The organism is Desulfobotulus sapovorans DSM 2055 (assembly GCF_059569355.1).
Window position 1 is genome coordinate 1 of sequence record NZ_JCANVJ010000012.1, and the last position, 57,671, is coordinate 57,671.

The 57,671-nt window shown below is 53.6% G+C and carries 47 protein-coding genes (1 of these 47 running past the window's edge); 11 read left to right on the top strand and 36 right to left on the bottom strand.

Annotated features, from left to right (window positions below; translation table 11 throughout):
* Positions 1-206: 206 nt before the first annotated feature.
* The 6 genes from wecB to BR04_RS09795 form a co-directional block, all read right to left on the bottom strand.
* A complete protein-coding gene (gene wecB, locus BR04_RS09770) occupies positions 207-1,292 on the bottom strand; it encodes a non-hydrolyzing UDP-N-acetylglucosamine 2-epimerase (RefSeq protein WP_496355818.1) in 1,086 nt (361 codons plus the stop codon).
* Between the two features lie 124 nt (positions 1,293-1,416).
* Positions 1,417-2,841 (bottom strand): MBL fold metallo-hydrolase RNA specificity domain-containing protein, encoded by a 1,425-nt coding sequence (locus BR04_RS09775; protein WP_496355819.1) that lies wholly within the window; start codon positions 2,839-2,841, stop codon positions 1,417-1,419.
* 136 nt (positions 2,842-2,977) lie between these two features.
* Entirely contained in the window at positions 2,978-4,057 is a 1,080-nt protein-coding gene (gene rfbB, locus BR04_RS09780; protein ID WP_496355820.1) for a dTDP-glucose 4,6-dehydratase, read from the bottom strand.
* The gene (locus BR04_RS09785) at positions 4,054-5,109 is read right to left on the bottom strand and encodes a Wzz/FepE/Etk N-terminal domain-containing protein (RefSeq protein WP_496355821.1); all 1,056 of its coding nucleotides are present in this window, start codon (positions 5,107-5,109) and stop codon (positions 4,054-4,056) included. The genes rfbB and BR04_RS09785 overlap by 4 nt, the downstream gene beginning before the upstream one ends.
* Before the next feature lie 56 nt (positions 5,110-5,165).
* Positions 5,166-8,909, bottom strand: a complete 3,744-nt coding sequence (locus tag BR04_RS09790) for an SLBB domain-containing protein (RefSeq protein ID WP_496355822.1) — start codon at positions 8,907-8,909, stop codon at positions 5,166-5,168.
* A gap of 240 nt (positions 8,910-9,149) precedes the next feature.
* A complete protein-coding gene (locus tag BR04_RS09795; protein WP_496355823.1) occupies positions 9,150-11,771 on the bottom strand; it encodes an SLBB domain-containing protein in 2,622 nt (873 codons plus the stop codon).
* Between the two features lie 670 nt (positions 11,772-12,441).
* On the opposite strand from BR04_RS09795, the gene fliD reads away from it, so the two are divergent.
* The 4 genes from fliD to BR04_RS09815 are packed head-to-tail and all read left to right on the top strand — an operon-like array spanning position 12,442 to position 15,615.
* The gene (fliD, locus tag BR04_RS09800) at positions 12,442-14,121 is read left to right on the top strand and encodes a flagellar filament capping protein FliD (protein WP_496355824.1); all 1,680 of its coding nucleotides are present in this window, start codon (positions 12,442-12,444) and stop codon (positions 14,119-14,121) included.
* A gap of 59 nt (positions 14,122-14,180) precedes the next feature.
* Positions 14,181-14,753: a flagellar export chaperone FliS gene (gene fliS, locus BR04_RS09805; protein ID WP_496355825.1), complete on the top strand. Its 573-nt coding sequence runs from the start codon at positions 14,181-14,183 to the stop codon at positions 14,751-14,753.
* A gap of 14 nt (positions 14,754-14,767) precedes the next feature.
* Positions 14,768-15,166, top strand: coding sequence for a hypothetical protein (locus BR04_RS09810; RefSeq protein ID WP_496355826.1), 399 nt, complete (start codon positions 14,768-14,770; stop codon positions 15,164-15,166).
* Positions 15,167-15,186: 20 nt separating this feature from the next.
* Positions 15,187-15,615, top strand: a complete 429-nt coding sequence (locus tag BR04_RS09815; protein ID WP_496355827.1) for a flagellar protein FlaG — start codon at positions 15,187-15,189, stop codon at positions 15,613-15,615.
* A 71-nt stretch (positions 15,616-15,686) separates the two neighbouring features.
* Here the strand turns inward: BR04_RS09815 and fliW are convergent, their stop codons facing one another.
* From fliW to BR04_RS09895, 16 genes are all read right to left on the bottom strand, one after another.
* Complete coding sequence (fliW, locus tag BR04_RS09820) at positions 15,687-16,139, bottom strand: flagellar assembly protein FliW (protein WP_496355828.1); 453 nt, start codon at positions 16,137-16,139, stop codon at positions 15,687-15,689.
* 32 nt (positions 16,140-16,171) lie between these two features.
* The gene (gene csrA, locus BR04_RS09825; protein WP_496355829.1) at positions 16,172-16,417 is read right to left on the bottom strand and encodes a carbon storage regulator CsrA; all 246 of its coding nucleotides are present in this window, start codon (positions 16,415-16,417) and stop codon (positions 16,172-16,174) included.
* 14 nt (positions 16,418-16,431) lie between these two features.
* A complete protein-coding gene (gene flgL, locus BR04_RS09830; protein ID WP_496355830.1) occupies positions 16,432-19,494 on the bottom strand; it encodes a flagellar hook-associated protein FlgL in 3,063 nt (1,020 codons plus the stop codon).
* A 3-nt stretch (positions 19,495-19,497) separates the two neighbouring features.
* Entirely contained in the window at positions 19,498-23,610 is a 4,113-nt protein-coding gene (gene flgK / locus BR04_RS09835) for a flagellar hook-associated protein FlgK (RefSeq protein ID WP_496355831.1), read from the bottom strand.
* Between the two features lie 2 nt (positions 23,611-23,612).
* Positions 23,613-24,101: a flagellar export chaperone FlgN gene (gene flgN, locus BR04_RS09840; RefSeq protein ID WP_496355832.1), complete on the bottom strand. Its 489-nt coding sequence runs from the start codon at positions 24,099-24,101 to the stop codon at positions 23,613-23,615.
* 200 nt (positions 24,102-24,301) lie between these two features.
* Positions 24,302-24,622 carry a rod-binding protein gene (locus tag BR04_RS09845; RefSeq protein WP_496355833.1) on the bottom strand — a complete coding sequence of 107 codons (321 nt, stop codon included), beginning with the start codon at positions 24,620-24,622 and terminating at the stop codon, positions 24,302-24,304.
* A gap of 42 nt (positions 24,623-24,664) precedes the next feature.
* Positions 24,665-25,765, bottom strand: coding sequence for a flagellar basal body P-ring protein FlgI (locus tag BR04_RS09850; RefSeq protein ID WP_496355834.1), 1,101 nt, complete (start codon positions 25,763-25,765; stop codon positions 24,665-24,667).
* Between the two features lie 32 nt (positions 25,766-25,797).
* Positions 25,798-26,502 carry a flagellar basal body L-ring protein FlgH gene (locus BR04_RS09855; protein WP_496355835.1) on the bottom strand — a complete coding sequence of 235 codons (705 nt, stop codon included), beginning with the start codon at positions 26,500-26,502 and terminating at the stop codon, positions 25,798-25,800.
* A 16-nt stretch (positions 26,503-26,518) separates the two neighbouring features.
* Positions 26,519-27,454: a flagellar basal body P-ring formation chaperone FlgA gene (flgA, locus tag BR04_RS09860; protein ID WP_496355836.1), complete on the bottom strand. Its 936-nt coding sequence runs from the start codon at positions 27,452-27,454 to the stop codon at positions 26,519-26,521.
* An 8-nt stretch (positions 27,455-27,462) separates the two neighbouring features.
* Positions 27,463-28,245 carry a flagellar basal-body rod protein FlgG gene (flgG, locus tag BR04_RS09865; protein WP_496355837.1) on the bottom strand — a complete coding sequence of 261 codons (783 nt, stop codon included), beginning with the start codon at positions 28,243-28,245 and terminating at the stop codon, positions 27,463-27,465.
* 46 nt (positions 28,246-28,291) lie between these two features.
* On the bottom strand, positions 28,292-28,975 hold the full coding sequence (locus tag BR04_RS09870) for a flagellar hook-basal body protein (protein WP_496355838.1): 684 nt from the start codon (positions 28,973-28,975) through the stop codon (positions 28,292-28,294).
* A gap of 252 nt (positions 28,976-29,227) precedes the next feature.
* On the bottom strand, positions 29,228-30,412 hold the full coding sequence (locus BR04_RS09875; RefSeq protein ID WP_496355839.1) for a thiolase family protein: 1,185 nt from the start codon (positions 30,410-30,412) through the stop codon (positions 29,228-29,230).
* Positions 30,413-30,534: 122 nt separating this feature from the next.
* The gene (locus BR04_RS09880) at positions 30,535-32,946 is read right to left on the bottom strand and encodes a 3-hydroxyacyl-CoA dehydrogenase/enoyl-CoA hydratase family protein (RefSeq protein WP_496355840.1); all 2,412 of its coding nucleotides are present in this window, start codon (positions 32,944-32,946) and stop codon (positions 30,535-30,537) included.
* A gap of 294 nt (positions 32,947-33,240) precedes the next feature.
* Positions 33,241-33,633, bottom strand: a complete 393-nt coding sequence (locus BR04_RS09885; RefSeq protein ID WP_496355841.1) for a hypothetical protein — start codon at positions 33,631-33,633, stop codon at positions 33,241-33,243.
* A 243-nt stretch (positions 33,634-33,876) separates the two neighbouring features.
* Positions 33,877-34,422 carry a single-stranded DNA-binding protein gene (locus tag BR04_RS09890; protein WP_496355842.1) on the bottom strand — a complete coding sequence of 182 codons (546 nt, stop codon included), beginning with the start codon at positions 34,420-34,422 and terminating at the stop codon, positions 33,877-33,879.
* Positions 34,423-34,570: 148 nt separating this feature from the next.
* Positions 34,571-36,223: a Na/Pi cotransporter family protein gene (locus BR04_RS09895; protein ID WP_496355843.1), complete on the bottom strand. Its 1,653-nt coding sequence runs from the start codon at positions 36,221-36,223 to the stop codon at positions 34,571-34,573.
* Between the two features lie 410 nt (positions 36,224-36,633).
* Here BR04_RS09895 and BR04_RS09900 point away from each other — a divergent pair, with 410 nt between their 5' ends.
* Positions 36,634-37,557, top strand: a complete 924-nt coding sequence (locus BR04_RS09900) for an EamA family transporter (RefSeq protein WP_496355844.1) — start codon at positions 36,634-36,636, stop codon at positions 37,555-37,557.
* Positions 37,554-38,714 (top strand): THUMP domain-containing class I SAM-dependent RNA methyltransferase, encoded by a 1,161-nt coding sequence (locus tag BR04_RS09905; RefSeq protein WP_496355845.1) that lies wholly within the window; start codon positions 37,554-37,556, stop codon positions 38,712-38,714. The genes BR04_RS09900 and BR04_RS09905 overlap by 4 nt, the downstream gene beginning before the upstream one ends.
* Before the next feature lie 42 nt (positions 38,715-38,756).
* Here the strand turns inward: BR04_RS09905 and BR04_RS09910 are convergent, their stop codons facing one another.
* Together BR04_RS09910 and BR04_RS09915 are read right to left on the bottom strand one after the other, a co-directional pair.
* On the bottom strand, positions 38,757-39,131 hold the full coding sequence (locus BR04_RS09910; protein ID WP_496355846.1) for a hypothetical protein: 375 nt from the start codon (positions 39,129-39,131) through the stop codon (positions 38,757-38,759).
* 167 nt (positions 39,132-39,298) lie between these two features.
* Positions 39,299-40,543 (bottom strand): hemolysin family protein, encoded by a 1,245-nt coding sequence (locus tag BR04_RS09915; RefSeq protein ID WP_496355847.1) that lies wholly within the window; start codon positions 40,541-40,543, stop codon positions 39,299-39,301.
* A gap of 210 nt (positions 40,544-40,753) precedes the next feature.
* Here BR04_RS09915 and BR04_RS09920 point away from each other — a divergent pair, with 210 nt between their 5' ends.
* Entirely contained in the window at positions 40,754-41,794 is a 1,041-nt protein-coding gene (locus BR04_RS09920) for a lipid A deacylase LpxR family protein (RefSeq protein ID WP_496355848.1), read from the top strand.
* 15 nt (positions 41,795-41,809) lie between these two features.
* Here the strand turns inward: BR04_RS09920 and BR04_RS09925 are convergent, their stop codons facing one another.
* The 6 genes from BR04_RS09925 to BR04_RS09950 form a co-directional block, all read right to left on the bottom strand.
* Positions 41,810-42,829: an ABC transporter ATP-binding protein gene (locus tag BR04_RS09925; protein ID WP_496355849.1), complete on the bottom strand. Its 1,020-nt coding sequence runs from the start codon at positions 42,827-42,829 to the stop codon at positions 41,810-41,812.
* Positions 42,826-43,854 (bottom strand): ABC transporter ATP-binding protein, encoded by a 1,029-nt coding sequence (locus tag BR04_RS09930; RefSeq protein ID WP_496355850.1) that lies wholly within the window; start codon positions 43,852-43,854, stop codon positions 42,826-42,828. The genes BR04_RS09925 and BR04_RS09930 overlap by 4 nt, the downstream gene beginning before the upstream one ends.
* A 6-nt stretch (positions 43,855-43,860) precedes the next feature.
* A complete protein-coding gene (locus BR04_RS09935) occupies positions 43,861-44,778 on the bottom strand; it encodes an ABC transporter permease (RefSeq protein WP_496355851.1) in 918 nt (305 codons plus the stop codon).
* Positions 44,778-45,752, bottom strand: coding sequence for an ABC transporter permease (locus BR04_RS09940; RefSeq protein WP_496355852.1), 975 nt, complete (start codon positions 45,750-45,752; stop codon positions 44,778-44,780). Before BR04_RS09940 ends, BR04_RS09935 begins: the two co-directional genes overlap by 1 nt.
* Positions 45,753-45,872: 120 nt before the next feature.
* On the bottom strand, positions 45,873-47,426 hold the full coding sequence (locus BR04_RS09945; RefSeq protein ID WP_496355853.1) for an ABC transporter substrate-binding protein: 1,554 nt from the start codon (positions 47,424-47,426) through the stop codon (positions 45,873-45,875).
* Positions 47,427-47,519: 93 nt separating this feature from the next.
* Entirely contained in the window at positions 47,520-47,873 is a 354-nt protein-coding gene (locus BR04_RS09950) for a hypothetical protein (protein WP_496355854.1), read from the bottom strand.
* An 83-nt stretch (positions 47,874-47,956) separates the two neighbouring features.
* Here BR04_RS09950 and BR04_RS09955 point away from each other — a divergent pair, with 83 nt between their 5' ends.
* On the top strand, positions 47,957-49,408 hold the full coding sequence (locus BR04_RS09955; protein ID WP_496355855.1) for a sodium:proton antiporter: 1,452 nt from the start codon (positions 47,957-47,959) through the stop codon (positions 49,406-49,408).
* A gap of 75 nt (positions 49,409-49,483) precedes the next feature.
* Here BR04_RS09955 and BR04_RS09960 read toward each other — a convergent pair whose 3' ends face one another.
* From BR04_RS09960 to BR04_RS09970, 3 genes are read right to left on the bottom strand one after another with little or no spacing between them, the layout of a single operon-like run.
* Positions 49,484-49,954: a methylated-DNA--[protein]-cysteine S-methyltransferase gene (locus BR04_RS09960; protein ID WP_496355856.1), complete on the bottom strand. Its 471-nt coding sequence runs from the start codon at positions 49,952-49,954 to the stop codon at positions 49,484-49,486.
* Positions 49,955-49,956: 2 nt separating this feature from the next.
* The gene (gene gltA / locus BR04_RS09965; protein ID WP_496355857.1) at positions 49,957-51,360 is read right to left on the bottom strand and encodes an NADPH-dependent glutamate synthase; all 1,404 of its coding nucleotides are present in this window, start codon (positions 51,358-51,360) and stop codon (positions 49,957-49,959) included.
* An 18-nt stretch (positions 51,361-51,378) separates the two neighbouring features.
* A complete protein-coding gene (locus tag BR04_RS09970) occupies positions 51,379-52,236 on the bottom strand; it encodes a sulfide/dihydroorotate dehydrogenase-like FAD/NAD-binding protein (protein ID WP_496355858.1) in 858 nt (285 codons plus the stop codon).
* Between the two features lie 654 nt (positions 52,237-52,890).
* Here BR04_RS09970 and BR04_RS09975 point away from each other — a divergent pair.
* Positions 52,891-53,709, top strand: coding sequence for a TatD family hydrolase (locus BR04_RS09975; RefSeq protein WP_496355859.1), 819 nt, complete (start codon positions 52,891-52,893; stop codon positions 53,707-53,709).
* Here the strand turns inward: BR04_RS09975 and BR04_RS09980 are convergent.
* Positions 53,684-54,877: a vWA domain-containing protein gene (locus BR04_RS09980; protein ID WP_496355860.1), complete on the bottom strand. Its 1,194-nt coding sequence runs from the start codon at positions 54,875-54,877 to the stop codon at positions 53,684-53,686. The two genes, BR04_RS09975 and BR04_RS09980, sit on opposite strands and share 26 nt — an antisense overlap.
* Before the next feature lie 123 nt (positions 54,878-55,000).
* Positions 55,001-55,852 (bottom strand): AAA family ATPase, encoded by an 852-nt coding sequence (locus tag BR04_RS09985; protein ID WP_496355861.1) that lies wholly within the window; start codon positions 55,850-55,852, stop codon positions 55,001-55,003.
* A gap of 293 nt (positions 55,853-56,145) precedes the next feature.
* Between BR04_RS09985 and tatA the strand changes: the two genes are divergently transcribed.
* Entirely contained in the window at positions 56,146-56,337 is a 192-nt protein-coding gene (gene tatA, locus BR04_RS09990; protein ID WP_496355862.1) for a twin-arginine translocase TatA/TatE family subunit, read from the top strand.
* 253 nt (positions 56,338-56,590) lie between these two features.
* Here the strand turns inward: tatA and BR04_RS09995 are convergent, their stop codons facing one another.
* Complete coding sequence (locus BR04_RS09995; protein WP_496355863.1) at positions 56,591-56,764, bottom strand: hypothetical protein; 174 nt, start codon at positions 56,762-56,764, stop codon at positions 56,591-56,593.
* 27 nt (positions 56,765-56,791) lie between these two features.
* Between BR04_RS09995 and BR04_RS10000 the strand changes: the two genes are divergently transcribed.
* Positions 56,792-57,671, top strand: partial view of an acyl-CoA dehydrogenase gene (locus BR04_RS10000; protein ID WP_496355864.1) — the 5' end (the start) only. It continues 941 nt past the right edge of the window; only the first 880 of its 1,821 coding nucleotides appear in the window; the start codon lies at positions 56,792-56,794; the stop codon falls past the right edge of the window.

The window sequence follows — 57,671 nt, forward strand, 5'->3', positions numbered from 1 at the left end:
CTTAAAGTTGAAAGGTCAAACACGGCACTATCATATCATTTTCAGCCTGGCACTGCCATGACGTTGTAACAACAATGACAGTTTGGAGTATAAACAATCCACATCACCATATACGGTGTCTTTCTACGCATTTAATATCTATATAACGGCATACTATTGATTACTAAAATAATTTTCAGACAAGCTCTTTAAGAAAAGATTAGATTTTATACCACTAATTTTTTTACAATTTTTTCTGCACTATCCCCTTCGCCATACAAACCTTTCTTATCAATCTTTCGGTTTTTCATGGTCTGGACAGCTTCAAGAATCCGTTTTGTTCCAGCTCCACCAAGCACATTGGCCCCTGCCTGCAAAAGCTCCACCCACTCCGTTTCATCCCGCAGGGTGATACAGGGTTTCTGAAAAAAATACGCCTCCTTCTGCAGACCACCGCTGTCTGTCATGACAAAACGACAGTGTTCCAGCATCCAGATCATCTCAAGATAGGATGCTGGTTCAGTGACAATAATCCTGGGGTTACGGAAACTGTGGCCCTGGGCCATGAGGGTTTTACGGGTTCTGGGGTGCATGGGTAAAAGTATGGTATGCTGATCTGCGGCTTCTTCCAGTGCGGCAAGAATGGCCTGCATACGTTCCCTGTCATCGGTATTTTCTGCCCGGTGAAGGGTACAGAGAATAAAGTCATCATTCAAAAGCCCCTGAATTTCCGGCTTCACGGCGAAGCTTCTATAAAAAAGGGCCGCATCCAGCATGACATCTCCGGTCTGAACCACCCGGCAGTTAAAATTCTGAAACCCCTCTTTTTCAAGGTTCTGAACCGCAGTTTCCGTGGGGCAACAAAGCAGGCTGCTGATACGATCTGTGAGGATGCGGTTCTGCTCTTCCGGCATTCGCATATTGAAACTTCTCAGGCCCGCTTCCACATGGGCTACTTTTATGTGGAGCTTGCTGGCGGCAAGGGCTCCGGCCAGGGTAGAATTGGTATCTCCATAGACCAGAACCCAGTCCGGCTTTTCCTGTAAAAGCACCTCTTCGATTTTTTCCAGCATCCGGCCTGTCATGGCGCCGTGGCTGCCGCCTCCAATACCGAGGTGATAGACAGGCTTGGGAATCTGCATTTCATCAAAAAAAACCTCGCTCATATTGGCATCATAGTGCTGGCCCGTATGAACGATCTTTTCTTCCACAACTTCTGAAGGATTTTTGGCGTTGTGTGCAGCAATGGCCCTGCTGACCGTTGCCGCCTTGATGAACTGGGGTCTGGCACCGACAATGGTGATGATCTTCAAAAGAGCTCCTTTAAAAAAAATGAATCAGGTAGTCTCATAACTGCCTACTTATACCTGAAGCTCACATGCCTATGTTTTCAACCACAGATTCAGACACGGTTTTCATTTTCCAGAAATAAAAATGTCAGGAATGCACTGCAAAAGGAAATTTATTCGTAGCACCATACTCCTTTTCAAGGGCTTTCTGCAAGCCTTCCCTTGCCTTTTTTTCCCCATGAACCAGATGAATATCCTTTGGCCAATGCCGCATACGGGTTACAAAACGAACGAGATCTTTCTGATCCGCATGGGCAGAATACCCGCTGATGGTTTCGATACGGCTGCGGATAGTGATTTTCTCACCCTCAAGGAAAACATAGCCGCCCTTTGGGCCATAATGCTGGATATCCCTTCCAGGGGTTCCTTCCGCCTGATATCCCACAAAAAGAACGGTGTGGTGGGAATCCTTCAACATGGCTTTCAGGTAGTTGATGATGCGGCCTCCCGTACACATGCCACTGCCCGCAATGACAATGGCGGGTTTTGCAAATTGGGCAAGCTCCCTGACATTGACAAGGTGAGCTGTGTGAGAATCCAGGGTTACAAGCTGCTCAAAGGCAAGGGGTTTTCTGCCCTTTGCAAGTTTCTGGTGGGCTTCTTTGTCCCAGAAGGGTTTAAGGCTGCGGTAAATTTCTGTGATGCGGCCCGCAAGGGGAGAATCCAGATACACGGGAAGATCTTTCCAGGCAAGACCAGTTTTAAGGCTTTCCGAGGCTTTTCTGTGCAGGGTTTCTTCGATTTCGTAAAGAATTTCCTGGGTGCGACCCAGGCTGAAAGCAGGTATCAGGATAGTGCCACCGTTTTGAAGGGATTTTTGGATAAGGGCTTCAAGGCTTTGCCTTCGGGATCTGCGGTTTTCGTGGGTCCGGTCGCCATAGGTGCTTTCAAGGACAAGGGTATCGGCCCGATACGGAGGCTTGGGCGCTGGCAGAAGAGGTGCCCAGGGTGCGCCAAGATCTCCGGAGAAGACAACGCGGTGATCCTTGCCATTTTTTTTATCCAGAATGGTGCATTCGATGTAACAGGAACCCAGAATATGACCTGCCCTGTGCAGCCTGATGCTCACCCTGGACAAAGGGGTATCGAGAAGGGTACGCCAGGTTTTATAGGCCAGAGACTGGATGCGGGCCTGAATCAGCCTTGCGTAACGATCCAGCATGTCGGGCCTGGAGCTTACGGAAAATTTAAAGGCATCTTCCAGCATAAGGGGAAGCAGGGCTGCGGAAGGCTCTGAGCAGATCATAGGGCCTTCATAGCCTGCGGCAAGAAGCCAGGGAATGCGGCCCGCATGGTCAATGTGGCTGTGGGTGATAATGAGGGCCAAAATGTCTTTTGTGGGAAACAAAATGGCGTTGGGATCTTTACCCTGGATCATTTCCTGAGCGGATGAGGTTTCTGCTCCCTGAAAGAGCCCGCAATCCACAAGCAGACTTTTCCCGCCTTCCAGCATAAGCTGGTGGCAGGATCCGGTAACGCCTTCTTTGCCACCGTGGTGAACGAGGTTTATCAAGGCAGATCCATTATCCTGTTATGATCAAAAACATAAACGGATTACCATCCTGCTTCAGCTAGCGTTACCAGGCTCCACGATGGGAACGATAGCTGAAGAAAGCAATCCCTCTTTGATGACGATACCCCAAAAAAAATCAAATCGCTGTCTGCCCCAAACGCTCAAGGGTGTAGGCACCGCTTAAAACCCGGCTCCACCAGGTCTCATTTTCAAGATACCAGGCTACGGTTTTACGCAGACCACTCTCAAAATTTTCTTCAGGCTTCCAGTCCAACTCTCTTTCAATCTTGCCGGCGTCAATGGCATAACGCAGGTCATGGCCCGGCCTGTCTGCCACAAAGGTAATGAGAGATCTGAACCCGCCAGCCCTGTGCAGGCAACTGTTTAAATTTTCAGGGGCCAGTTCTTCCAGAAGATCACAGAGGGTTTCCACAACCTCAAGGTTACGCTTTTCGTTGTGTCCGCCAATATTGTACGTTTCTCCAACCTGCCCACGGGTCACAACCTGATATAAGGCCCGGGCATGATCTTCCACATACAGCCAGTCCCGCACCTGCTGACCATTCCCGTAAACGGGCAGGGCTTTTCCCTTGAGTGCATTGAGAATCATATGGGGAATCAGTTTTTCCGGAAAATGATAGGGCCCGTAATTGTTAGAACAGTTGCTTACCAGAACAGGCAGACCATAGGTTCTGTACCAGGCCCGTACCAGATGATCGGAGCTTGCCTTGCTGGCCGAATAGGGAGAGCTGGGAGCATAGGGGGTTTCTTCCGTAAAAAGGGCCTTGGGGTCTTCAAGATCGCCATAAACCTCATCCGTTGAGATATGGTGAAACCTGAAAAGCCCTTTACGCTCTGCATCCAGACCCTGCCAGTAGGATCGGGCCTCCTGCAGCAGAATGTAAGTTCCCACGATATTGGTCTCTATAAAGGCCGCAGGACCGTCAATGGATCGATCCACATGGCTTTCTGCGGCAAGGTGCATGACAGCATCGGGCTGATGGGCATCGAAAACCCGCTTGATCGCTGCACCATCACAGATATCCACCTGCTCAAAAGTATAGCGGGAGCTTAATGATGCATCCGCCAGGGACTCAAGATTCCCGGCATAGGTCAGTTTGTCCACATTCACCACAGAAGCATTTGTATGGGCAATGATATAACGAATGAGGGCAGAACCGATAAAGCCTGCCCCACCGGTAATCAGTATTTTCATGATTCATCTCCCAAAGGGGTCTTCCCCCTTTTTTCTCCCGTTTCTTCCCAGCGGGATCGCATTCCCCTGAAAGCATGTCTGGCAAAAACAAAGAAAATCCCCATCATACCACCGACCATACCTCCGACAATCAGAATCAGAAGGCGCTTGGGCTTAATCTTTTCCTCGGGAATCACAGCAGGATCAATGGTTTTAAACACATACTCCTCACGCACCCGGGCCAGCATCTTGGTCTGGGTCTGCTCTTCGATCAGCTTATAAAAAACCTGCTGCATCTGGGCCACACTGGTATTCTGCAATTCTTTTTCAAGGTAAACAATACTGCGCTCCGCTTCTTCTATATCCCGCTGACGCATCACCAGATTCAGTTCTTTCACCAACGTCTCGGCCCAGATTTTGGCATACAGGGGGGAGAGACTGGTCACACCAATACGTACAATGCCGGAGTCCTTCGACTGATCCACAGAAAGCATTGCCAAAAAAACCTTATACGCATCCCAGTCCGAAGGTTCTGGGGTTTTGGGGGGATCCACCTCCCGCAACCAGACCTTCTTTTCCGCGTCATAGACGTCTTCATCCAGAATCCAGCCATTCTTCTCCCTGTCCCATTTTTTGGCAGCAAAAAGGGGAACAAGAAGCTCATGCTTGCGGATAAAGGAGGTAATAAAATCCCGCGACTTGGCCACTTCCAGGGCAATGGTTGTTTTATCCACCCCGGCACTGCCCATATCAATGCCTGCCATGGCGGCAAGCCCGCCAAATCGGGAAGAAAGCCCTCCCTTCTGTTCAGCCATTGCCGGTGCCAGTACCACCTCTGCCTGATATTGATTTGGCATCTTCAGTGCATACACCAGGGCCATGAAAGAAAACAGAAAACCAATGAGAACAATCCACCATTTGCCATCCCAAAGTACACGGATCAGCTCCAGAAGATCAATTTCATCCTCCTGGGGAGCACCCTGCCAGGGAAGACTGGGAGCATACCCCCATGGAGGGGGGACTGCCTGTCCCTGTTTCTCAAAACCCGCATCTTTATTGGAAAATTCCTGCATAGGTTCTCTATCTTTCCACGGTATTGTCAAACTGTCCGAATCAAAATCCCTAAAAATCAGAAGATACCGATCACTTTCAGGGCTGCAATGGACGTACTCATATGGTAAAGAATCTTGCTGATATCTCCCCAGAAAACCAGAGGCGCAACGGCCTCCACATCAAAGGGCACAATGATGGTATCTCCAGGTGCAATCTCCGTATTCCTGAACCCAAAACGGTTGGGGCGGTAGGGAATGACACTGCCATCCGCCTTGACCACATACATGTATCTTTCCGCTGCTTTGGGCGTAAGCCCGCCGGATTTTCCGATATAATCAAAGATGCTGTCTTTATCCATATACAGATGGGAGGTGGGATACTGTACCTCTCCCATCACCGTAACCTCCTGGACGATGCTGGGGACAATCAGCTGATCTCCCCCCTTCAGGACAATATCCCGACTCTTTTCATTCACCAGCAAGTCCACAAAATCAATCACGAGCCGTCCTACGGGCTGGGTATTTTCAAGCTGCTGGATCAGCCCCAGCACCATGGCATTTTTTGCAGGCTCCTCCTCCCGATTTTCCATGGACTGGGCCGCAACCTGGCTCCTGAGCTGGGCGACATAACTGGCATACCGCTCCTTTTCCAGACGTTTCAGGTCTTCCCGAAGAAAGACGGTTCCTTCAATGAAAGCAAAGTCCGTCACCCCCCCCGCACGTTCCAGCACCTGACGCATTGTTTCTCCCTTGAAAATGGGATACACACCGGGATAAAGTACTTCCCCTTTCAGGGTAACGGTTTCCACATCATTCCAGTTGGGAATCTGCTTGATCATCAGATGATCTTCCGCCAGAAGAAGAAAATCATCCAGGGCCCCCTGGGGAACATCAAGGAGTTGATGCCGTGTCTCCGCGCCCCTTGCCGTCACCTCCCTGCGGGAAACCTCCATGCTGTGTGAAAGGGCGGAATCCAGCAGACCTCCGGCAATACGGATAAGATCCGCAGGGCTGAGGTTTTCATGATAGGGATACACGCCAGGAAAACGGACACGCCCCCCAATGGAAATCACCTGTGCCCCCTTTTCCTTGGAGGCCTGTGCCCGGAGACGCTGTACCATGGGCTGTACCAGCTCTGCCCTGTCCTTGCTGTGATCAAAGACCACAACAGAATCTCCAGGAGCCAGAGACAGATCTTCCTCTGCCTCAAGATCCACAGCTGCCACTTCGATGGTTCCGGGCTTTTCTCCCCGACGCTGCACCAGCACATAGGAAAGATCCGCATCCAGATCCAGAAGAACGCCTTCCCTCAGAAAACGGCTCAGGGTCAGTCCCGGAAACAGCGGATAACTGCCCGGAAAACGTACCTGACCGGCAACGGAAATCACCTCAGGTGGTGCATCCAAAGCTGTCTGTTGACGCAAACGCTCCACAACGGAAGACACCAGTTCCGACCGGTTGCCCGTTCGATCAAAAACAAAGGTCTGATCTCCTGGACGCAGCTCAAGATCTTCACCTGAGTCCAGATTTACGCCCACAACGTCGATGGTTCCGGGCTTTTCTCCCAGACGCCGGATCTGCACATAACTCAAATCTGCATCCAGACCCAGAAGAACGCCTTCCCTCAAAAAACGGCTCAGGGTCAGTCCCGGAAACAGCGGATAGCTGCCCGGAAAACGTACCTGACCTGCAGCGGAAATCACCTCAGGCGGTGCATCCAGGGCCGCCTGCTGACGCAAACGTTCCACAACGGAAGAAACAAGCTCTGCACGGTTCGACATCTGATCAAAAACAAAGACCTGATCCCCTGCACGCAGGACAATATCTTCCTCTGCACTCAGGTTGACTCCCACCACTTCAATGGTTCCGGGCTTCTTCCCCAGACGGCGTACCTGCACATAATTGAGATCCGCGTCCTGATCCAAAAGAGCGCAGTCCTTGATAAACCGACTCAAACGAAGTCCCTTGAACAGGGGATAACTACCCGGAAAACGTACCTGACCCGCAATGGAAATCACCTCAGGCGGTGCATCCAGAGCCGCCTGCTGACGCAAACGCTCCACCACGGAAGCAACAAGGGATGAACGGCTTGCCACCTGATCAAAAACAAAGGCTTCATCCCCTGCCCGAAGCTGGAGATCCTGACCGGATTTCAAGTCAACACCAACAACCTCAATGGTGCCGGGCTTTTCTCCTAAACGATGCACCAGAACATAGCCAAGTTCCGCTTCCGACCGTACCATGGCAACATTTTCAACAAAGCGGCGCAGGCTTACCCCCGAAAACAAGGGGTAGTTTCCAGAAAAACGCACCGCCCCACTGACGGCAACCACTTCCGGAAAAGCAGGAAAACGGGCCTGGGTTCTCAGGATACTCACCAGGGTGGCCAACTGGCTGCTTCGGTTTTTACGGGTATCAAAAAGGGTGATTTCATCCCCGGGTGCCAGCACCAGATTGTGCATGGCATCTCTTTTAAGCGCACTGTCCGGGTTGAAAACATGCATACGACTTTCCCGGAAAAGACCGGCGTTGGTTCTTAAAACCGCAAAATAGGGATCCATGTTCCGGGGCAGACGGGAAGGATCTGGCAGGATATCGGCAACTTGCATCCCCTTCCGCCAGGCCACCACCACGTCCTGGAAAACATGGCCTGTAATGACAACAGAGTCCATTACCTGGGACGGCAGAGACAGAATCTGCACCATATCGCCATTGCGCAGCAGGGTCTGGAGATCCTTCGCCTCTTTCAGGTTCAGGCGAAAAAAGCGATGTTCTTCCTCTACCCGCAAAAGACGCGCATCTTCCCTCTGTGCGGAAGGCAAAAGCCCTCCCGCCAGAACGAGAAGATCTTCAACGTTTTTTTCTGTCCGGAGCTCATAGACCGCAGGCCGGAGCACGGCTCCCGCCAGAGCAACACTATCCCCCCTGGGAGGAATAAAAAGGGTATCCCCGGACTGAAGACGCAGATCCGATGTGGTATCGCCCCGGAGCAGAAGATCATAAAGATCCAGCTCACCCACCAGCTGACCCGCTCTGCGCAGCTGAATCTTGCGCAAAGACCCTGTCTCCCGCACACCACCAGAAACATACAGGGCGTGGGTCATGGTCGCCAGACCACTCACGGCATAGCTCCCCGGCTTGTACGCTTCCCCCAGAACAAACACCTGAAAGGAGCGCAGTTTACCCAGGGTGATGCTGGTCTGGGCACCGATAAAGTGCCTGCGTATGGTTTCTTCCAGATCCTGACGCATGTCCGAAAAGGTCAGCCCTGCTACGGGCTTAGGCCCCACATCGGGAATCTGAATGGAACCATCACGACTCACCTCAAGGCTGAGAATCCGGTTCTGCGCCCCATAAATCTGGATACGAATATTGTCTCCAGGGCCAATGGTATAGCCATCCGGAACCGGTACGTCCGATACAGGGGCAAAGGTGGTGGGCGCTCCGGCAAACAGACTGTAGCCGAAACGGGGCAGCTCATCCCGGGACTGATGCATGCGATCCAGCAATTCTCTGGATGGCAGAACCTTTTCCTGGGGTTCATCTTCCACCAGCTCCCGTTGCTCCTGTTTTTTCTGCAGAACTTCAGGTTCCGGTTCCGGAGCAATTCTGGGGGTCACCACAGGAATGGGCACCACCGACTCCGTAGCCGGTGCAACCGCTGGCGCAGAAGCTCCTGCCTGTTGCAAGACCTGCTGCTGCTCTGCTGGTGAGAGTTGTTTAAAGGCTTCCTTTTCCGCTTCGGTAATCTGGAGGGCAAAGGCTGGAAAAGACACAAGAAGGAGGAGGGAGACAAAGACAATACTGCGAAAAGATGGCATGGAATCACATATCCTGAGGGAGGCCCGTAGCCGTTTGAGATCTTGAAAATCGAGAAAGACATTTACCAGAAAAGAAACAGCCCTTCAAGGTATAAAAGCACCCGGCCTGTTCAGGTATCCCTGCCCGTACACAGACTGGTGGCTACAGAATTTAAGCTATTGTTCCCTCGCTGGAAGACAAGAATGATACATATATGAAATACTGAAATAAATTTAAATATTTCTGTTTAGATAAATCCTCTAAAACACGCCTATAACCTTAAGGGCTGCAATGGAAGTACTGAGCTGATACAAAACCCGGGTCACATCTCCCCAGAAAACAAGGGGCGCAACTGCTTCCACATCAAAGGGCACCACAATGGTATCCCCTGGAGCAATGTGGTCGTTTCTGGAACCAAACCGTGAACTTCGGTAAGGAATCACCCTGCCGTCAGCCTTCACCACATAGATGAAACGCTCGGCAGCCTTGACCGTAAAGCCACCGGATCTGCCAATATAATCAAAGAGATCATCCTTTTCGGCATAAAGATGGGAAGTGGGATACTGTACCTCTCCCATCACCGTCACCTCCTGCACCATGGAAGGCACAATGAGCTGATCTCCGTTTTTTAAAAGAATATCCGGACTTTTTCTATTCATCAGCAGTTCCGGAAAATCAATCACCAGACGGCCTACGGGTTCGGTGTTCTGCAACTGATCAATCAAACCCAGCACCAGAGCATTTTTTTCCGGATCGGCCTCACGGCTTTCCATGGACTGGGCCGCCACCTGACTTTTCAATTGAGAGACATAGCTGTTATAGCGATCCTTTTCCAGGCGTTTCAGATCTTCCCGAATAAAAACAGCCCCATCAATAAAGGCGAACTCCGTTATGCCGCCCGCTCTTTCCAGCACATGGCGCAGAGTTTCACCCTTGAAAATGGGATAAACACCAGGATAAAGGACTTCCCCCCTGATCGCAACGGTTTCCACCTCATTCCAGTTGGGAATCTTCTTGACCATCAAATGATCTTCGGCCAGAAGCGGAAACTGGTTCAGTGCTTCCTCAGGTACGGCAACCTCCACATGGCGCACCTCAGCCCCCCTGTCCGTAACCTCTCTGCGGGAAACCTCCATGCTGTGGGGCAAAGCCGAATCGAGAAACCCTCCTGCGATATGTACCAGACCTTCAGGCGTCATCCCCTCATGCCAGGGATAAACGCCGGGAAACCGGACATGCCCGCCGATGCGGATAATCCGGGCCCCCTGCTCCCGGGATGCCTGCTCCCGCAGACGCTGCACCACAGGCTGCACAAGCTCTGCCCTGTTCTGCCTGTAATCAAACACCCAAACCCTGTCTTCGGGAAACAAGGGAAAATCCCCGTCCCTTTCCAAAAGATTGACGTTGATCGCCTCTATGGTTCCGGGTTTTTCTCCCATACGGCGCAGCAATACATAACCGGGATCTGCACCCGGCTGTAGTAAAGCCACATCCTGAAGAAAACCACGAAGTGTCAACCCTTCAAAAAGAGGATACGTTCCCTCAAAGCGCACAGCCCCCTCTACACTCACAATCTTCGGAAAAGCAGGGAAACGCGCCTGATTCTTCATCATGGAGACAAGGTGGGTAAGCTGGGCACTCCGATTTTTATGCGTATCAAAAAGAAAAATTTCATCCCCGGAATGTAGCAGCATATTGTGCTGCTCATCCCCTCCCATCGCCTTCAAAGGGTGAAAAACATGGATACAGCTTTCACGAAAAGGCCCGACACGGGTTCTCAAAACGGCAAAAGCCCCCTCCATCCCCTGGGGGAGATGGGCGGGATCCGGCAGAATATCCCCGATACGCAAGCCTTCACGCCATTCCAGAACAAGATCCTGAAAAACATGGCCCGTAACCACTACCGATCCCTTTACCTGTGGCGGCAAAGAGAGGATCTGCACCATATCACCGTCATAAATGAGAGTTCCCAGATCGTCTCTCTGATTCAGATTTAAACGAAAAAAACGATGCTCCTTATCGTGTACACGTAAAAGACGGGCTTCCCTTGTCTGGGCCGTAGCCAGCAGGCCTCCTGCCAACGCAATGAGATCGGAGAGCCTGCTTTCCGTGCGCAACTCATAGACTGCGGGTCGGAGAACCTCACCCGTCACGGCCACAGCATTGTCTCTCGGAGGAACAAAAACCGTATCGCCGGACTGCAGGCGTAAATCCGAAGAGGTATCTCCCCGGAGAAGCAGATCATAAAGATCCAGCTCACCAATCAGCACACCAGCTCTTCTCAGTTGAATTTTCCGTAAAGATCCTGTTTTTCGGACACCTCCAGAAACATAAAGCGCATGGGTCATGGTCGCCAGACCACTCACCGCATAACTGCCGGGCTTATAGGCTTCGCCGAGTACAAAAACCTGAAAAGAACGCAGCCTGCCCAGAGTGATGCTGGTCTGGGCACCGATAAAGTGCCTGCGTATGGTTTCTTCCAGATCCTGGCGCATATCCGAAAAAGTCAGTCCAGCGACGGGCTTAGGTCCCACATCTGGAATCTGGATAAAACCGTCACGGCTCACTTCAAGGTTGAGAATCCGGTTCTGATTGCCATATATCTGGATACGGATATTATCACCAGGCCCGAGGGTGTAGCCTTCCGGAACCGGTGCATCCGATACAGGGGCAAAGGTGGTGGGTGCACCCGCAAAAAGACTGTAGCCAAAGTGGGGAAGCTCCCTCCTGGATTGATCCATTCTTTCAAGAAGTTCGCGGGAGGGTAAGCCCCTTTCCTGCTGCCCGTCCTCCAGGAGTTCACGCTTCTCCTGCTTTCTCTGCAGGATTTCAGGGGCAGGCTCCGCCGCAGGCCTGGGTTTTATGAGCGGGACAGACACCACCGTCTGTGTTTCCGGTAAGGAAACAGATGCAGCAGATCCCACCTGCTGCAATATCTGCTGTTGCTCTGAAGGAGAAAGCTGTTGAAACGCCTGCTTCTCTACCTCGGTGACCTGAATGGCAAAGGCAGGAAGTGAAATCAGTAAAGAAATCCATAGACTTCGAAAAAACGGCATAATGATCAAGTGCCTCCCAAAAAAAACTGCAACAAATTCTAAATATTGGAAAAGAAAAAAATAAGTACCAGAAAAAAAACAGCCCTTCAAGCGGTAAAGCCCCCCCAACCAGGGTGAACGCATGTAGATTTGGCGGAACGCAATTTCAATAGGTTACAGCATTAACAATCAAAGAGGTTCAGCCTTTGAAATTTGTAATACTCTGATTTTACACAACCTCAATTTTGAAGTGAGACTTACATGTGTTCACCCTGCCCCCCCCCAACAGCACCCCCTGTACCCAAAAGCGGCTTCAGCCCTTCAGAATTTTCTGGCCGCAGGAAACCTTGCGCATTGACATCCGCTGCGGATTTGAGAGCATACGAACGCTGTGGAAAAAATTTAAGAAATATCTTAAGGTTTCATGGAAGAAAGACCGATATTGAAAGCATGACAACGGGGAAAATCCAACTCCGGATTTCCGGTAAATCTGAAATTTTCCCCGAAGGAGGACGCCATGGCACTGGGAACCATCAGCAGCATCGGGCTTGGATCCAGCCTTGAGCTGCAAAAAATGCTGGATGATCTGCGGGGCATAGACGAGTCCCCCATCAAAAAAAATGAAGAGAACCGAAGCCTGATACGCACCCAGGCCAATACCCTGGACAGTCTCAACGCCAAACTCATGGGGGTTCGGTCTTCGGCCCGTCCCCTTTCTTTGGCGTCCAGCTTCCTTGGCCGTACGGTTTCCTCGGGCAAGGAAGATGTGGTCACTGCCACAGCGGCATCGGGTATTGCTGCGGGTAACCATACCCTGGACGTGCAGGCTCTGGCCCGGAAAAGTGCCTGGCAGAGTACGGGATTCGACAGCCCCTCTTCCATGGTCTACGGTCATCCGGATACGGGGCTGCTTTCCGGAGAAAGCAGGGCCGTGGATACCGCCACAAGCTTCCGCTTTACCTTTGGTCCCAGCGAAACAGCCATTGAGGTCAGCATTGAGGCCGGAGCCAGCCTGGACGAAGTGGCCGAAGCCATCAATACCACCTCAGGAAATAAAGATGACGCCGGTGAACCGCTGGTAAAGGCCTCTGTGGTTAAGGGGCCCAGTGGGGCCTATATCCGCATGGCCGCAGCCGATCCCGATGACAAGACCAACCAGCAGATTTTATTTGAAGGGGAGGGGCCGGACTTCATCAAACCCGACCTGTCCTTTTCCTACCAGCTGGGCATAGAAAACGACCCTGTCTATGTATCCGTTGCCGCAGGCAGCAGCTACGAAGATCTGACTGGCGTGATCAACGAAAAGGGGGAAGCCTACGGTATACAGGCCGCCATCATCAATGATGGCAGCACCGAAAAAAGCTATCGTTTCACCCTCACCTCCCGGGATACGGGGGAGGCCAACCGTATCTTTCTTGATGGTCTGGCCATGGAAGAGGTTCAGGGAAAGGACAGCGACTCCCTGAACGCCCGGTTCACGGTGAACGGTATCAGCTATCAGCGGAACAGCGACAAGGAAATCAGTGATGTTATTCCAGGGCTCACTCTGAACCTGCAAAGTGAGGGGAAAAGTACCCTCACCGTTAAATCCGATCATGAGGATGTGAAAACAGCCATTCTGGGAATGATGGAAAGCCTGAGTGAATTTTCTTCCGAAGTGGCAAAGCACCGGATTCGGGAACCGGAAAACGAGGAGGAGGGGCTTTTGAACAATGTGGCATCCCTCCGCAATGTACAGAGTGAGCTGAACAACCTCCTGACACGGCCTGTGGGCAGCAGCCGGGACGGCATCAGCTCCCTCATGGATCTGGGTCTTTCCATTGACAGCGAGGGCGTGATTTCCTTTGATGAAAAAAAACTGGACGAAGCGCTGGAGAACGATGCCGATTCCGTCCGAAAGTTTTTCATCGGAGATGCCGATATGGGAATCAAAGGCTTTGGGGATCTCTTCAACGATACCCTTACGGAAATGACCTCTGATACCGGTGCCCTTTCCCTGGAAAAAAATACCATGGAAGACAGAGCCAAACGCCTGGACAGCACCATTGAAAACGCCAAGGTCAGGCTGGATCGCAAATACGAGATCATGACCCTGCAATTCATCCGCCTGGACAAGTCCATCAGTTCCCTTAACAGTCAGGCGGATTTTATGAAAAGCATGTTTGATTCCTTTAACAGCGCCTCAAAAAGCGAGTAACGTTACTCCATGATGTACACCATGGCCCCAAACCCCAGCATTTTCAGGAGGGATTTCATATGAGCGCAGCCACCGCATACAAAACCTATCAGAGCAACCACTTTGACGGCATGGATCCAAGACGGCTTATCCTGATGCTTTATGATGGTGCCCTGCGCTTTCTGAAAGAAGCCCGGCAAGGGGCTCTGGAAAAAAATCCCCAGAAACGCGGAGAAAATCTGGGCCGGGCCATTGCCATCATTGCAGAACTTCAGGCCTCCCTGAACCCCAACATGAACGATGATGCCACGGAATTTCTCAGAGGTCTGTACAGCAGTATCCTGATGGAGCTGCCCAAGGCCTCCCTGAACAACAATGTCAAACCCATTGAACAGACGGAACGTTACATTGCCCAGCTGAGAAAAATCTGGGCCGAACAGGTTATGGCTCTGCCTGCAGCGGAAACCAATGCCGCCCGAACCTCCCTGAACCAGCCATCGGCGGCCCATCCCGAACCCCCTGCTGCAACAGGGACGCCCAAACCCATATCCCCCCCCGCTCCCCAGGCGGCGGCTCCTGCCCCCCCCGCCAATCCAGGTTACGGCGGCAAGGGTCAGGCCATACGGAACTATGGCCGCAGCTTCACCGTATAAAAAAAAGGCGGTTTATGATGGATTTTTTACCCGAAGATCTGCTAAACAGTTTTGATACCTATACGGAGATGCAGGGAAAGCATCTTGAGGCGCTGCAAGCTTTGGAACCGGATATCGAGACCATGAACTTTGAACGCTCCCGGAACTTTGCGGAGCTGGAACACAGGCTCCGTCATCTGCTGAGACAGATGCGTACCCCGGCCTTTTCCGATGAAGTTCGCTCCGACATGGCCCAGGCCTGCAACCGAAGAATCAAGGCCCTTCTGGACAGAGATGCAAAAATTACCGAAGGCATCTGCCGCCATAAGGACATGCTTTCCAGACGCATGCAGGAACTCAAAAAAGGTAAAACCGCCATTAACGGCTATGGTGCTGGGCTAAAAAGTAAAACACTGGTTCGTCTTTCAGGATAGAAGAAGAGGGAGGAGAGACCATGGACATATCCGCCACACAGGGAAGCAAACAGGCGAGCGACCTGAATAAAATCCGTAATGTTTCTGAGACCGTACCTGTCCAGGAAAACAGGGGTCGCAATACAGCCCAGGACACGTCCCAGTCCGGCATCCCGGTCACCACACAAAATAAAACCCAGACCAGCACAGAGGCCCGGGAAGACAAAAAACAGGAAAAGCCCCCCCTCAAAGACGAGGTGGAAAAAACCACCCGTGAACTGAACAGCTACATGGATGAACTGAAGACCAGCCTGGGCTTTTCCATCAATGAAAAAACCAAGGAACTGATGGTCAACATCATCAACCGGGATACCAAGGAAATCATCAAGCAGATCCCCCCCAAAGAACTGATGACCATACGGGAAAAAATGGCCGAACTGGCGGGTATCCTCCTGAACGAAAGGGTCTGATCCCTCTCAGGAACCAGACCCTTGTCAGGCCACTGGTATTCAGGCCATCTTTACTCAGCCTTGACACCCCTTCAGACCACAGGATGTTCAAAGGAATAGTGGGTATCGTACATCACAACCTGAACGGCCTGTTTTTTCTTTGCATTGACGAGAAGCGGACTCACAAGATTGGCCACCAGACGCAGGGCGGCTTCCTTCTCAGGATGTTCCGCCTCTTCCGTATACATGCGTACCACCACATATAAAAGCAGCTCTTCCCGCCCTTCCGCCTCCCAGCCCATTTCTTCCTGTACAGGTAAAAGATCTACCGTGTAGTCCGGCTTGAAAAGGCAGGGATCCATCAGCATCAGAGCGATCTCCGGCTGATCCACACACTGAAGCCAGCAGAAGGGTCTCGTGTCCTCCTTGTCCAGAATAACAAAACGATCTTCCCCGGGAAACCCCGCCAGACCATAGGGCATATGGAGGATCTTTTCTTCTTCCACTGTGACCGTACCAAATTTTGCTGTCTCAATCTGCATCATGCTGTCTCCCGTTTAAAAGAGGATTTCTTCATTCACGCCTTTTCCATGCGTTCCTTCCAGAGCCGCAGCACTGCATCCATGGGTCTTGAACGTGCATCTTCCATGGCCTCAAGGTTGGTCTGCTTCACCCTCTCAAAAACCTCCTCCCTGTGTATGGCAATGCTTTTTGGGGCCTTGATACCCAGCTTCACCCCGCCCTTGCCCAGCTCCAGTATCTGAATCACAATATCCTCACCGATACGGATCTGTTCCCCGGCTTTACGCGTCAGAATCAGCATAGCCTGCTCCTGTTTTACAGGTAATCCATAATACTCATCTTCATGATCTTGGCCGTGGAACTCATGGCAGCCTGATAGGCCAGTTCCCTGGATTGCAGGTTCATGATGGCCTCGATCATATCCGCATCCTCAATCTCGGATTTGCGTTCCGTAAGGCTGAGCTTCATCTCCACCTGAATTTTCTCCTGAATTTCAAGCCGATTGTAGCGTATACCCGTATCCGCATGCAAGGAGTTTAAATGCTTGAAGGAGGTTTCCAGCCGTTGCAGACCCTGCTCCAGACCGCTCACATCATTGTCCGCAAGATCTGCCATCAGATCGTTCAGGGTTCTGAACAGACTCCATTCCACCTCCCGGTTACTCTCCATGGGACGCATGGATCGATCCTGCGCATCAAAGCCCAGAAGCCCTGCCGCACTCTGCCCCGTCCCCCCCTTTTCCAGGGAGCGGTTTGCTCCGCTTTCAAAAAGAAGATCCAGACTATGAAGACGATCCGCTTCTTCACGAATGGAAAACTTACCTGTCTCTGCATCATGGCTCACCGTATACGCCACACCAAAGCCCTTATTGCGGGACTCGCTCTCCATGGCTCTTTCCACGGCACGGGCCAGATCCGCCATATCCGTATACACCCCTTCAGGGATGCGGGCTGTCAGCTCACAGAAGTCCTCATGATCTCCGTTTTGCATCACTTCCCGAAAATCAAGCTTGTTGTTCCCTCCATCCACGGTCACGCGAACCACAGTGCGGTCACTGGCGGGAAAGGTCGTAATGGCATCCCTCTGAGGGTCAAACCCCAGGGTTTCCGCCAGACTGCGATCCGCATTCGGCCCGGATTTCCATAAAAGCCGGGTTTCACTCACCCCTTCCCCGCCGCCCCGGATGGAAAAACGGTTGTTCACCGCATCATAGCCCACCACATAGGCGATACCCGAGGGAGAGGCCTCCCGCATGCGGGTCTGGATATCTGCGGCAAGTTCCAGGGGATCCGCATATTCCTTTTCTGGCAGTACAATGGAAACCGGATCCCCCGCCTCCCCCTGCTCATCCACTTCCTGAAAATCAAGGCGCCCGTTGCTGCTGTCCACCGTAAACAGAACGGCATCCGCATCGGCCTGATAGGGGAAAGAACCTGCCGCAATGGTCACGTCCGATCCACCTTCATAGCCTAAAACCGAAGCAATACTCCTGCCGCTGTCCGCTCCCGATCCCCACAGAAAGGTGACACTGTCCGTACCGCCGTCATCCGTGATGGAAAATCTGCGGGTTCCGGGGTCATAGCTGGCCGTATAGGTGATACCGTTGGCGGAAGCCAGGTTCAGGGCATCGGAAAGGGCTGTCTCAAAATCCGCCATACTTCGATAGGATCCCGCAGGAAGCACGGCTGTCAGGGCACCAGAGTCCACAGCCCCCACGGTTTCCTCAAAATTCAGACGGTTGTTTTCGGATGTGATTTTAAACAGAACCGGAGAAACACTGCTCTGGGGATAGGTCAGCACATCGTTTTGAACATCAAAGCCAAAGGATTCTCCGCTGCTGCTAAGCCCCGCACTGGGGCCCGTACGCCAGAGAAGCTCCAACGAAGTGAGACTTCCCCCATCTTCGCGGATGAAAAACCGGCTTTTTTCCGCATCATAGCTCACCGCATAGGAGGTACCATTGGGCGATACCGCTTCCATGGCAGTCTTGATCTCCGCCGTCAGAGCCGCCATGTCATCATAAACACCGGGGGTCAGAGCCGCCGTAACCTGGACGCGGTTCCCCAAGGCATCGGTTTCCGCAAAGTCAATGTTGAGATTGCTGGCGTCAATTTCCATTTCCGTAATATAGGCAGGCTTCACAGATCCCGTGGGTGGATTGAGGGAGGTATTCACCTCATAAAAACCCATCTCCCGGCCAATGGAGGTGTTTCCTTTGAAGGGCACCAGGGAAAAAAAGATACTGTCTCCGGATTGGATTGTTTCCATATCCAGAGTGATCTCCACATCCGCCACACCACTGTCCGTCAGATCCAGTGCAATTCTGCCATCCACCGGCGTCAGCTTAGAAGGCAGCACATAGCCGGGATTGTCCTTGACAATAAAACTGTCCTTGCCATCCCAGACCAGCCGCATGGGGGTGTCCGCCTCCGTTGCCCGGGTCAGGGCATCGGGATTTTTCAGGGTAATCTGAAGGCTTTCCGCAGGAATCTCTCCCGTAACACCGGCATTTTCGATACGCGGCTCCCCCCCTGTTTTCCACAGGATCTCCGTGCGTACAAACTCCCCCTGGGCACCGCTGGTCTCCCTGATGGAAAAGGACTGGTTCTCCGCATCATAGGTCACGGCATAATCCAGCCCATACCCCTCTTCTGAGGAAAGGGCGTTCATGCGTTTTTCCACCTCCAGAGCCAGAGATTTTCCCGAATAGTCTCCCGTGGGCAGTTCCACGGTCATGGTTTTACGAAAGGCCGAACCCAGTCCCCTGTCTTCCTGAAAAACCAGGGTATTGTTGGTGCTGTTCACCGCCACATGATCCGTATAAAAAACCGTAGACCCATCCCGGCCCACTTCCACGGCCTTGTTTTCTCCTGTCCGAATCCGGAAAGCCTCATGATCCCCCTCATAGCTCACGGAAGGCGGAACGGCACTGTCATTGTAAATGAAAGGCGGCGTTTCCGTACGGGAACCGCCGAAAATATACCTGCCGTTCACCCGGGTATTCCCGATATCCACCACCTGACGCAGCAGACTGTCCACTCTGGCCACGGCATCACTGCGCTGCTGGGGGCCGGAAGAGGCGCTGATGAGCTGACTGACTTCCTGATTCACCTGAGTGATAAGATCCTTCAGGCTTTCCAGCCCTGCATCCGTGGAATTGAGCCAGGTTTTTCCCACCCCGATATTCTTATCCAGCTGCGCCATGCTGCTCACCGAAGATTTCAGGTTCATCACCTGACTCAGCCCCACGGGATCATCCCCAATGCCCTGTATTCTTTTTCCCGTTGTCACCGTCTCGTTGGCCTTGTACATCTCCGAGCTGAGGTTGCCCAGGCGATAACGGGAGGTATCAAAAAGTATTTTATTGGGTACGCGCATGGATCACCTCATATTGACCAGAGTGGTGAGCATTTCATCGGAAACGGTGATGAGCTTGGCCGCAGCCGTGAAGGCCTGCTGATATTTGATGAGATTGACCATCTCCTCGTCCAGGGATACGGCAGAAATGCTGTCCCGCTGCTGTCCCAGATTGGAAAGCATCACACCGTAAAAACTTAAAGATCTTTGCTCAGCCTGATACCGGACACCCACAGAACCTGTCATCATCTGGTAATACCCTTCCAGCGTTGCATCGGCCTGGGCGGATACCGCCTTTCCGTTGCGGGAAAACTGCCATTCCTCAAAGCGGATGGTACTGTCCTGCAAGTCTGCCAGAGCCCGGGCCATACTGTTGTCACCCTTGCGGATTTCCCCGGTAAGACCATCAAGGGTTCCGGCATTGAGGTTGTTCAGCTCCGCAAGACGTCCGTTGACACCCATGGTTCTGGCATCCGTTCCGTTAAAAAAGGTGTTCATTCCCAGAGCTGCGGCAAGGCCGCTGTTATGGGCCGCATCTCCGGAAAAGGCGAAGGCATAGTTCTCCTGATTCCTTGCCGTGATGTCAAACTCCACAAAACCCGATCCCGTGACAGGCTGATCAAAGTGCAGGGCAATATCCGCAAGACCGTTTCCCGTAAGATCAATGCCAAAGCCCGAATCATCCCCTCCTGGGGGAACCAGCTGGGCCAGACCATGGGTGTAATCATTCTGGATGGCCCAGTTTCCCCCCGCATCCCGTGCCAGCCGGAAATCCAGGGCCTCCATGTTGAGAGAGGTCGCATCCAGCACAGAAACACGGGTATTGACATCACAAAACCCATTAACTCCGGAACAGCCCAGATCCGAAACTTCATAGGTCTGGGGGGTATTCGTAAAAGCAAGACGGCCATCCTGAAGTACCCTGGCCGAGACCCCTTCCCCCTGCCGGTTGAACTGGGCGGCAAAACTGTCCGTTGTCCAGTGCCAGTCTGAGGCCCGGGTCATGCAGCCATTGCCGGCAGCGTCCGTTTCAATGATAAACAGATCGTCCTTGAACAGGGTTCCGGATTCAAAGCCCAGACGCATGCCATCCACTTCCACATAAACGGGGGGACGGGTACGGCTGTCCACGGCTACCGTCACTTCCCCAGAGCCATAACGGCTCTCCCACATCAGGGTGACGCTTTCTTCTCCAACAGCCCCTCCGGGAGGCTTTACCGTAAAAAGATAGCTGTCATTCACACTGCCCGCCCTGCCCTTCACCGTCATTTCCAGAGGAGCGGGTCTACCCGTGGCATTGGTGTTCATGGAAAAGGTATTGCCCGCCACCAGAGTTCCGGGCGAAAGCTGGAAGGCCAGATCGCCTTCAACCCCGTAAGGCCCGGAATCCTGCACATCAATGCGGCCTGAAACGCCGGTATCATTGCCATCTACATCATATTTACGCCATTCAATGGCAGCCCCCGTACCAAACACGGCGGACTCGGCCACCTCCCCGGCCCCGCTTTGCAGCAGCAGGGTGGCAGGCCCTTCCAGGCCAAAACCACTGCCCGTCACCACACGCAGGGAGGCGTCCCCTGTACCCGTATCTTGAAAATCCGAAAGCCGGAGGGCTTCTCCGTCCGTCCGCACAATGGAAACGGAAGCACCGGTCTGCGCAATGCGGTAACGGGAAGGATCCAGCCCCGCCGCCCCCAGCGCCTGACTAAGACCCGCAGCAAAATCCCGATCCGTGCTATCTCCCGGAGCCACCGTATACGCCACGGGCTGACCATCCAGGGTAAAGGAAAGAACATCCCCCGTATCAAAGGCGGAAAAACCACCATCTCCCCCCAGGGTCAGAACGGCATTTCCCGCAGGCAGATCTGTATGGGCCGCCACATTGAAAAGACTGCCCAGCCCCGGCTGGGCATCACTCTGTATGCGCATCCCCGGAGCGGCAAAAATCGTCAGTGTGGATACCTTGACGGCGGAGTCATTTCCGCCCGTCACCAGTGCGGTACCCTCAGCCCCCAGAGTTCCTGTAGCCAGAGAATCCGGGGCCACGGCCACAGCCCGGACACCATTTTCCGCCAGAACCTGTACCCCGGCATCCACTCCTCCCACCAGAGTTCCGGAAGCACCGCTCAGGGTAAACCCTCCATCATCATTGCCTCCATGGCTGTCCAGACCGGCAATGTCCAGCGCCTTGCCACCCGCCCCCCAGATCTCCACTCCCGTACCGGCTGCGTTCCGTTCCCAGGAGATACCCTGGGCCTTCAGGGCCGTACTTTCCCGGTTCAGAGCCGCAAAAAGATTATCGGCTGCCCCGGTCTGTCCGCCCGAAAGATCCAGGCTGAAGGTAATGTCCACACCGGCAAGGCTGAAGGATGCCGCTCCCGGCCCCCCCGTATCCTCCACAAAATTGTCCAGGGTTATCCGGGCGTTGTCCATAACCCGGAAATCCGAAATTCCCAGATTCTCCCCCCTGCTGCTTTCAAGCACGGCCTCATCCCCATTGTAGCTCACGGAAAGATCCGCCACCTGATCCACCACCGCATCAAGGGCTGCGGCAAAATTCCCCCGGGTTTCCACATCATCCGCTCCCACCCGAAAAATCAGCTCCTCCCGAACCGTACCGGAAACAAAGGTGAAGCCCACCTCATCTCCCTGCTGCATCCCCCCCACACCGGGAAGCAGGGTGCTGATATCCAGGGTCATCCGGTTGGGCAGACTGTAAGCCTGCAAGCCATCCACGGCATTGAGGGCGTCACTGATGGCGGCTGCGGAAGGCGGAATCTTCCCGCTGGCCTGACCGATCTCCAGGGTCTGCACAGCACCACTGGCATCGGTGAGGGTCAGGGTCTGACTTCGCAAAGCCTGGGTGAGAGCCGCTTCCAGACTCTCTGCGGCCTGCACGGATGCGAGGTTCTGGCCATCGGCCAGCCAGAGGGACTCCCCTGTGGTACCGCTGCGCACCACGGTGAAGTCATACCGCACATTTCCGAGTTCCGGAGCACTCCCTGTCCATGCGGTGGGCTGGGCCGTGGAAATCCCCATGTCCACCACGGTCTCGCCATAGCCGGGGGGGAGGGTCGCCCTGTTTTCCATCCAGAGACCAAAATCCTTTGTATAGTCGATCCGATCCCCATAGGGCAGGCTTGCCAGCCAGTTGCTCTGGCGGGGGGCATAGGTACCGGAAAGAACGCCTGTATCATATTCCGTACCCGCCCCCTGACTGTGCAGCCGGTTCACATGCCAGATGGTCTCCCTGGCCAGGGCATCCATTTCCTGACGGTAACGGGGCAGTTCCACATCCCGCATTTCCAGCCATCCGCCCAGAGCCCCCCCCTGAATCCGATCCGTGATGTCCACGTAGCTGCCGGAGGATGACTGCCATGTCACCTGGCTGGATTCAAAACTCAGTCCGTAGGAGGCGGCACCGGAGACCAGGGAAAATCCGCCTGCCACCGTTACCGTGAGAGCTCCGTTGCTGTCCTCAAAACTTTTGATATCCGTCCACTGGGCCAGCTCCTTGACCAGCTGGTTCCGCAGATCCCGGTTGTCATTGGAGGTACGGCTGGTCTCCTGCCCCATGATGGCCTGGTTCAAACGGGCAATTTCCGTTCCCAGGCGGTTGATCTCCGCCACACCGCCCTGGAGATCCTGGTTCAGATCCTGCTCAATTTTTGAAAAATTCCTGTCCATCAGGTTAAAATTTTCCGAAAGCTTCAGCCCATTTTCATAGACATTCATCCGTTCCGAAGCTCCGTCCGGATTGTTGGCAAGGGTATTCCAGGCATCGGAAAACTGCGGCAGCAGGCTGCTGATACTGCTGTCTGAACTTTCATTGAACATATTTCCCAGAGCCTTCATGTAGGTCATGAACGCCTCGGAAGCGGAAAAAGCCGATTTCTGCTCTGTGATGCGGTCTTCCAGCAACTGATCCGCCGTCTGCCGGATCTGCTGACTTGCCACACCCGTGCCAATGAGAAACCCCGATTGCAGGATGGGCGTACTGGCCGCCTGGGGAACGGACTGCCGGGAAAAATCCGGGTTGTTCACATTGGAGATATTGTGACCCGTAACATTCAGCCCCAGCTGCTGGGCACTGAGCCCCTGCCTTGCCGTATTCAGGGTATGAAGGATTCCAGCCATGGCTATACCCTCCGGCTCACATAGGTATTCCCCGCTCCGGCCATACGGCGGCTGCGGTCATAGCCCCCTGCCTGGGCAGGACGCATAAAGGCGGACATCATCTCCCCCACCACATCCAGACAGAGACGCAGATACCTGAGGTTGGCATCTCCTGCGGCCTTCACCTGCTGCTTCAGCACCTCGATACGCAGAAGAGAAGCTTCCAGCGCAGCCCGCTCCCCCTGGGAAAGACGGGAAGTCAGCATCTCCGGATAAAAGGAACGGCCATCCCCTCCAAGAGAACGGCCTGACCGCTCCATGCACGCCACAATACGGGTACGGATTTCCATAATAGCGGCCGCAGCCTTCTGTTTTTCTTCGGCAAGGGGCCAGAGGGGGGCCACGTCCCCTGTTTGCAGTACCTCTCCCTCCCTCTCCAGAATGGCAAGAAGACCTTCAAAGCGGGCAATTTTTTCGCCATAAAGCGCCATGAGTTCCGTGACCAGTGCCATATCCGTATCTCCTTGAGGGCTTTTACCTGTTTTTCTTCCAAAAAAAATCATGCAGGAACCGGTATCTCCGATGCCTCTGCATGATTTTTTGCACATTATGTGCCATGGAAAATAAGAACTTCCGGACGGTACAGAACAGTCGATACTTCAAAAACACACTTCCGGCCCCGGCAGACCGGAAAAATCCCCGTCCCTTCTTTTCAGGTCTGATCCGGCCTTGACAGCTGACGGTAAAGAAAATCACGCAAACCGGGACTGGACGGTCCCTTGGCAATACGTTCCGTTACTTCCTGATCCATCCGGGACTGCCAGATATCCTCGGATTGGCTGCGGTCAAAAATGCCGCCCTCCGGCAAAGTTTGCCGCATGGTTTTCAGCATGGTATGCAGCATCACAGCCTCAAAACCCGCACAGGCTTCCTTGAGACGGGCCGCTTCCTTTTCCCTGGCCGCCGCTTTCACATCCTCGGCTACCCGGGAACCTGTTCCCAAAGCCATCTGCACCCCAGGATCCAAACGCATGGGCCTTCCTCCTTCAAAAAATAGGGATGATGCCACCCCAGGTCAGATGATTTCCAGCTCCGCCTGCAAAGCCCCCGCAGCCTTGATGGTCTGAAAAATACTGATCATATCCCTGGGGCTTACCCCAATGGCATTCAAAGCCCGTACCAGCTCACCAATGGTCGCCCCTCCTTCAAGAAGCATTACCTTGGCCCTTTCCTCATCCGCATTGATTTCCGTTTCCGGCGTCACCACCGTCTCCCCTCCGGAGAGCGGCTCCGGCTGGCTGATCCGGGCCATCTCCTTCACGGAAATACTGAGATTGCCATGGGCGACAGCCACCGTTGAAATTCTGACATTCTCCCCGATCACCACCGTACCGGTCTTTTCATTCACCACAATACGGGCCGGTATATCCGGCATCACCTCCAGTGCCTCAATCCCCGCAATAAACATGGGAATGGTTTCCCGAAGCGACTCGGGAACATCGATGCGAACGGAACCGGAATCCACAGCCCTGGCCAGGGGCTGTCCCAAGGCCCGGTTAATGGCCTCCGTAACCCGGATGGCGGTGGTAAAATCCGGATGGTAAAGGGAAAGAAAGAGCTTCTCCCTGCCATCCAGGGTGATGGGCACCTCCCTTTCCACGGTGGCACCTCCGGCAATACGGGCCACCTGCAAATGGTTTTTCGTCTGGCCCCCGCCATCCCCTTCAGCCCCATACCCCCCCAGGGCCAGTGCCCCCTGAGCCAGGGCATAGACGTTGCCATCCACCCCCTTGAGGGGCGTGAGCAAAAGGGTTCCCCCTCCCAGGCTCTTGGCATCGCCCATGGAGGAAATGGTTACATCCAGACGGCTTCCCAGACGGGAAAAAGGTGGCAGGCTGGCCGTCACCATCACGGCGGCCACGTTTTTCACATTGATCTGGTTACGGTCTATACTCACCCCCATACGATCCATCATGCTGGCCAGAGCCTGGGTAATCATGGGGCTGGTCTTGTCCCCGGTACCACTCAGACCCACCACAATACCGTATCCCACCAGCTGGTTGGAACGTATTCCCTGAAAGGCCGCCATGTCCTTCAGCCGTGTGGCATGGGCAACCCCGCCCCATAAACTACAAAGAACCAATACCCAGCATAGCGTGTTCAGGGAGTCTTTCATGGCTTCCTCCGGAATCTCTTTCCTGCGCAACATTAAAAAGGCCATATTCTGTCAATCACCCGGGCCATCCATCCGGGTCTCTGCTTTTCATCAATCACCCCACGGCCCGAATATTCGATGCGCGCATCGGCCAGTACCGTAGACTGCACCCGGTTGTCCGAACCAATATCCTTTGGCCGGATAACCCCGGAAACGGTGATATACTGGGTTTCATGGTTTACCCGCAACTCCCGGCTTCCATGGATCATGACATTGCCATTGGGCATCACCTGCACCACACGGGCACCAATGGAGGCCGTAATCCGACCCGACCGATCCGTCTTTCCGGCTCCGTCAAACTCTGTTTTCGTATTGGCCTGAAAGAGACTGGAAGGATCAATGGCGGCTCCAAGGTTACCGGTCAGCCCCAAAGCACCGGGAATCCCCGCCTTGGTGCTGCTGTCCCGCGTCAGACTGGTATTGGCCGCAACCTGGGAAGTGGCATTTTCGACAATATCCACAATCACGGTATCCCCCACACGCCGGGCTCGCTGATCCGTAAACAGCATTTCTCCGGAATCACTCCACAGGGAACCTTCCGCCGGAGGAATGGCACCAAAAAAAGCTGCGGGTGCCTCCATTCCCACCGAAGGGGGAGGCATCTGATGCACAGGTGCATGTACGCTACAGCCCAACATCAGCAGCAACCCGAACATCCCGTATACCCTGCCCGCACTTCCCCAGAAAATTCTGTCCATAGTCACCTCCCGGATCTCAGAATCCAAGCCTTACCACACCCGGGCCACGAACCTCCGCCTGCACGACCTTCCCCGTACGCAGATTTTCAACAGGAATGCTTTCACCCTCAGCACCATCCCGCCGGGCTTCTCCCAGGGTATGAATTGTAAGTGTCTCACTTTCCACCAATATGCGTACCTTATCCCCGCGCCGTACCAGAGGGGAAGGAATCAGATGATCCGCACGCACCACCTCTCCTGCGGCAAGGCGGCTGCGGGTCTCCATGCCCTCAAGCTCTGAAAAATCCCTTAAGGCATCTCCCCGGATTTCCGACAGCACCCGTTCTTCCACACGCACATCCTGTCCACGGATCCCCACCCCGCGTTCCAGATGTCGCGACACGACCAGTACGGGAATCCTTCTTTCCACATCTGCCACAAAACGCAGCATACCGGCATCCCGGTCATCCACAAACACCGCAACCTGCCCCCGGATGCGTCGGCCTTTTTCAGAAACATCAAACGGCCCGAATGTCAGCCTGCCCGTATCAAAGGTATCCCGACCGATCAGGCGCACACTTTCCACATGAAGGGAACCTTCCGTCATCTCTTCTTTCAGAGCAGTGCCCAGCTGGAATTTCAAGCTCTCTTCGGAGATCCGCTGACCAGCCCTTTCCACCCGCAGTATGCCGGGAATTTCACACTCCGCCTCTGGGATCTCCTTCAGAATACGCACACGGATACGGCTGCCTGGCAGGGAAAGGCCTGCGCCAGGCCGGGGACTTTTACCGATCACAAGATCCTGAAGCGCCTGCGTTCCTTCAATCCGGGCGACTTCTCCCAGTACAATGTCCTCCCCCGTAACGGTCACGGACTCAGGCAAAACCACGCGCACCCCTGCATCCGCCTGGATTTCCAGGATTCCCAGCAAAAAAAGAATCCAGAGACTGCTGCGTTGCCGAACCGCCCTCATCCTACCCCCTAGCGTTTCAGACCATTGGCGAGACCCAGCATGGTATCGGCTGTCTGCACACTCTTGGAATTGGCTTCATAGGCACGCTGCCCCACAATCAGGGCCACCATTTCCTCCACCACACTCACGTTGGACATTTCCAGATAATGGTTGGAGACCGTACCCAGCCCGTCTTCTCCCGGTATACCCTCAATGGGCTCTCCCGAGCCCTCCGTCGGACGGAACAGGTTCTGCCCCATGGCAAAAAGCCCCGAAGGATTCACAAAATTGTGCAGGGTAATCTGCTCTGTCAGCAGAATTTCCTCGTTCTGGCCATGAGCCGTGAGCAGACCGTTGGACTGCAGGGTCACAAGAATGGTTTCAGCCGGCAAAGCAATCTCCGGCTGGAGACGGTCACCCGCAGTCGTTGTGATAAATCCCTCAGAATCTTTGGTAAAATTTCCGGCCCGTGTGTAAAGGATTTCCCCGCCATGGTTGACTTGAAAAAAACCCCGGCCTTCTATGGCAAAATCAAGGTCATTTCCCGTCTGTACATAATCTCCTTCCGTAAACACCTTCTGCACACTGGCAGGCCGAACCCCCATCCCCACCTGAATCCCGGAAGGCACCTGGCCTCCGCCCGGCGTGACCGCACCCGCCACCAGCATGGTCTGGTACATCACATCCTGAAAATTGGCCCGGCTCTTTTTAAAGCCCGTGGTATTGGTGTTGGCCAGGTTGTTGGACGTTACATCCGTCTGCATCTGCTGGGCCACCATGCCTGAGGCGGCCGTCCAGAGACCTCGTATCATGGAGTCCTCCCTTCACTTATCAAAAATCATTTTCTGCAAAACACCATCAGCCTGGAGAGCGTCCCAGCTCCGTAATCGCCTTGGTATCCACCTCATCCAGAGTCATCATGAGTTTCTGCTGAATTTCATACATACGGGAGATGGCGATCATATGGGTCATTTCCTCCACCACCTCAAGGTTGGCCATTTCAAGGGCTCCCTGCTGCATGCGCACGGCAGGCGGTGCAATGGCATCCGCCGCATCTCCCTTGTACCGAAACTGGGTACGGCCTTCCTTCTCAAGCCCCTCAAGATCCGCAAAGGTCACCACATCCAGCCCGCCCACCAGCTCCTCATTCACAAAAATATTGCCCTGGGGATCGGCAGAAACACGGCCTCCTCCCACGCCCAGAGGCGCACCACCGGCAAGAACCGCCTCCCCCTGCTGGGTGACCAGAAAACCGTCCGCATTCACCGTAAAATTTCCACTCCGGGTATACCGCAGTCCCCGTGCCGTCTGGATGACAAAAAAGCCCTCATCTTCCAGGGCAAAGTCCAGGGAATTCCCCGTTGTCCGCAAAGGCCCCTGGCTCAGATCCGTGTTGAGCTGGGCACGGAAAGCCTTATCGAAGGACACAATGTCCTTTTTAAATCCTGGCGTATCCACATTGGCCAGATGGTTGGACGTATTTTCAAAATGTCTTTCCTGGCGCAGGCCACCCTGTACAGGGCGGGTCATCTGAAGAATCATGGTCGGCCTCCTCTTCGGTCCGGGTAAAAATAAAGCAAAAAAAATGCCATGACTCTCCCAAACCCGCTTTACGGGATATCGGGATGTCATAGCACCCAGTCTGACAGCCACATGATGGTTCTTTGACAGCGGTCAACCAGAAACTTTGACGGCCACCCGGAAAAAACTTCCACCAAAAAAGAGGGGGACACCCCTTTACGGAGTGTCCCCGAATACAGCACACGCTCTGGGCTTGTTCACCCAGAAAGCGGTTTATACCATTTCAAACAGACCCGCAGCACCCATACCGCCACCAATGCACATGGAAACGATACCGTACTTGCCACCGGTACGCTCAAGCTGGGCCAGCAGCGTAGCGGTCAGCTTGGCACCGGTGCATCCCAGGGGATGCCCCAGGGCGATGGCACCGCCGCAGATATTCACCTTGTCCATGATGGGGGTTCCCCAGATGCCAAGATCCTTGCAGCAGTGAATGGCCTGGGAAGCAAAGGCTTCGTTGATTTCAAACAGATCGATATCTTCAATCTTCAGACCAGCCTGCTTCAGTACTTTGGGAATGGCATACTTGGGTCCCACACCCATTTCTTCAGACTTGCAACCAGCCACAGCATAACCGATCATCTTGGCAATGGGCTTCAGGCCAAGACGGTCACAGGCTTCCTTGGATGCGATCAGGGTAGCAGCCGCACCGTCGGTGGTCTGGGAAGAGTTGGCAGCAGTTACGGAACCACCAAACTTGAAGGGAGAGCTGAGACGGGCAATGCCTTCAGGAGTGGTACCGCCACGCACACCATCATCTTCAGAAATCGTTTTGATTTCGATGGCGTAGGAACCATCAGCCTGAGGCACATAGTAGGTGGCAGGCGTAGGAACGATTTCCTTGAAGAAACCGGCCTTCTGGGCAGCAGCAGCCTTGGCATGGGTATTGGCTGCGAACTCGTCCATTTCCTGACGGGTAACACCATAGGATGCAGCCACGTTCTCTGCAGTCACGCCCATGGAGATATAAGCCTCGGGGTTGGTCTTGGCAAAATCAGGGTGAGGACGGGGAGTATTGCCTCCCATGGGAACGTAGGTCATGGACTCAATACCACCACCCATGGTCATTTCAGACCAGCCAGCACCAACACGCAGAGAAGCCAGAGCAATGGCTTCCAGACCGGAGGAGCAGAAACGGTTTACGGTAGCACCGGAAACTTCGTTGGGGAATCCTGCCATACGGGCGGCAATACGACCGATGTTGATGCCCTGCTCTCCTTCGGGGAAAGCGCAGCCGATCATGCAGTCATCGATTTCAATGGGATCAATCCCAACCTTGTCAACGCATGCCTTCATGATATGGGAAAGCAGCTGCTCAGGACGGGTTTCACGGAAAGCACCCCGACGGTTCTTGCAGCCAGGAGTCCGCACGGACGAAACGATATATGCATCTCTCATTGTATTCCTCCTTGAGAAGAAATCTTAGCAAATATAGATCAACGGTTCTTCAGCCAGAAAACCCTTATGACCTGAACGAAAACACCGGAATGCAAAAGTCAGGCATTTCCGTTCAGCCTTTATTAGTTACGAAGGGGCTTGCCGGTTTTCAGCATGTGGTCGATACGGGCGATGGTCTTTTCTTCCTTGCAGAAATCAACGAAGGCCTCACGCTCCAGACGGAGAATGTTTTCTTCAGGAACTTCAGTGCCGCACTTCACATTACCACCAGAGATAACAAAGGCAATGCGCTTGGCAAGGAAGGCGTCGTATTCGCTGAGGAAGCCGCCATTCTGCATGTTGTACAGCTCTGCGGTTACCATACCCTGGCCTTCAGCACCCACAACACGAACTTTCTTCTGCTGGGGAGCCTTGTAGCCGGAGGAAACCATGGTCAGAACTTCTTTTTTAGCTTCACCGATGAGAAGATCGCGGTTCATCACAATGCGGTCTTTCCAGGGGTGCATGTGACCGTTGGCTACGGCACCGTCGGCGCTCATGGACACCTTGGCCATGGCAATGGCCATGAAAGTGCTGATGAAGAACTTGGTCAGATCCACTTCCTTGGCGGTACCGCCGGGAAGGGAATCAATCATCTTCTTGTACAGGTTGAGGCAGCCACCGCCTGCGGGGAGCAGACCAACACCGATTTCAACCAGACCCATGTACAGGTCGGCGTGGGCAACGATCTTGTCTGCGCTGAGGCAGGTTTCACAGCCACCGCCCAGGGTCATGCCGTAGGGAGCGGCAACCACGGGGAACTTGGCATAGGTGGCCCGCTGCAGACCGGCATGGGCCATGGCAAGGAAGCTTTCGATTTCACTGTAAGCTTTGTCATGAGCCAGTTTGGAAACAAAGGAGAGGTCTGCACCGGCGGAGAAGGCACCGGGCATACCGCCTGCCTGGTTACCGATAACCACACCCACACCATTGGCATCCACATAATCCATGGAGGCACCCATGAATTCGATGATTTCCTTGTTCAGGGCATTCATCTTGGTGTGGAATTCCACGCAGAAGACGCCATCGCCGATATCAACCAGGCTGGCGGATGCGCAGGTTTTGACAACCTTGTTGTCCGCCTTGATGGCGGCCAGGCTGAGGGCTGCCTCATTGGCAGGAACAGCCTTGTAGGAAGAAGAGGCAAAGTCATAGTAGAAGAGCTTGCCGGATTCCATTTTGTAGAAGGTTTCGTTGCCCTTGGCGAGCATTTCTTCCACTTTGGCGGATACGGGCAGGCCTTCAGCCTTCATGCGCTCTACGGATTTCTTGACACCAATGGCATCCCAGGCTTCAAAGGGACCCACTTCCCAGCCATAGCCCCACTTCATGGCGTTGTCGATTTCCACCAGGCTGTCGGCAATTTCGGGAATGCGGTTGGCGCAGTAGGTCAGCTGGGAAGCAGTGCAGCTCCATACAAACTTGGCACCCTTGTCTTCGCCCCATACTACTGTAGCAATTTTTTCGGTCAGGCTGTCTTTGCCCTTGGCGGCTGCAAGGCAGTCGAACTCAGGCTTGGCAATATCGATGTATTCACCCGTGGCAGGGTCAATCTGCTGTTTGAAGCGCTTGCCTTCGGGAGTTTTGCCGCTCTTGTAGAAACCCTGCTTGGTTTTGTTGCCAAGCTTGCCGGAAGCCACCATGTCTTTGACATACTGGGGAACGGCAACGGTTTCACGCATTTCATCTTCGGGGCACAGGTTGTAGGAGTTATCCGCAACATGCACCATGGTATCCATACCAACAAGGTCAGCGGTACCGAAGATAGCGCTTCTGGGACGACCCATGGCCGGTCCGAAGAGGGCGTCAGCTTCTGCGATGGTGATGCCGTCCTGGGCCACCTTCTGCATAACCACACCGATACCCTGGATACCGATACGGTTACCGATGAAGTTGGGGGTATCCTTGGCCCATACAATCCCTTTACCCAGGCTTACTTCACCGAAGTTGGCCATGAAGTCGAGAACTTCCTGGCTGGTTTCGGCACCGGGAATCAGCTCCAGCAGGTGCATGTAGCGTACGGGGTTGAAGAAGTGGGTACCCAGGAAGTTCTTTTTGAAGGCATCGGAAAGACCTTCGGAAATTTTAGCAAGGGGGATACCGGAGGTGTTGGAAGAAATGATGGCACCGGGCTTCATCACTTTTTCCACGCGGGCAAACAGATCCTGCTTGATCTTGAGGTTTTCCACAACAACTTCACAGATCCAGTCGCAGTCCGCCAGCTTGTCGAAATCGTCCGTCAGGTTGCAGGTTGCAATCCGGGCAGCATCTTTCTTGGTATAGAAAAGAGCGGGCTTGGCACTCAGAGCGCCCTTCATACCAGCATCGACAATGCGATTTCTGGCCGCAGGATCGTTCTTTTCTTCATCTTTCAGGTCAAAGGGGACGATGTCATACAGGTACACATCGACACCTGCAGCGGCCAGAAGAGCGGCGATACCGCCTCCCATGATACCGGAACCGATAACAGCGGCCTTTCTGATTTTTCTACTCATGATTACCTCCTGAATATAAATAATTGACAAGCAAGCAAACCCTACAAAAATCGACTGCCTGAATTGTGTCTCACTGCATTACCAAAAAAATGATTTGTATGTCAAGGGATTTTACGCAAAGCCAAAACAAGAAAAAAACCAAAAAATATCAGCGTTTTTTACAGAAAAAGCCTTTCAGCCACATCAATATCTGCCCTCTGTCCACTCTGAAAGCGCCACAGACAGAGCACAATAAAAAACCAAAGTGAGTCGTCATTCACGAAGAAAAAGCAAAAAAAATGACCGATGCAGGTATCAGGATACCCCTTCCTCCTGTCCTTCGGTCATTTCCGCTGCTATGTCATCCAGGGCGGCATCCGCTTCCGTGTAATCATCAAAAATGAACGCCTCATACCCCGCACTTTTTTCCGCTTCGGCCATGGCCATGAAAAGCCAGACCTGGGGATCCACCACACGGATAATCTCACTGGCCCCCATCTCTTTCAGCTTTCGCTGCACTTCAGCAATTTCACGGATATTGGCCAGAATCGGATCTTCCCCCCTGGGCAGGGAGAATGTACGCAAATCCGACAAAATGGTAAAACCTTCTTCCAGCTTTTCAGCTTCTCGTAAAATTTCCCCGGCAAATTGCAGATACTGCTCGATGGTCATCTCCCCGTAGCGGATATACAGACGATTTTTCGTCATATCCGCCCTGACTCCATTTGGCATTCTTCACCTCATACACCTTTGCCTGCCATCATTGACATCTCTCCCGCAGCGGGATCTTTCAGATTCAAAAAGGCGCCCCCGCACCCCGAAGATCCCACAACCTGCCTGTATGCCCTCTGTCATACCCTCTCTTGAAAAAAAATCAAGACAGAATTTCACCCTGCCCTCAAAAAAAAAGGAGGTGGTGTCTTTTCTGAAAAAGGATATAATAGTCTCAATTTAAAAAGGAATATCATCGTCAGGCGGCCCGGATGGGAAAGCCCCCCCCCCTTCATAGGCATTGCCCGGCTGGGCCGCCCCTGGATACCCTCCGGAATCGCCCCCTCCATACGGGGGGGAATATGCACTGCCCCCCTGACTGCCCCCGCCATAGGCCCCGGCCGGTGGGGGAGCCGCATACCCCCCTGAACCCGCCTGGACTCCCTGCCCCGTCCGGGCAGAATCCAGCATCTGCAGTTCCCCCGCCACAATCTCCGTCATGTAACGGGTCTGCCCATCCTTCTCATAGCTTCGGGTCTGGAGCTTTCCTTCCACATACACCTTGGATCCTTTGCGCAGATACTGCCCACAGATTTCTGCCAGCTTACGAAAGGCCACCACCCGGTGCCATTCGGTCTTTTCCCGTTTTTCTCCGGATTGCCGATCCGTCCAGGTTTCAGATGTGGCCAGACTGAAATTGCAGACCGCCGTACCATCCTGAAAATACCGCATGTCCGGATCCGCACCCAGATTCCCCACCAGAATCACCTTGTTCACACCACGCATGAAACCTCCTTTGTATTCACGGAAACCGTATTTCCCTCATGGAAAGTCCATCGGTATCCACACCATGACAAGATGCCACAGTGGTAAAAGCGTCAAAAATATGAAGCCCCACTTCTACCACAAGCCTTTTTTTCCAACAAACAAAAAGTCACTTTCCGCCTGAAGCCAGGAAGTACGTTTTGGCAATATTGGATGAATAGACAATGATCTGGGTCATCAGCCCCATAAGCTCCATATGCAGTTCATGGGTTTCCACAGACTCCATCCGCTGGCACATGATTCGGTTCAGATGACGAATCCGATACTGAAGCTCAAGATCCAGGTACTTACGCTCCCGCCCCATGATCTCGGCGGCCTTTTGCAAATCCTTTTCCCGAAACGCCTCCTTGAGAAGCTGCAGCTGCTTCAGAACCTTGGTGTGATAAATTTCCAGCTCTTCCCGGCCTTCAGGAGAAAAATTCTTCAGGAGTGCCTGCTTTTTATCCAAAAGAGGAACAAGATTCCTTTCCACAAGATCACCGATGCTCTCCATATCCCTTGTAATGGAAATCATAGCATAAATCACCTGGGTCTGCGTCCCTGTCACTGATGCCCGTCCCACCTGAATCAGAAAATCCCCGATCACCTTATCCAGAAAATCCAGTTCCTGCTCCCGATACACCACCCCTTCCAAAAGGCTCAGGCAGGGATACTCCCGATCCTGCAACTTTTTCCGGGTCATGAACAGCAGGCCCGCATCCCGGACAATCACCCCCAGCAGATCTGCCATACGTGCCATTTCGTTCCTGGCCATCTCCACAGCCACTTCCGGTGCCACGATCTTTGCATCCTGAAGGGGACTGGTGAATACGGGCAAGCCCTCCCTTGCCTTTTTATCCGGTACCAGCACCACAAGAAACCGTGCAAAATAGGCGGTAAAGGGCAGAAAAACCAGAGCCAGCCCGACATTAAAAAAGGTATGTACATTGGCTACCTGCCGGGCAATCCCTCCCCCCGCCATCTCCACAAGGCCGGTAAAAAAAGTAAGAAAGGGCAGACATAACAGCACCCCGGCAATCTTGAACACCGCATGGGCCGCCGCCACCCTCTTGGCTTCCCGTCCCCCCGCCAGTCCCGCCAGAATAGCCGTAACACAGGTGCCCACATTTGCCCCCAGAACAATGGGCAGGGCGGCATCCAGCCCCAGCAAGCCCTGCTCTCCGAGAACAATAAGAATTCCCACAAGGGCACCGCTGCTCTGAATCAGGGCCGTAATCACAATTCCCGCCAGGATACCCAGAACAGGCTGGGAAAGACTCCGGAGAACCTCCAGCGTCATGGGATCAGACCGCAGAGGCACCATGGCGTCGCCCATCAGTTTCATGCCGTAAAAAAGAATACCGAAGCCAAGAAAAATCAGCCCTGCATTCTTCATCTTTTCTTCTTTTCCGAGAAGCTTCATCAAAAAGCCCAGCCCCACCATGACAAGGGCATAGTCCGTAACCTTAAAGGCAATGAGCTGGGCCGTTGCCGTAGATCCGATACCCGACCCCAGTATCACCCCCAGAGTCTGGGGAAAACGCAGAAGTTCCGACTGCACCAGCCCGACCAGCATGACGCTGGTGGCGCTGGAGGACTGCACCATCATGGTCACAAAGATGCCCACGGTCAGAGCCCGCAGCCGACTTCGGGTCATCCGGGCCAGACCTTCCCGCATCCGTGCCCCCGCAGCCCGCTTCATGCCTTCACTCATCAGCTCCATACCATAGAGAAAAAACGCAATCCCGCCGAAAAGACCCAGCAGGACAGGAAACCAATCCATACCTTCTTCGCCCTCTCCTGAGGCCAGTACACAGGCGGGCATGACAGAAAAACAGAAAACGAAAACCGCCAGCAAAACCCAGACCCGCCCATGAAAACCCCCTGAAAGGCCCCCCACTTGTTTTCCTGTATCCCCCCCCAACGTCACAGCCTGCCCCCTCTCCCCAAATAAAATAACGGTTCCGTCCTTAAAAAATCAGCGCAACAGATAAGCACAGATACTGAAGGTTTGAAAAAGAAAAATGGACATACCCGCAATTCTTTTCACATAAGGTTACGGATCCCGCCTCAAAAGGGGCCAAAGTGCCCAGCCTTGCCCGGACTTCTTCCTGTCCAGCTTCCCGTGACTGTGCTAAGAGCAGATGGCTTTGCTGCATCCGTCCTTCACATGAAGGCTTTGAAAGGAATACCATGCCCGTCCCCAAAAAGTCCCCGGCCCCGGGGTTTCTGGCCGTTATCCTTGCCGCCCTTCTCTGGGCCGCATCAGGATCCTTTGCAAAATATCTCTTCAATGCAGGACTCTCTCCCTTTGATCTCGTACAGATACGGCTCACCCTGGCCACGGGATGCATTGCGGCCCTTATAGCCCTCCGTTCTCCACAAAAACTTCGGATTTCCACCCAAAGCCTGCCCCATTTCTTCTTTCTGGGCATCTGCGGCATGGCCGCCATGCAGGCCACCTACCTGCTGGCCATCAGCCGTATCCAGGTGGCTGCCGCCATTCTTCTCCAATATATGGCTCCGGCCATGATCGCCCTCTGGCAGATGGGCTTTCAGGGCCGCAATCTCTCTGCCCGCACCCTGATGGCGCTCTGTGCCGCAACGACGGGATGTGCCCTGGTGCTGGATCTGCCCTCCCTGCATTTCCAGTCCATGGATCTTACGGGCATCCTCGCAGGACTGGCCGCTGCCCTGACCTTTGCGCTCTACTCCCTGGCCGGAGAAGCCCGAATGCGGGAATATGCGCCTGAAACCGTTGTGCTGTATGCCATGGGTATTGCTGCCATCCTCTGGCACATCCTCCTGCCACCCTTTTCCGGCTTTATGGCCCTTGGCGGAAAGGGAGAAACCTGGGGGATCGCCATCGCCATCGGCAGCCTGGGAACAGCCTTGCCCTTTTTCCTCTACCTGTACGGCATTGAGCGTATCGGTGCCTCTCCGGCCAGCATCACGGGAACCCTGGAACCGGTTTTTGCGGGTATTCTCTGCTTTTTTCTTCTGTCAGAAAAACTCAGCCCCATGCAGATGGGAGGTGCCGTCCTGGTGATGGGAGCCATTGCCCTGCTGCAACTGCCACAAAAACAGATCCCCCCCATCGAAAGAGAGACCGCATGAGACGAACACGTCTCCATAAACAGATCCGCAAAAGACTTCTGGACAGAGATCAGGACTTCTTTGTCATCTGCCCGCCGGGTTTTGAAGCAGAATGCGCAAACGAAATCCAGGCCCTTTCCCACTCCCCCCTTACCCTTACAACGGAAAGGGGAGGGCTTACCTTCAAGGCAGCCCTCCCCATTGTCCCGGAACTGAATCTGACACTCAGAACCGCCTCCCGGATCCTCATGCGCATAGGCCATTTTACGGCAAGAGAATTCCACCAACTCGAAAAAGCCGCTGCGGAAATTCCATGGCCGCTGTATTTTCCCAAAGGCCCCAGCCCGGAAATCCGGGTCAGCTGTCAGCACTGTCGCCTCTACCATACGGAGGCCATTGCCCAGCGTATCCGCAACATCTTTGAAACAAAAATGATGGCAGCCGATGGTGCCCCATTCAGATCCGAATGGCCTCTCCCCACACTGTACATCCGTGGAGAAAAGGATCGCTTCATCCTCTCCATTGACAGCTCTGGCCCCCATCTGCATCTGAGAGGGCTGAAAACCCAGGGAGGGAAGGCTCCCCTGCGGGAAACCCTTGCCGCCGCCGTTCTCATGGCTTCGGGCTACAAAAGGGAGCGCTGTCTTGTTGACCCCATGTGCGGTTCCGGAACCTTTTCCATGGAGGCAGCGCTCATGGCCACAGGCATTCCCCCTGGATCCTTCCGGAATTTCGCCTGGAAAAACTGGCCCGCCTTTCTGAACGAAAACAAAAAGGAGGAAACCTTTAAAGGCTCCCCCCTCCTCCCTCTTTCGCCTATCCTGGCCAGCGACAGGGATACGGACACCGTACAGCGTCTCCGTACACACTGCCAGACCCATCCTGCCTTACAGTGCGTCACCGTGAGTCAGGCAGATTTTTTTTCCCTCTCTCCCCCGGACACCCCGCCGGGGCTTGTCGTACTGAATCCCCCTTATGGCCTGCGCATGCTACAGAAAACTGAGGCTGACAGCCTGACGCACGCCATCCAAAACCGGCTCTCAAAAAAATGGCGGGGCTGGCAGACAGGCCTGATTCTTCCTGAAACATCCGGTGTCGCCTCCATTCCCGGATTACAACGCCGGGGCTTCCTTCACGGAGGCTTGAACATGTACCTTTTCACGGGCCGAATTCCATAGGCTGAAAAGGCTGGACTTTCAGGGGACTCCATCAAATCAGCCCTAAGCCATGGACAGGGTTTCCAGAAGACTTTCAGCCTCTTCAAGGCTGCGCACAAGGCTTGTGGGATACCCCAATTCCTGACTGCCGGTCTCAAACTGAACATGCTCCGGGAGGGCCTGACGCCGTTCAATGCGTATGGCCCTTGCAATGCCGGCGTCTTTCAGTCTTTTCTGTACCTGCTGAATCAGCTCCTCGCCCGAATCCCCCACACGACGGTACTGACGCAGATCCGTCACACAGGAAAACCCCGGAGTCAGGGCCGGAAGTAGGGCTTCAACATCTTCCAGGAGGTTCTGGATTTCCCCATGGGACTCCAGCAGACCAATGGTAATATAAAGGCGGTTTTTTTCTGTGTCCGTTCGGATGGAGAACATGGCGGCACCACATTTGTTATGGGAAAAAAGAATACCAATCTTTTTTTTCTTAACCCATTGCAGCGCACAAAACAAGGTTCATTTTGAAAGATTGTGTTTCATGAGGATAAAACCCCTCAAACCTGCAAAACCGTATTTGAAACAAAAGATAGCTGCTCTGACCTTTCTCAAGACCCGGCATCCTGGATTCCCGGGGGAGAATGCTGCACCCGCAAACGCAGAATACGATTACCATCCATGGTCAGAACACTGATGACATAGGAGGCCACGACAAAGGCCTGATCTTCCTTTGGAATTCTTCCAATATGGTGGAGCAGAAAACCAGACAGGGTGTCATAATCCGGAGATTCCGGCAAGGCTTCAGGAAAAATCCGATTGGCATCCTCCACGGCAATCTTGCCCAGAACCACCCATTCCCCAGGCCCCACTTCCCGCACCAGATCCTCATCCTTATCCGATTCATCGGAAATTTCCCCCACAATCTCCTCAATTACATCTTCAAGGGTTACCAGACCACAGACACCACCATATTCATCCACCACAATGGCCATGTGCTGTTTCCTGGCCTTGAACTGGGCAAGAAGGGTATCAATTTTTTTGGACTCCGGAATAAAATAGGGCTTGCGCATCACCTCCCGAAAGTCCGGTAAGCGGCCATGGGTGGTCTGAAAACGGAAAATATCTCCCACATGCATGACGCCCACCACCTCATCCATCTCCCCTTCAATGAGCGGGATACGGGAAAACCCCGAGGCCAGGATATGATTGAGATCCACCTTTTCTTCCAGATCCACCACGAACATATCCCTTCTCGGCGTCATGATCTCATCTGCGGCAATATCATCAAACTCGAAAATATTGCGGATCAGTTCCCTTTCCTCTTCCTTGATCTCTCCTTCCCTTTCACCAACCTCCACAATGGAAATCAGCTCTTCCTCCGTGATGGTGGGCAGCCGTTCCAGGCGCCCCGTAAGAAGAGGAATAAAATCCAACAGCCAGATCAGGGGGAAACAGAGGAGGGAAAACCAGTAGATGGGAAAAATCACCATGCGGGCAATAAAGAGATTGTTTTGCGTAGCCAGGGACTTGGGAAGAATTTCTCCAAAAATAAGAATCAGAATGGTCATGACCCCTGTCACAATACCAATGGCATGGCTTTCAAACTGCTGAATGGCCAGGGCCGTGGCAATGGCAGAGGCCCCGACATTCACCATGTTGTTTCCAATGAGAATGGTGGCAAGAAGGCGATGGGGTTTTTCCTTCATTTTGAGAATCAGCTGATTTGCCTGCCCCCCTTCCTTGGCCATATGATGGGCACGGGCACGGGAAATGGAAAAAAGGGCAGTTTCCGAGCTTGAAAAAAAACCGGAAAGAATCAGAAAAATAAATAAAAGAATGATAAGGGACAACATGGATCGGGTTCCCCCGCAAATCAGGAACCACACCCTCCTTTCGGATAAAAATTGGAATGAATGCAACAGGGTTCAGGAACCTTTTCGCTCATGCGTAAAATAATAGTGCCTCCCCCTGTATCCTGCAAGCACCTTTCCATTGCATCCCCCCCGGCTTCCTGATATTTTCAGGCACCATTTTTCTGAAACACCCCAAAAAGAAGCTTTAACATGCTTAAAAAATTATTTTTTCACCTCGCGATCGCCCTTGTCATACTTCCCTGCCCAGGAAAAACAAGCTCCCTGAAAAGCCCCTCCTCCCCCACAACCCTGTCCGCCTATTTTGAAAACGATACGGTTTTCGGTACGGATCGGGATTACACCAACGGCATCCGCTTCAGTTATGCTGCGGCCCATGTCCCCTTTGCCTCCCCTGCCTTTACGGAAAAAATGCATGCCCTCATCGACCGCATTCCCGTGGTGGGAGAAGGCACCCAGGATCGTCTTTTTGCCTTGAGCTTCGGGCAGAACATCTATACCAACGAAACCACCCTGAGCCGGGACTATCTTCCCGAAGAAAGACCCTATGCAGGTCTCACTTATCTGGGATTTGCCCTGATGAAACGCTGCGCATGGACGCTGAGTACCTGGGAGATCGGCCTGGGCCTTGTGGGACAATACTCCCTTGCGGAAGACAGTCAGCGCCTCATCCATGAATGGCGGGGCTGGGATCAGCCCAAGGGCTGGCAGCACCAGCTGGATAACGAACCCGTCCTCCAGCTTTTCTACAACAGGAAATGGCTTCTGGCTTCACAGGAAGGCCCTTACGGACTGGGGGCGGATTTTATTCCCAGAGTGGAATGGGGGGTCGGCAATGCCTTTACTTACGCAGGCTGGGGCGGAGAAATCCGCTTTGGCTGGAATCTTCCCAAAGACTTCGGCAATGGGCACATCCGGCCCACAACGGAAACCCATCTTCCTGTGGATCCGGAAGACCCCCGCCTGAAGCCCCCCCTGCAGCGCATCGGCCTTCATGGTTTTGTCGGGATATCCGGTGCCTTTGTCGCCCGGAACCTGCTGCTCGACGGAAACACCTTTTCGGACAGTGCCCGTGTTTCCCGGGATCCCTGGACAGGGGATGTTTCCTGGGGCATTGGTATCATTATCCACCGTTTCAAAATTCTCTACGCCCGCATCCACAAAAGCCGGGAATACAAAACCCAGAAAGAGCGCCAGAGCTACGGCACCATCAATATTTCCTACACCTGGTAACTCTTTTTCCCGGATTCAGGAAATCCGGCCCTCCTCCACGCCATGGCAGGCCACATGCACCTGGGACTGACGGGACAGAAGCTGGGGGATCTCCCTGCGGCACCGTTCATTGGCATAAAGACAGCGCCCGTGAAACACACAGCCCGATGGCAGGTGGATGGGCGTGGGCACCTCCCCCTTGAGTTTGACGTGTACAGGTTTTTTCTGTCCCAGCTTCGGGATGGCGGACAGCAGTGCCCGTGTATAAGGGTGACGCGCTGTCTCAAAAAGATTGGCGGCAGGAGCCAGCTCACAGAGGGTGCCGAGATACATCACCGCCACCCGGGTGGACACATGGGCCACCACAGAAAGATCATGGGTGATCATCATATAGGTTAGCCCCCGCATTTCCTGGGCTTCCATGAGCAGATTCAGAATCTGGGCCTGAATGGAGACATCCAGAGCGGAAATCGGTTCATCGGCCACGATGAACTCCGGATCCACCATCAAAGCTCTGGCAATGGAGACCCTCTGACGCTGACCTCCGGAAAACTCATGGGGATAGCGTTCCCCCCAGCGGGGATTCACCCCCACCTGTTCCATCACCTCTGCAACTCTGTCCTTCACCTCACCTTCGGATATGGAGGGCTGATGGAAGCGCAAGGGTTCTTCCAGGGTCTGGCACACGGTCATCCGGGGATTTAAAGAGGCGTAGGGATCCTGAAAGATCATCTGCATTTTTCGCCGGTAGGCCAGCATGGCACTGGCATCCAGATGGTCGATACGCTCTTTTCCGTAATAGATTTCACCGGAATCGGGCCGGTAAAGCCCCATCACCGTCCGGGCCAGGGTGGATTTCCCACAACCGGACTCCCCCACCACACTCAAGGTCTCTCCCTTTTCAAGGGTAAGGCTCACATCGTTCAAGGCATGCACCCGCATTTTCTCAAGATGGGGACGAAGCCCCTGAAAACGCAGCTGATCCAGAATCCCCCCTGAAATATCAAAATGCTTCACCACCTTGTTCAGGGTGAGCAAGGCCAGATGTGCACTCATATCCTGTCTCCTTTCCCAAGGGTGGAGGCCTGTGCCAGTACGGTCTCGACGTCTACCCTGTCCCCGACCAGATGGCAGGCCACCTGCCGCTGAAACCTGCCCCGCTGACACAGCGCCGGAACCTCTTCCCGGCAGATGGCCTTCGCCAGCTCACAGCGGGGATTAAAGGCACAGCCCGGAGGAATGGCGGAAAGATTGGGCATGGTCCCCGGAATCTGGTACAGACGCTCCCCCGCCTTCCGGCTTCCGGGAAGAGCCCGGATCAGCCCCTTGGTATAGGGATGCTGGGGGCTTGCCACGATGTTTTCCGTAGAACCCATTTCCACAATACGACCCGCGTACATGACAGCGATTTTTTCCGTCACCTGACTGACCACACCCAGATCATGGGTGATGAGGATCATGGCCATCTGCTGCACGGTACACAACTCCAACAACAGATCCATGATCTCCGCCTGTATGGTCACGTCCAGGGCCGTGGTGGGTTCATCGGCAATGATGAGATCGGGATCCGTCAGAAGGGCAATGGCGATGACGATACGCTGACGCATGCCGCCTGAAAATTCGTGGGGGTACTGGCGCAGACGGGTTTCCGGAGAGGAGATATGCACAGCCTTCAGCTTTTCCACGGAAAGGGCTTCCGCCGAAGCCCGGGAAATCTTGCGGTGAGCCATGAGGGTTTCTGCCATCTGATCCCCTATGGTCATGACCGGATTCAGGGTCATCATGGGATCCTGAAAGATCATACTGATCCGGTTGCCCCGCACGGAGCGCATCTCCGCACTGCCCAGACCGGCAAGATCCCGGCCCCGGAAAAAAATCTGCCCTCCGGCGATATACCCCGGCTTGCTGATCAGCTTGATGATGGAAAAACCTGTCACGGACTTTCCCGCACCGGATTCTCCCACAAGCCCCATGCGCTCGCCCCTGTTCAGGCTGAAGCTGACTTTGTCTATGGCGGTCAGATCTCCGGAGCGCAGGGCAAAACGAACCTCAAGATCCTTAATTTCAAGCAAATGTTCCATCGAAAATCATCCCTTGTAAAGCTTGGGGTTGAGCACATCCCGCAGCCAGTCCCCCAGAAGGTTGATTACCAGCACCACCAGCACCAGCAGTATTCCGGGAAAAAGGGTAATCCACCAGGATCCGGAAAAAATATACTCAAAGCCGGAATTGATAAGGGAACCCAGGGAAGGCCGGGTCACGGGCATCCCCAGCCCGAGAAAGGAAAGGGCAGCCTCACTCATGACGGCATTGGCCACCTGTACCGTGGAAATCACCAGCACGGGGGAGAGGGTGTTGGGCAGAATATGACGAAACATGATCCGGCCTGAAGGCAGACCGATCACCCGGGCAGCCTCCACATATTCCTTTCCCTTTTCACCGAGAACGGAAGCCCGTACGGTTCGGGCATACTGTGGCCATTCCGCAAGGCCGATGACGAGAATGAGAATGGGGACGGCAAGCTGCTCGTAACGACCCACACCAAAGGCCGCCTGAAAAATAGCGGATATGAAAATGGCCACCATGAGGGTGGAAAACGAAAGCTGTACATCGGCAAGACGCATGAGAAAGGCATCCACCTTTCCCCCCGCATACCCGGAAACCAGGCCGATAAAAATACCCAGCACCGCCTGAAGCAGCACAGCACCGATACCGATCAGAAGGGAAACCCGCATACCATACATCATGGTGGAAAGCAGATCTCTGCCCTGAATATCCGTACCCAGAAGGTAGCGGGCATCGCCATCTCCTGTCCATACGGGGGGCAGATTGGAATCCATGATATCAATGGCTGAGGTATCATAGGGATTGTGGGGGGCCAGCCAGGGAGCAGAAAAAGCCATGAAAACCAGCAGTACAAAGATGGCAAAACTGCTCAGTGCCACCCGGTCTTTTTTAAAACTGTAAAAGAGATAGGACTCTTTGAAGCTTTGCCAGCGTGTCATCATTTCCTGCCTGAAATCCGAACCTTGGGGTTAACGATGCCGTAGAGAATATCCACCAGGGTGTTCACCACCACAAAAAGAAATCCCACCACCATAAGATAGGCCACCAGAAGCGCGGTATCAGCCCGCTGTACGGCCTCCAGAAACATAAAACCCATACCATGCCACTGGAAAACCGTTTCCGTAAGAATGGTAAAGGCGATCATGGTACCGATCTGTACACCCCCCACGGTAATAACGGGAAGCAGGGTGTTCTTGAATCCATGCACCAGCCATACCCGCAGGGGAGAAAGCCCCTTGGCATGGGCAAACTTCACATATTCGGATTCCAGCACCTCCATCATTTCCGAACGGATAAGACGGATAAAAAGGGGCAGCATGATGGAAGACAGGGCAATGGAGGGCAGAATGAGATGCAGCCAGCCGTCTACGGTGAGCATGCCCGTCTGCCAGCCTCCGATAGCCACCAGCTCCCCCCGTCCATAGGAGGGCAGCCAGCCGAGAATCACGGCAAACACGTAAATCAGCAGAATGGCCGTGAGAAACACGGGAACAGACACCCCTACAATACTGCCGCCCATGATAAGACGGGAAAAAAAACTTTTCGGCCGAATGGCGGCATACATTCCCAGAGGAATGGAAAACAGGACAATGAGCATCCCGGCACAGAAAACCAGCTCCAGGGTTGCGGGCATTTTGGCCAGAATCACATCCAGGGCCGGTTTTTTAAAGAAAAAGGAGTGCCCAAGATCCCCCTGCACAACGCCCTTCAGAAAACGGGTATACTGCACAAAAAAAGAATCATTCAGCCCCAGTTCATCCCTCAGGGCCTCACGTTCCGCTGCGGAAACACTGACCCCCACCAGATCCCGGACAGGATCTCCGATCTGCTGGCGTATGGAAAAACCAAGAAAACTGATCACCAGCATGACAAACACCGCCTGGGTGATACGCCTTACAATAAATGCAAACATGGAGAAAGCTCGAAGGGTTTGAAGTGGAGAAAAAAGACCCGGAGACTGCAAATTTTTACCACAGAGAACCCGAAGGCTCCCTGTGGTATTCCCTGTCCGGATCTGAACAAGACAAGGTTTTTACCTTACAACCAGATCTCCGAAATAGGGGAAATCCATTACGTTCACGATTTTTTCCACATCGAGATTCTTTCTGGAAGCCCAGGAAAGATCCTGCCAGTGCAGGGGAACAAAGGCCGCCTCATCATAAAGGATCTGCTCGATCTCCCGGAGCATGGCATTGCGTTTTTCAAGATTGGTTTCCGTCTGGCAGGCAAGGGTCAGGGCATCCACCCTTGCGTTGCAGTAGTTGCCGGAATTGTACTGTCCGTACCCGGTTTCCGCATTGGGACACATGGCCAGATATTCGGTGAAATTTCCCGAATCCTCCGTATCCGAATGCCATCCGATCAGCTGGATATCCGCCACCTGGGCATCAAACTCATCCCAGTACTGGGCCTTGGGCATGGTCTTGAGATTGACCTTGATGTTGATACGGGCCAGCATGGCCACCACAGCCTCGGCAATCCGGGCGTCGTTCACATAGCGGTCGTTGGGGGATATCATGGAAACTTCGAATCCCTTTTCATAGCCAGCATCCTTCATGAGCTGCTGGGCCTTTTTCAGGTCATAGCGGGGCTTCAGGTTCTCGTTATAGCCGGAATATCCCTTGGGACTCTGCTGCCCTGCCACCGTGGCCCGACCCCGCATGATCTTGTCCACTATCCCCGCATTGTTTACGGCATAAACAATGGCCTGACGCACACGGACATCCTTAAATTCGGGACGACGCTTCTGGTTCATCTGAAGGGTGATGATACGGGTGCCGGACATGGTCACAAGCTTCACATCCTCACTCCGTTCAATGCGGTCCTGATCCTGGGGAGGAACGGGAATGATGAAATCCACATCCCCGGAAAGAAGGGCTGCCACACGGGTGGCGTCATTTTTGATGGGCGTCAGTACCATTTTTGTGACATTCCCGGGAGATGCCTTGTCCCAGTACTGGGGAAAACGTTCAAACACCGTACGCACCCCATGCTGACGGGCCGTCACCCGAAAAGGGCCTGTACCGGACTCATTGGCATTGGCAAAGCTGGGGCCGGTTTTGGTAATCGCCCCTTTGGACTGACCGTTTTCATCGGTACCGGAATAAAAGACACTGTCCATGGGAAAAATATAGGTGGACATGCTCAGAACAAGGCCATAGGGCTTGCTGGTAATGATATCCACGGTATAGTCATCCACGGGCCGGGCTTCCACAAAGGTTTCAAAAAGTCCTTTAAAATCCTGGCTTTCCTTGAGACGGGCCAGGGTCCACTGCACATCTTTGGCCGTAAAAGGATTGCCGGAATGGAATTTCACCCCTTTGCGCAGATGAAACCGCATGGTGAGGTCGTCGATACGCTCCCACTTTTCCGCAAGCCGGGCTTCGTACTGCATGTCCTGGGTCCAGCGAACCAGGGGATCAAAAACCATATGGGAATACTGGAGCATACCACCGGAAAGCTGGACATGGGGATCCAGGGAAACCGGATCCGAGTCAAAGGCCAGTTTGATTTCCTTTGCCAGGACAGAGCCTGCAAGGCAGGAAAACATCAGCGCACAGATAAGGCCAAGCCATTTTTTTTTCATCATTCCTCCGGGCTTTGGGGTGTACGGCAGGAAGACCCTTCTATCAGGATCATCTCCCGCATTTCATTACGAATTTTTAGCTATACCCCTTCATCAGAATTCGGTCAAGAACAGAAAAGAGCGATGTTCCACCCTGTTTCCGCCACTCTTCCAGGGAAATTCGGACTCCCCCCAAAAAAACAATAGTGAACGTTTTAAAACAAAAATAAGCGCTCTTTCGAAGCGGCCCCCTGTCCTTCGCCACAAACACCGAAAAGACTGGAATCCTTTTTCATATTTTCCAAAAAACAGTTGAATTCCAGACAGGCTTGGGCTAGTTTTTTTCAGCATTTTTCCAAGAAACCCAACGAAGACAAGAGGCTTCCCCTTCTTGGCGTTTCGTTTATTTTCAAAATCAATCAAACGACAAGACAAACTGACAAAAATACGGAATATGGCAAAGCCCATCCCCACCCTGTGCATCCCATTGAACTGTTTGCATGTTCAATCACCCAGACTCAAAATCAAAACCCAAAAAGGAGCCCGAAACCATGTTGACCCGGCACCACATCAAATCCCTGACTGCCATGTTCTTCACCCTGGCAGCCCTTCTCCTGCCTGCCATTGCCTTTGCCGCTGATGGCGGCCATCACGGAGGCCCCCACCTGGACGGCGCCCTGCTTTCCGGACTCTGGGTCATCCCCTTTGTCTGCATGCTGCTCTCCATTGCCATCTTTCCCCTGACCGCGCCCCACTTCTGGCACCATCACTTTGGCAAGATCTCCCTTCTCTGGGCTCTGGCCTTCCTCATCCCCTTCACCATCTACTTCGGTTTTTCCCTGGCCCTCTATGAAACCATCCACACCCTCTTTCTGGAATATATCCCTTTCATCATCCTGCTTCTCTCCCTCTTTACGGTAGCAGGTGGTGTAAGACTGAAGGGCAGTCTGGTGGGCACCCCCACACTGAATACGGCCATCCTTCTCATCGGCACCGTACTGGCAAGCTGGATGGGAACCACGGGTGCCGCCATGCTGCTCATTCGCCCCCTGCTCCGGGCCAATGCCCACCGCAAATACAAAGTACACTCCGTGGTCTTTTTCATCTTTCTGGTAGCCAACATCGGTGGCTCCCTCACCCCGCTGGGCGATCCTCCCCTTTTCCTTGGCTTTCTCAAGGGAGTTTCCTTCTTCTGGACCACAACCCACATGTTCCTGCCCATGCTTTTTGTGGCGTCAATTCTCCTGGTTCTTTTCTTCATTGTAGATACCGTGCTCTTTGCAAAAGAAGGCAAACCCATGCCCAAGGGAGATGCCGCAGGCAAGGGAGAAAAATTCGGCATCGAGGGTACGGTAAACCTGCTTCTCCTTGTCGGCGTGGTGGGCTCCGTTCTCCTTTCCGGTATGTGGAACCCCCATATCACCGTCACCCTCTACCATGTCCCCATTGAACTGCAGAATATCACCCGGGATGTGCTGCTGCTCATCATCGCCGGTCTGTCCCTGAAGCTCACCAGCTCCGAAAGCCGCAAAAAAAACGACTTCAACTGGTTTCCCATTGTTGAGGTGGGAAAACTCTTTTTTGGCATCTTCATCTCCATGATTCCCGCCATTGCCATTCTCAAGGCCGGGGAAAAGGGCGCCCTTTCCAGTGTCATCAACCTCGTTTCCCACAATGGGGAACCCGTCGACCTGATGTACTTCTGGCTTACCGGTATGCTGTCCTCCTTCCTGGACAATGCACCGACCTATCTGGTCTTCTTCAACACCGCAGGCGGTGATGCCGCCCACCTGATGACGGACATGGCCAGCACCCTCCTCGCCATCTCCGCCGGTGCCGTATTCATGGGGGCCAACACCTATATCGGCAATGCCCCCAACTTCATGGTTCGCTCCATCGCCGAAGACCAGGGCGTTAAAATGCCAAGCTTTTTCGGATACATGCTCTGGTCCATCGGGATACTCATTCCCTGCTTCATCCTCATCTCCCTGATCTTCTTCTAAACGTTCATGCCATAAAAAGGGGGAAGCCGCACGGCTTCCCCCTGACTGTCCTCCCACATGTTTCCCAGCAGTCCTTCAGCGCTCAAGCTTCAGAAGCACCCTCTTCCGCCACAGACCGCTGCTATATCCCCCAAGGACTCCACCCGCAGCCACCACCCGGTGACAGGGAATCAGGATGGGCAAGGGGTTTTTCCCATTGGCCTGGCCCACAGCCCTGGCTGCACCTGGTTTTCCAAGGGCCTGGGCAATGTCCCTGTAGGTTCGGGTTTCTCCATAGGGAATCCCGGAAAGCTGCTGCCAGACCCGCTGCTGGAAGGCCGTGCCTTCCGGTACCAGAGGAAGATCAAAAATCCGCAACCGGCCTTCAAAATACGCCCTCAGCTGGCTCCCCGCCTCCCGCAGCAGGGGAAAATCCGGAGTATCCAAATTAAAAGGCCCTGAATCCTCCTCAAACAAAAGAGAACACAGGGCCTTTTCCGTACAAAGGATACGCAGAACACCTAAGGGACTGGGCAGGGAAATCCCTCCCAAAACCGTCCCTTCCATATCTACCAGCCCCGCATCAGATAATCATGCATACTGTCGGCAGCCTTCCGGCCAGCACCCATGGCCAGAATCACCGTGGCAGCACCGGTCACAATATCACCGCCTGCCCAGACCCCACGCATGGTGGTTTTACCATTTTCCGGATCCGCATCAATATTCCCCCAGCGGTTGAGACGAATCTCAGGTTCGGAACGGGTGAGCAGCGGGTTGGCCCCCGAGCCTACTGCAATGACGGCAAGGTCACATTCCATAGTGAAATCCGCTCCCTCCATGGGAACAGGCCTGCGTCTGCCGGAAGCATCCGGCTCCCCCAGAGCCATGCGCTCACAGGTCACGGAAGTCAGACGGCCTTCGGCGTTTCCGTCAAAGCGCAGAGGATTGGAAAGCAGCAGAAACTCCACCCCTTCGGCCTCGGCATGATGGGATTCCTCCAGACGTGCGGGCATCTCCTCCCGGGATCTGCGGTACACGATTTTCACGGATTCCGCCCCCATGCGCAGAGCGGTTCGGGCGGCATCCATGGCCACGTTCCCCCCACCCACCACCACCACATTCCGACCCGGTACCATGGGAGTATCATAGGCCGGATCATAGGCCTTCATCAGATTGGCACGGGTAAGATACTCATTGGCGGAATAGACGCCGATCAGGTTTTCTCCGGGAATATTCATGAAACGGGGAAGCCCTGCGCCAACGCCCACAAAGACGGCATCAAAGCCCTCTGAAAGAAGCTCCGTCACATCCACAGCCCGTCCCACCACCGTGTTGCAGGCGATTTTCACCCCGAGATTTTCCAGGGTTTTCACCTCGGATTCCACAATGGCCTTGGGCAGACGAAACTCGGGAATCCCATAGATCAAAACCCCGCCTGGCTTGTGAAACGCTTCAAACAGGGTGACATCATGCCCCTTAAGCACAAGATCCCCTGCCACCGTAAGTCCCGCAGGCCCACTCCCCACCACAGCCACCCGCTTGCCTGTGGCCGCCTGTTTTTCCGGCAACGAGCCATCGCCCTTTGCCCGCTCCCAATCCGCCAGAAAACGCTCCAGATTTCCGATGGCCACAGGACTGCCCTTTTTCCCCAGAACACAAAGCCCCTCACACTGGCTTTCCTGGGGACAGACCCTGCCACAGACCGCAGGCAGGGCATTTTTCTCCCAGATGGTGCGGATACCTTCGGCGAAACGGCCCTCGCTGATGGCCTTGATAAACTGGGGAATGGGAACACCCACGGGGCAGCCCTGAACGCACTGGGGATTTTTGCACTGGATACAACGGGAGGCTTCCGCCATGGCCATCTCTTCCGTATACCCCAGGGGGACTTCCAAAAAATTATGGCGCCGCACATCCGCCGGCTGCTCCGGCATGGGGTGCCGGTCTCTGGCTGTTTTTTTTCCTTCCTGCATACCGTTCCTCCGGCCTTCTTACGCCTGTTCGAGATTTTGGGTCTGGGTTTCCATACGGCAACGATGGGCCTCCATGGCGCTGCTTTCCTCTTTTCTGTAGGCATTGAGACGCAGGGCAAGACCATCAAAATCCACCTTATGCCCATCGAACTCCGGCCCATCCACACAGGCGAATTTCGTCTTTTCTCCCACCGTTACACGGCAACCACCGCACATGCCCGTACCGTCGATCATAATGGGATTGAGACTGACCAGGGTATGAATCCCAGGGGGGCGGGTCATCTCGCTCACCGCCTTCATCATGGGCACAGGCCCGATGGCCACCACAAGATCGGGCTTATCACCAGCCAGAATTTCCTTCAACGCGTCCGTGACAAAGCCCTTTTTCCCTGTGGAACCGTCATCGGTCATCGCCACAAAACTGTCGGAAAGGCCTGCCATCTTATCCTTTAAAATCATGAAATCCGCAGTCCGGGCACCCAGGATGGTGGTCACCCGGTTGCCCGCCTCTTTCATGGCCCTTGCAATGGGATGCAGCACGGCGATTCCCGTGCCTCCTCCAACGCAAACCACATGACCGACCTTTTCAATGTCCGTCGGACGTCCAAGGGGACCGATGAGATCGGTATAAACATCTCCCTCCTGCAAGGCCGCAAAAAGGGCTGTGGACTTCCCGACCACCATGAAAATCACCGTTACCGTACCCGCCTCAGGATTGGTATCCGCCATGGTGAGGGGAATGCGTTCCCCGGTTTCCGTAGCCTTCAGAATCACAAACTGACCGGGCCTGGCCTTGCGCGCAACCCTCGGAGCTTCGATCTCATGGAGAATCACCGAAGATGCCACCAGCTCTTCCCGTTTAACTATTTTAAACATGATGCCTCCTTTTGGATTTTTTGACCGATCTCTACATAAACGTAGAATCCTTAGAAATCAAGCGCCAGGAAAAATAATTAAACACACGGTTAATAAAATCCCCTTTTTCAGGCCTGCCCGACAGCATACGGCACACGGCACCTCAAAATCTGAAAACTCCCCGGACTCAGCCTTGCGCGTTCAGATATTACCCCTGATTCTATACTATAGGCGCAAGAGTTGCCGTTACAGCACTGCAATCCTGTATTCCCACACTGACGATGTGTAACCGGTTTTCAAAAAATCGCTGTAAAAAAACAGTCCCTGCAAGGCACAAACAGGGGGGGGGAGTTCTGAGACAGGATACCGCTGCGGTAAGACAACCGTCCTTTTACAGCACCCCGGCAAGCCCCCACTGAAACATTTGCCCTCCGTCCACAGCAATGCTACAAAGCCCATGACGTAAAGGCACCTTTCGGGCAGAACGTGCAGAAAATCTGGCCAGAATGGTTACCGGGCCGGAAAAAGAACTCTTCCTGAAACCCGAGAAACCGTCTCCTGATTTACCCGTCAAAAAAGATTCCGGGGACAGCAATCTTACACAATTGAAGCATTCTCATAAAAAATAACAGACTCCGAGGCGGTAAGCCCCATCCAGACAAAAAGGAAAGACCCATGCGTTTTTTTGACAGCCATTGTCACATAGAAGACGAAAAAGCCTATGGCAAGGACATTGATGCCGTCATCCAGCGGGCAAAAAAGGCAGGTGTTGTCTGCATGATGGTGGCAGGGATCACCCTGGAACGTTCCAGAGCCGCAGTGGCCCTGAGTGATGCTTTCCCCGGTATTTTTGCCAGCGTGGGTATCCATCCCCACGACAGCGAAAGTTGCAGCGGCAGTACCATCAGCCTTCTCAGCACTCTGGCACGTCATCCGAAGGTCAGGGCCTGGGGAGAATGCGGGCTGGACTTCAACCGTATGCACGCTCCCATGGACGTGCAGGAAAAATGGCTGGAAGCCCAGGTGGATGCGGCCCTGGCCCTGAAACTGCCCCTGATCTTCCATGAACGGGATTCCCGGGGCAGACTGCTGGACATGCTCCGCACCCTGACCCCTTCAGGGCTTTCAGGCGTAGTACACTGTTTTTCAGGAACACTGGAAGAAATGAAGGGCTACCTGGATCTGGGTCTGCACATCGGCATCACAGGCATCCTCACCCACAAACAGCGCGGTGAAACCCTGCGAAGCATGGTGAACATGCTGCCCGACGACGGGATTCTGATTGAAACCGACGCTCCCTACCTCACCCCGTCTCCGGAACGCAATCACCACAAACGCAACGAACCCGCCTTTGTGCCCTCCGTACTGAAAACCCTTGCCGCCGTCCGGAAGGCACCGGAAGAAATACTGGCAGAAAGGGTTTTTCAGAATACCTGCGAACTTTTCCGTCTCCAACCCGAAGAAATCCCTAGACCTTGCGCATCAGAGCCGTAACAGCCTCCTCCAGGCCATCCAGGGACAGGGCATACATGGGAAAAATCTGGCTGATGAGATTGATGCTGGCCGTATAGCCCCACATGCGGGGATGCACGGGATTGAGCCACACACTGCGGGAAAAAATATCGGCCAGAAATTTCAGGTTTTCGATACTGGGCCTGCCGCTGCGATCCTGAATATGAATGGCTCCGTTACGGGCCATAAGCTCATAGGGAGCCATACTGGCATCCCCTACAAAAATCAGCCGCGTTTCCGGATCTTTACGGGTAAAATCCTGAATGCGGACGGGCTTCCTGTACCGATGGGGATCCTCCCAGACCGTATCATAAATGGTATTGTGGAAAAAATAGGTGCGTACTTCCTTGAACTGGGATCTTGCATAATCAAAAAGAGTCTGCACCACATCCACATAGGGATCCATGGACCAGCCGCCATTATCAATAAACAGCATGACCTTAAGCCTGTCCCTCAGGCTGCGGTCAAACATGATCTCAATTTCCCCTGCATTTTTCAGGGTCTGACGCAGGGTGGCCTCGACATTCACCTGATCCCTGGGCCCCGAAGGCACCATGTTCCGCAGCCTTTTCAAGGCTTCCCCCACCTGGGACTGGGTCAGGGGACCACTTGCGGAATAATCCTTGTATCGCCGCTCTCCCGCCACCTTTACCGCAGACTTGTTTCTGGAAATCCCCCCAACCCGCATCCCCTCAGGATGATAGCCCGAATGTCCCACAGGCGACGTGCCTCCGGTACCGATCCAGCGATTTCCCCCGTCATGACGTTCGGTCTGATCCTTTAAACGCTCTTTAAAGTATTCGATCAGTTCATCCGGTGACATACTGGCCAGTTTTTTTTCATCTATCCCCAGTGCCCTTGCAATCTCCTTGGGATCCTTCAGCCATTCATCAAGAAGGGCACGGGCAATTTCGTCCATGTCAAAGCCCTCTTCCACGGAAAGCTCCACCCCCTCAAAATGATGGGCAAAAGCCTGATCAAAGAGATCAAAATGCCGTTCGCTTTTGACAAGGATGCTTCGGGCAGCAATGTAAAAATCATCCAGAGAACGGATCATTCCCATGCCCATAGCCTTGTGCAGGGTTAAAAAAGCCGTGGGGCTCACAGGAATACCGACATTTTTCAAAAGATAAAAAAAGGCAACAAACATAGAGGTTTCCTTGGGGGCTGATGCATCATTTCCTTAAAAATCAACACCTGCTCAGCACGTTTCCATGGCCGACTCAACGGCCCGTTTTGCCTTTTCAGCCATAGGGAGGGCATGGGGACAGAATCAAAGTCCACGACGACGGGTGACAAGACGGGTGACCCGCTCATAGTCCGGACTTTTTTTGAAAAGAACTCCCAGAAACGGTGCCTGCCCCTTCACAAGATCTGCCGCCTTGAAATCCGGATCCGCATCCAGAGCACGCAGCCAGTTGATCAGCTCCCGGGTCGCGGGACGCTTTTCAATCCCGTCCAGCTCCCTCAGCTTATAAAAGGTATCAATGGCATTTTCCGCCAGCCGGGTATCCATGGAAGGAAAATGCACATCAATAATGCGGCGCATCATCTTGGGATCCGGAAAGGCGATATGATGAAAGTTACAGCGTCCGAGGAAGGGATCCGAAAGATCCTTCTTGGCATTGGAGGTAATAATGATGACGGGCCGGTGCTTTGCCTGCACAACTTCATCCACTTCAATAATATCAAACTGCATCTGATCCAGCACATCCAGCATATCATCCTGAAAATCCGTATCCGCCTTGTCGATTTCATCGATGAGCAGCACCACCCGCCTGTCTGCGGTAAAGGCCTGACCAATCTTTCCCATGCGGATATATTCCCGAATATTGCTTACATCCCGCTTGGAGTCCCCGAAGCGGCTGTCATTCAGACGGGTAAGGGTATCATACTGATACAAGGCCTCAATAAGCTTCATGCTGGACTTGACATTCAAAATAATAAGCGGCATGCCCAGGCTCTCGGCGATGGCATGGGCCAGCATGGTTTTACCTGTCCCTGGCTCCCCCTTGAGCAGAAGGGGCATCTCAAGTGCCATGGAAATATTCACAATACTGGCCAGCTCATCATCCAGAACATAGCGCTGGGCACCGGTAAACTGCGCACCGGAATTTTTTTTCATTGCTTCTCTCCTTATCCCATGTGTTCCATAAAAAATCCGGTACCTACAATGGGCAATGTGCTGACATTCGTCAAGAGCTTCCTTTACCTTGCGGAACCGGAGACTCGGCCCCTGAGTACGATTTTAACAGTGCCATACCGGGAGATCCCCCTTTTACTCAAAACAGCTTTCCCACAACGAATCCAGGATTCGCCATACTTTGACAATTGACACCAGGCCAGGCTTGGTGATAAGGGGTTATGCTTGATAAAATACGGTTTCCTGCTGAAAAACCATAGACTTGAGGAGCTGCCATGTTTGGCATCGGCATACCGGAACTGATTATCATTCTTGTAATTGTTCTTGTTATTTTCGGGTCGTCCAAACTGCCCGAAATCGGTTCTGGTCTCGGAAAAGCCATTCAGAACTTCAAGCAGGCATCCAGGAATGACATCCACCAGAATCCGGAAATTAAAGAAAAAAACCCAAAGGATCCCGAAACCTGACCCTCTGGAGAGAAGGCCGCTGTACCTTGCATAAATATCGGGGAGGGTAGGTCTGGGGCATTGACATCTGCTCGATTTAAAAGTATGCGTGCAAAGGATCAAGGCAAAACTTTCTTATTCTCAAGGATAGAGAATTTCTGTTCTAATCCCCTGAAACCCTGGCATGAATACATAGTCAAGCCCCATGGAAGGCTTGTATTATCGGATATTCATCAGATAAAATACAAAGAATTTGGATACTCGAAATTTCCGGTTACCCTAAAACCGTATCCGGATTGTCTTTTTCCCAATGCTCTTTATTCATAAGGCTTTCACCACGGCTTTGCTGTGTCTGCATGGATGAAATATGGTGTAGCCCTTCCAACACCCGAGAGAAGGGGTACATTTCTTTTTCAGCCTGCACCCAGAGTTCAGGTTCAAAAATCACCAAACCACCAAAAAGGAGAGATGGAAAATGCCACTGATTGAACGCAGAGACCAGGACTTCCTGCTGCACGAAGTATTCAACGTCAGCCAGTTCAGCGAATCCGAAAAGTACGCAGATTTCAACAAAAAAACCTGCGACATGATCATCACCGAAGCCAGAAACCTGGCCATCAAGGAAATCCTGCCCACCAACAAAATGGCGGACAAGGAAAACGGTCATCCCGATGCCGTAAAACTGATTGACGGCCAGGTCAAAGTTCCGCCCTCATTCCACAAGCCCTACAAACTCTTCTGCGACGGTCAGTGGCTGGCCATGTGCGATGACCCCGAATTCGGTGGTCAGGGCATGCCCCACCTTCTGGCCATGGCTGCCGGTGAGTACTTCACCTCCGCCAACTGTGCTTTCATGATGTACCCCGGTCTGACCCACGGTTGTGGCAACATTCTGGCCACCTTCGGTACCGAAAAGCAGAAGCAGCTCTATGTGAAAAACATCTTCACCGGCAAATGGGGCGGCACCATGTGCCTCACCGAACCCGTTGCCGGTTCCGACGTCGGTGCCCTGGTCACCAAGGCGACTCCCGTAGGGGATGGCACCTATAAGATTGAAGGCGGCAAAATCTTCATCTCCGGTGGCGACTCCGACATGGTCGAGAACATGGTACATCCTGTTCTGGCACGCATCGAAGGCGCACCCGCAGGCACCAAAGGCATCTCCCTCTTCCTTGTACCCAAGTACCGGGTCAACGATGACGGTTCCATGGGTGAATTCAACGATGTCGAAACCGTGGGCATCGAAGAGAAAATGGGCATCCATGGCAACGCCACCTGCTCCCTGGCCTTTGGTTCCAAAGGCAACTGCATTGGCGAGCTCATCGGCGAACCCAACAAGGGCATGAAGTACATGT

Excerpts from the sequence above, each read along its gene's own strand:
- rfbB (WP_496355820.1), bottom strand. The coding sequence starts at position 4,057 with ATGAAAATACTGATTACCGGTGGGGCAGGCTTTATCGGTTCTGCCCTC.
- BR04_RS09785 (WP_496355821.1), bottom strand. The coding sequence starts at position 5,109 with ATGCAGGAATTTTCCAATAAAGATGCGGGTTTTGAGAAACAGGGACAG.
- BR04_RS09790 (WP_496355822.1), bottom strand. The coding sequence starts at position 8,909 with ATGCCATCTTTTCGCAGTATTGTCTTTGTCTCCCTCCTCCTTCTTGTG.
- fliD (WP_496355824.1), top strand. The coding sequence starts at position 12,442 with ATGGCACTGGGAACCATCAGCAGCATCGGGCTTGGATCCAGCCTTGAG.
- fliS (WP_496355825.1), top strand. The coding sequence starts at position 14,181 with ATGAGCGCAGCCACCGCATACAAAACCTATCAGAGCAACCACTTTGAC.
- BR04_RS09810 (WP_496355826.1), top strand. The coding sequence starts at position 14,768 with ATGATGGATTTTTTACCCGAAGATCTGCTAAACAGTTTTGATACCTAT.
- BR04_RS09815 (WP_496355827.1), top strand. The coding sequence starts at position 15,187 with ATGGACATATCCGCCACACAGGGAAGCAAACAGGCGAGCGACCTGAAT.
- fliW (WP_496355828.1), bottom strand. The coding sequence starts at position 16,139 with ATGATGCAGATTGAGACAGCAAAATTTGGTACGGTCACAGTGGAAGAA.
- csrA (WP_496355829.1), bottom strand. The coding sequence starts at position 16,417 with ATGCTGATTCTGACGCGTAAAGCCGGGGAACAGATCCGTATCGGTGAG.
- flgL (WP_496355830.1), bottom strand. The coding sequence starts at position 19,494 with ATGCGCGTACCCAATAAAATACTTTTTGATACCTCCCGTTATCGCCTG.
- flgK (WP_496355831.1), bottom strand. The coding sequence starts at position 23,610 with ATGGCTGGAATCCTTCATACCCTGAATACGGCAAGGCAGGGGCTCAGT.
- flgN (WP_496355832.1), bottom strand. The coding sequence starts at position 24,101 with ATGGCACTGGTCACGGAACTCATGGCGCTTTATGGCGAAAAAATTGCC.
- BR04_RS09845 (WP_496355833.1), bottom strand. The coding sequence starts at position 24,622 with ATGCGTTTGGATCCTGGGGTGCAGATGGCTTTGGGAACAGGTTCCCGG.
- BR04_RS09850 (WP_496355834.1), bottom strand. The coding sequence starts at position 25,765 with ATGAAAGACTCCCTGAACACGCTATGCTGGGTATTGGTTCTTTGTAGT.
- BR04_RS09855 (WP_496355835.1), bottom strand. The coding sequence starts at position 26,502 with ATGGACAGAATTTTCTGGGGAAGTGCGGGCAGGGTATACGGGATGTTC.
- flgA (WP_496355836.1), bottom strand. The coding sequence starts at position 27,454 with ATGAGGGCGGTTCGGCAACGCAGCAGTCTCTGGATTCTTTTTTTGCTG.
- flgG (WP_496355837.1), bottom strand. The coding sequence starts at position 28,245 with ATGATACGAGGTCTCTGGACGGCCGCCTCAGGCATGGTGGCCCAGCAG.
- BR04_RS09870 (WP_496355838.1), bottom strand. The coding sequence starts at position 28,975 with ATGATTCTTCAGATGACCCGCCCTGTACAGGGTGGCCTGCGCCAGGAA.
- BR04_RS09875 (WP_496355839.1), bottom strand. The coding sequence starts at position 30,412 with ATGAGAGATGCATATATCGTTTCGTCCGTGCGGACTCCTGGCTGCAAG.
- BR04_RS09880 (WP_496355840.1), bottom strand. The coding sequence starts at position 32,946 with ATGAGTAGAAAAATCAGAAAGGCCGCTGTTATCGGTTCCGGTATCATG.
- BR04_RS09885 (WP_496355841.1), bottom strand. The coding sequence starts at position 33,633 with ATGACGAAAAATCGTCTGTATATCCGCTACGGGGAGATGACCATCGAG.
- BR04_RS09890 (WP_496355842.1), bottom strand. The coding sequence starts at position 34,422 with ATGCGTGGTGTGAACAAGGTGATTCTGGTGGGGAATCTGGGTGCGGAT.
- BR04_RS09895 (WP_496355843.1), bottom strand. The coding sequence starts at position 36,223 with ATGGATTGGTTTCCTGTCCTGCTGGGTCTTTTCGGCGGGATTGCGTTT.
- BR04_RS09900 (WP_496355844.1), top strand. The coding sequence starts at position 36,634 with ATGCCCGTCCCCAAAAAGTCCCCGGCCCCGGGGTTTCTGGCCGTTATC.
- BR04_RS09905 (WP_496355845.1), top strand. The coding sequence starts at position 37,554 with ATGAGACGAACACGTCTCCATAAACAGATCCGCAAAAGACTTCTGGAC.
- BR04_RS09910 (WP_496355846.1), bottom strand. The coding sequence starts at position 39,131 with ATGTTCTCCATCCGAACGGACACAGAAAAAAACCGCCTTTATATTACC.
- BR04_RS09915 (WP_496355847.1), bottom strand. The coding sequence starts at position 40,543 with ATGTTGTCCCTTATCATTCTTTTATTTATTTTTCTGATTCTTTCCGGT.
- BR04_RS09920 (WP_496355848.1), top strand. The coding sequence starts at position 40,754 with ATGCTTAAAAAATTATTTTTTCACCTCGCGATCGCCCTTGTCATACTT.
- BR04_RS09925 (WP_496355849.1), bottom strand. The coding sequence starts at position 42,829 with ATGAGTGCACATCTGGCCTTGCTCACCCTGAACAAGGTGGTGAAGCAT.
- BR04_RS09930 (WP_496355850.1), bottom strand. The coding sequence starts at position 43,854 with ATGGAACATTTGCTTGAAATTAAGGATCTTGAGGTTCGTTTTGCCCTG.
- BR04_RS09935 (WP_496355851.1), bottom strand. The coding sequence starts at position 44,778 with ATGACACGCTGGCAAAGCTTCAAAGAGTCCTATCTCTTTTACAGTTTT.
- BR04_RS09940 (WP_496355852.1), bottom strand. The coding sequence starts at position 45,752 with ATGTTTGCATTTATTGTAAGGCGTATCACCCAGGCGGTGTTTGTCATG.
- BR04_RS09945 (WP_496355853.1), bottom strand. The coding sequence starts at position 47,426 with ATGAAAAAAAAATGGCTTGGCCTTATCTGTGCGCTGATGTTTTCCTGC.
- BR04_RS09950 (WP_496355854.1), bottom strand. The coding sequence starts at position 47,873 with ATGGGCTTTGCCATATTCCGTATTTTTGTCAGTTTGTCTTGTCGTTTG.
- BR04_RS09955 (WP_496355855.1), top strand. The coding sequence starts at position 47,957 with ATGTTGACCCGGCACCACATCAAATCCCTGACTGCCATGTTCTTCACC.
- BR04_RS09960 (WP_496355856.1), bottom strand. The coding sequence starts at position 49,954 with ATGGAAGGGACGGTTTTGGGAGGGATTTCCCTGCCCAGTCCCTTAGGT.
- gltA (WP_496355857.1), bottom strand. The coding sequence starts at position 51,360 with ATGCAGGAAGGAAAAAAAACAGCCAGAGACCGGCACCCCATGCCGGAG.
- BR04_RS09970 (WP_496355858.1), bottom strand. The coding sequence starts at position 52,236 with ATGTTTAAAATAGTTAAACGGGAAGAGCTGGTGGCATCTTCGGTGATT.
- BR04_RS09975 (WP_496355859.1), top strand. The coding sequence starts at position 52,891 with ATGCGTTTTTTTGACAGCCATTGTCACATAGAAGACGAAAAAGCCTAT.
- BR04_RS09980 (WP_496355860.1), bottom strand. The coding sequence starts at position 54,877 with ATGTTTGTTGCCTTTTTTTATCTTTTGAAAAATGTCGGTATTCCTGTG.
- BR04_RS09985 (WP_496355861.1), bottom strand. The coding sequence starts at position 55,852 with ATGAAAAAAAATTCCGGTGCGCAGTTTACCGGTGCCCAGCGCTATGTT.
- tatA (WP_496355862.1), top strand. The coding sequence starts at position 56,146 with ATGTTTGGCATCGGCATACCGGAACTGATTATCATTCTTGTAATTGTT.